This window comes from Fundidesulfovibrio sp. YSD1, assembly GCF_055397115.1.
The window spans coordinates 3,339,673-3,394,108 of record NZ_AP043666.1 but is presented as its reverse complement, the minus strand read 5'-3'; the positions used below and the strand labels follow the sequence as shown (position 1 = coordinate 3,394,108).

At 68.1% G+C, this 54,436-nt stretch carries 55 protein-coding genes and 1 tRNA gene (2 of these 56 running past the window's edge); 23 read left to right on the top strand and 33 right to left on the bottom strand.

The window, feature by feature from the left end; all coding sequences use genetic code 11:
* The 5 genes from thiH to gatB form a co-directional block, all read right to left on the bottom strand.
* Nucleotides 1–947: the 5' portion of a 2-iminoacetate synthase ThiH gene (thiH, locus tag ACZ5V4_RS15800; RefSeq protein WP_464315833.1), read on the bottom strand. 157 nt of this gene lie to the left of the window's left edge; only the first 947 of its 1,104 coding nucleotides appear in the window; it begins with the start codon at nt 945–947; its stop codon lies off the left edge, out of view.
* A gap of 36 nt (nt 948–983) precedes the next feature.
* The gene (locus tag ACZ5V4_RS15795; RefSeq protein WP_464315832.1) at nt 984–1,754 is read right to left on the bottom strand and encodes a thiazole synthase; all 771 of its coding nucleotides are present in this window, start codon (nt 1,752–1,754) and stop codon (nt 984–986) included.
* 6 nt (nt 1,755–1,760) lie between these two features.
* On the bottom strand, nt 1,761–1,961 hold the full coding sequence (gene thiS, locus ACZ5V4_RS15790; RefSeq protein WP_464315831.1) for a sulfur carrier protein ThiS: 201 nt from the start codon (nt 1,959–1,961) through the stop codon (nt 1,761–1,763).
* 160 nt (nt 1,962–2,121) lie between these two features.
* Nucleotides 2,122–3,165, bottom strand: a complete 1,044-nt coding sequence (gene mtnA, locus ACZ5V4_RS15785; protein WP_464315830.1) for an S-methyl-5-thioribose-1-phosphate isomerase — start codon at nt 3,163–3,165, stop codon at nt 2,122–2,124.
* A gap of 11 nt (nt 3,166–3,176) precedes the next feature.
* A complete protein-coding gene (gatB, locus tag ACZ5V4_RS15780) occupies nt 3,177–4,607 on the bottom strand; it encodes an Asp-tRNA(Asn)/Glu-tRNA(Gln) amidotransferase subunit GatB (RefSeq protein ID WP_464315829.1) in 1,431 nt (476 codons plus the stop codon).
* A 137-nt stretch (nt 4,608–4,744) separates the two neighbouring features.
* On the opposite strand from gatB, the gene ACZ5V4_RS15775 reads away from it, so the two are divergent.
* Both ACZ5V4_RS15775 and ACZ5V4_RS15770 read left to right on the top strand, forming a co-directional pair.
* The gene (locus ACZ5V4_RS15775; RefSeq protein WP_464315828.1) at nt 4,745–5,068 is read left to right on the top strand and encodes a hypothetical protein; all 324 of its coding nucleotides are present in this window, start codon (nt 4,745–4,747) and stop codon (nt 5,066–5,068) included.
* Between the two features lie 200 nt (nt 5,069–5,268).
* The gene (locus ACZ5V4_RS15770; protein ID WP_464315827.1) at nt 5,269–5,946 is read left to right on the top strand and encodes an N-acetyltransferase family protein; all 678 of its coding nucleotides are present in this window, start codon (nt 5,269–5,271) and stop codon (nt 5,944–5,946) included.
* A gap of 30 nt (nt 5,947–5,976) precedes the next feature.
* On the opposite strand, the gene ACZ5V4_RS15765 is transcribed toward ACZ5V4_RS15770, so the two are convergent.
* The 5 genes from ACZ5V4_RS15765 to ACZ5V4_RS15745 form a co-directional block, all read right to left on the bottom strand.
* Nucleotides 5,977–6,465, bottom strand: a complete 489-nt coding sequence (locus ACZ5V4_RS15765; RefSeq protein ID WP_464315826.1) for a winged helix-turn-helix domain-containing protein — start codon at nt 6,463–6,465, stop codon at nt 5,977–5,979.
* A gap of 45 nt (nt 6,466–6,510) precedes the next feature.
* Entirely contained in the window at nt 6,511–7,635 is a 1,125-nt protein-coding gene (locus ACZ5V4_RS15760) for an acyltransferase family protein (protein WP_464315825.1), read from the bottom strand.
* A gap of 507 nt (nt 7,636–8,142) precedes the next feature.
* A complete protein-coding gene (locus ACZ5V4_RS15755; protein ID WP_464315824.1) occupies nt 8,143–9,171 on the bottom strand; it encodes an acyltransferase family protein in 1,029 nt (342 codons plus the stop codon).
* A 4-nt stretch (nt 9,172–9,175) separates the two neighbouring features.
* On the bottom strand, nt 9,176–10,936 hold the full coding sequence (locus ACZ5V4_RS15750) for an ARMT1-like domain-containing protein (RefSeq protein ID WP_464315823.1): 1,761 nt from the start codon (nt 10,934–10,936) through the stop codon (nt 9,176–9,178).
* Nucleotides 10,933–11,784 (bottom strand): NAD(+)/NADH kinase, encoded by an 852-nt coding sequence (locus ACZ5V4_RS15745; RefSeq protein ID WP_464315822.1) that lies wholly within the window; start codon nt 11,782–11,784, stop codon nt 10,933–10,935. Before ACZ5V4_RS15745 ends, ACZ5V4_RS15750 begins: the two co-directional genes overlap by 4 nt.
* A 160-nt stretch (nt 11,785–11,944) precedes the next feature.
* Here ACZ5V4_RS15745 and ACZ5V4_RS15740 point away from each other — a divergent pair, with 160 nt between their 5' ends.
* The 3 genes from ACZ5V4_RS15740 to purU all read left to right on the top strand — a co-directional run bounded on the left by ACZ5V4_RS15740 (nt 11,945) and on the right by purU (nt 13,832).
* Nucleotides 11,945–12,364, top strand: coding sequence for a DVU0524 family FlgM-associated protein (locus ACZ5V4_RS15740; RefSeq protein ID WP_464315821.1), 420 nt, complete (start codon nt 11,945–11,947; stop codon nt 12,362–12,364).
* A 117-nt stretch (nt 12,365–12,481) separates the two neighbouring features.
* The gene (flgM, locus tag ACZ5V4_RS15735; protein WP_464315820.1) at nt 12,482–12,793 is read left to right on the top strand and encodes a flagellar biosynthesis anti-sigma factor FlgM; all 312 of its coding nucleotides are present in this window, start codon (nt 12,482–12,484) and stop codon (nt 12,791–12,793) included.
* 148 nt (nt 12,794–12,941) lie between these two features.
* Nucleotides 12,942–13,832, top strand: coding sequence for a formyltetrahydrofolate deformylase (purU, locus tag ACZ5V4_RS15730; protein ID WP_464315819.1), 891 nt, complete (start codon nt 12,942–12,944; stop codon nt 13,830–13,832).
* Nucleotides 13,833–13,935: 103 nt separating this feature from the next.
* Here the strand turns inward: purU and ACZ5V4_RS15725 are convergent, their stop codons facing one another.
* The 12 genes from ACZ5V4_RS15725 to flgF all read right to left on the bottom strand — a co-directional run bounded on the left by ACZ5V4_RS15725 (nt 13,936) and on the right by flgF (nt 27,293).
* On the bottom strand, nt 13,936–16,200 hold the full coding sequence (locus tag ACZ5V4_RS15725) for a methyl-accepting chemotaxis protein (protein ID WP_464315818.1): 2,265 nt from the start codon (nt 16,198–16,200) through the stop codon (nt 13,936–13,938).
* 347 nt (nt 16,201–16,547) lie between these two features.
* Nucleotides 16,548–17,000, bottom strand: a complete 453-nt coding sequence (gene fliW, locus ACZ5V4_RS15720; protein ID WP_464315817.1) for a flagellar assembly protein FliW — start codon at nt 16,998–17,000, stop codon at nt 16,548–16,550.
* On the bottom strand, nt 16,976–17,215 hold the full coding sequence (csrA, locus tag ACZ5V4_RS15715; RefSeq protein WP_464315816.1) for a carbon storage regulator CsrA: 240 nt from the start codon (nt 17,213–17,215) through the stop codon (nt 16,976–16,978). The genes fliW and csrA overlap by 25 nt, the downstream gene beginning before the upstream one ends.
* Before the next feature lie 73 nt (nt 17,216–17,288).
* Nucleotides 17,289–18,839 carry a flagellar hook-associated protein FlgL gene (flgL, locus tag ACZ5V4_RS15710; RefSeq protein ID WP_464315815.1) on the bottom strand — a complete coding sequence of 517 codons (1,551 nt, stop codon included), beginning with the start codon at nt 18,837–18,839 and terminating at the stop codon, nt 17,289–17,291.
* Nucleotides 18,840–18,851: 12 nt separating this feature from the next.
* Complete coding sequence (gene flgK, locus ACZ5V4_RS15705; RefSeq protein ID WP_464315814.1) at nt 18,852–20,975, bottom strand: flagellar hook-associated protein FlgK; 2,124 nt, start codon at nt 20,973–20,975, stop codon at nt 18,852–18,854.
* Complete coding sequence (flgN, locus tag ACZ5V4_RS15700; RefSeq protein ID WP_464315813.1) at nt 20,976–21,449, bottom strand: flagellar export chaperone FlgN; 474 nt, start codon at nt 21,447–21,449, stop codon at nt 20,976–20,978.
* A 12-nt stretch (nt 21,450–21,461) separates the two neighbouring features.
* Nucleotides 21,462–22,670 carry a peptidoglycan DD-metalloendopeptidase family protein gene (locus tag ACZ5V4_RS15695; RefSeq protein ID WP_464315812.1) on the bottom strand — a complete coding sequence of 403 codons (1,209 nt, stop codon included), beginning with the start codon at nt 22,668–22,670 and terminating at the stop codon, nt 21,462–21,464.
* Nucleotides 22,671–23,783 (bottom strand): flagellar basal body P-ring protein FlgI, encoded by a 1,113-nt coding sequence (locus tag ACZ5V4_RS15690; protein WP_464315811.1) that lies wholly within the window; start codon nt 23,781–23,783, stop codon nt 22,671–22,673.
* Between the two features lie 108 nt (nt 23,784–23,891).
* On the bottom strand, nt 23,892–24,653 hold the full coding sequence (locus ACZ5V4_RS15685; RefSeq protein ID WP_464315810.1) for a flagellar basal body L-ring protein FlgH: 762 nt from the start codon (nt 24,651–24,653) through the stop codon (nt 23,892–23,894).
* Nucleotides 24,654–24,678: 25 nt separating this feature from the next.
* Nucleotides 24,679–25,683: a flagellar basal body P-ring formation chaperone FlgA gene (gene flgA / locus ACZ5V4_RS15680; RefSeq protein WP_464315809.1), complete on the bottom strand. Its 1,005-nt coding sequence runs from the start codon at nt 25,681–25,683 to the stop codon at nt 24,679–24,681.
* 14 nt (nt 25,684–25,697) lie between these two features.
* The gene (gene flgG, locus ACZ5V4_RS15675) at nt 25,698–26,483 is read right to left on the bottom strand and encodes a flagellar basal-body rod protein FlgG (RefSeq protein WP_464315808.1); all 786 of its coding nucleotides are present in this window, start codon (nt 26,481–26,483) and stop codon (nt 25,698–25,700) included.
* A gap of 24 nt (nt 26,484–26,507) precedes the next feature.
* On the bottom strand, nt 26,508–27,293 hold the full coding sequence (flgF, locus tag ACZ5V4_RS15670) for a flagellar basal-body rod protein FlgF (protein ID WP_464315807.1): 786 nt from the start codon (nt 27,291–27,293) through the stop codon (nt 26,508–26,510).
* Nucleotides 27,294–27,480: 187 nt separating this feature from the next.
* Here flgF and ACZ5V4_RS15665 point away from each other — a divergent pair, with 187 nt between their 5' ends.
* The 14 genes from ACZ5V4_RS15665 (at nt 27,481) to ACZ5V4_RS15600 (ending at nt 39,801) form a co-directional block, all read left to right on the top strand.
* Complete coding sequence (locus tag ACZ5V4_RS15665) at nt 27,481–27,633, top strand: DUF4160 domain-containing protein (protein ID WP_464315806.1); 153 nt, start codon at nt 27,481–27,483, stop codon at nt 27,631–27,633.
* Entirely contained in the window at nt 27,630–28,082 is a 453-nt protein-coding gene (locus tag ACZ5V4_RS15660) for a hypothetical protein (protein ID WP_464315805.1), read from the top strand. Before ACZ5V4_RS15665 ends, ACZ5V4_RS15660 begins: the two co-directional genes overlap by 4 nt.
* Nucleotides 28,083–28,169: 87 nt before the next feature.
* Nucleotides 28,170–28,245 (top strand) — tRNA-Gly (locus ACZ5V4_RS15655).
* Nucleotides 28,246–28,383: 138 nt separating this feature from the next.
* Nucleotides 28,384–28,887 (top strand): ribosome maturation factor RimP, encoded by a 504-nt coding sequence (locus ACZ5V4_RS15650; RefSeq protein WP_464315804.1) that lies wholly within the window; start codon nt 28,384–28,386, stop codon nt 28,885–28,887.
* Nucleotides 28,888–28,909: 22 nt separating this feature from the next.
* On the top strand, nt 28,910–30,238 hold the full coding sequence (nusA, locus tag ACZ5V4_RS15645; protein WP_464315803.1) for a transcription termination factor NusA: 1,329 nt from the start codon (nt 28,910–28,912) through the stop codon (nt 30,236–30,238).
* Nucleotides 30,195–30,467: a DUF448 domain-containing protein gene (locus ACZ5V4_RS15640; RefSeq protein ID WP_464315802.1), complete on the top strand. Its 273-nt coding sequence runs from the start codon at nt 30,195–30,197 to the stop codon at nt 30,465–30,467. The genes nusA and ACZ5V4_RS15640 overlap by 44 nt, the downstream gene beginning before the upstream one ends.
* A complete protein-coding gene (gene infB, locus ACZ5V4_RS15635) occupies nt 30,454–33,354 on the top strand; it encodes a translation initiation factor IF-2 (RefSeq protein ID WP_464315801.1) in 2,901 nt (966 codons plus the stop codon). Before ACZ5V4_RS15640 ends, infB begins: the two co-directional genes overlap by 14 nt.
* A gap of 75 nt (nt 33,355–33,429) precedes the next feature.
* On the top strand, nt 33,430–33,717 hold the full coding sequence (locus tag ACZ5V4_RS15630; RefSeq protein WP_464315800.1) for a DUF503 domain-containing protein: 288 nt from the start codon (nt 33,430–33,432) through the stop codon (nt 33,715–33,717).
* A 15-nt stretch (nt 33,718–33,732) separates the two neighbouring features.
* Nucleotides 33,733–34,074: a 30S ribosome-binding factor RbfA gene (rbfA, locus tag ACZ5V4_RS15625; RefSeq protein ID WP_464315799.1), complete on the top strand. Its 342-nt coding sequence runs from the start codon at nt 33,733–33,735 to the stop codon at nt 34,072–34,074.
* Nucleotides 34,067–35,032: a DHH family phosphoesterase gene (locus tag ACZ5V4_RS15620; protein WP_464315798.1), complete on the top strand. Its 966-nt coding sequence runs from the start codon at nt 34,067–34,069 to the stop codon at nt 35,030–35,032. The genes rbfA and ACZ5V4_RS15620 overlap by 8 nt, the downstream gene beginning before the upstream one ends.
* Nucleotides 35,033–35,039: 7 nt before the next feature.
* On the top strand, nt 35,040–35,963 hold the full coding sequence (gene truB / locus ACZ5V4_RS15615; RefSeq protein WP_464315797.1) for a tRNA pseudouridine(55) synthase TruB: 924 nt from the start codon (nt 35,040–35,042) through the stop codon (nt 35,961–35,963).
* A gap of 50 nt (nt 35,964–36,013) precedes the next feature.
* Nucleotides 36,014–36,283: a 30S ribosomal protein S15 gene (gene rpsO, locus ACZ5V4_RS15610; RefSeq protein WP_464315796.1), complete on the top strand. Its 270-nt coding sequence runs from the start codon at nt 36,014–36,016 to the stop codon at nt 36,281–36,283.
* 291 nt (nt 36,284–36,574) lie between these two features.
* The gene (gene pnp / locus ACZ5V4_RS15605) at nt 36,575–38,815 is read left to right on the top strand and encodes a polyribonucleotide nucleotidyltransferase (RefSeq protein ID WP_464315795.1); all 2,241 of its coding nucleotides are present in this window, start codon (nt 36,575–36,577) and stop codon (nt 38,813–38,815) included.
* A gap of 239 nt (nt 38,816–39,054) precedes the next feature.
* The gene (locus ACZ5V4_RS15600; protein WP_464315794.1) at nt 39,055–39,801 is read left to right on the top strand and encodes an SDR family NAD(P)-dependent oxidoreductase; all 747 of its coding nucleotides are present in this window, start codon (nt 39,055–39,057) and stop codon (nt 39,799–39,801) included.
* Between the two features lie 84 nt (nt 39,802–39,885).
* Here the strand turns inward: ACZ5V4_RS15600 and ACZ5V4_RS15595 are convergent, their stop codons facing one another.
* The 8 genes from ACZ5V4_RS15595 to ACZ5V4_RS15560 all read right to left on the bottom strand — a co-directional run bounded on the left by ACZ5V4_RS15595 (nt 39,886) and on the right by ACZ5V4_RS15560 (nt 48,781).
* A complete protein-coding gene (locus ACZ5V4_RS15595) occupies nt 39,886–40,812 on the bottom strand; it encodes a hypothetical protein (RefSeq protein WP_464315793.1) in 927 nt (308 codons plus the stop codon).
* 22 nt (nt 40,813–40,834) lie between these two features.
* Entirely contained in the window at nt 40,835–41,464 is a 630-nt protein-coding gene (locus ACZ5V4_RS15590; protein ID WP_464315792.1) for a hypothetical protein, read from the bottom strand.
* A 64-nt stretch (nt 41,465–41,528) separates the two neighbouring features.
* Complete coding sequence (locus ACZ5V4_RS15585) at nt 41,529–42,203, bottom strand: TVP38/TMEM64 family protein (RefSeq protein WP_464315791.1); 675 nt, start codon at nt 42,201–42,203, stop codon at nt 41,529–41,531.
* A 124-nt stretch (nt 42,204–42,327) separates the two neighbouring features.
* Complete coding sequence (gene amrB / locus ACZ5V4_RS15580; protein WP_464315790.1) at nt 42,328–43,134, bottom strand: AmmeMemoRadiSam system protein B; 807 nt, start codon at nt 43,132–43,134, stop codon at nt 42,328–42,330.
* Between the two features lie 85 nt (nt 43,135–43,219).
* On the bottom strand, nt 43,220–46,585 hold the full coding sequence (locus tag ACZ5V4_RS15575) for a tetratricopeptide repeat protein (protein ID WP_464315789.1): 3,366 nt from the start codon (nt 46,583–46,585) through the stop codon (nt 43,220–43,222).
* A 52-nt stretch (nt 46,586–46,637) separates the two neighbouring features.
* Entirely contained in the window at nt 46,638–47,648 is a 1,011-nt protein-coding gene (locus ACZ5V4_RS15570) for a sigma-54 interaction domain-containing protein (RefSeq protein WP_464315788.1), read from the bottom strand.
* Between the two features lie 131 nt (nt 47,649–47,779).
* A complete protein-coding gene (locus ACZ5V4_RS15565; protein WP_464315787.1) occupies nt 47,780–48,163 on the bottom strand; it encodes a flagellar basal body rod C-terminal domain-containing protein in 384 nt (127 codons plus the stop codon).
* A gap of 66 nt (nt 48,164–48,229) precedes the next feature.
* Nucleotides 48,230–48,781 (bottom strand): nucleoside deaminase, encoded by a 552-nt coding sequence (locus ACZ5V4_RS15560; protein ID WP_464315786.1) that lies wholly within the window; start codon nt 48,779–48,781, stop codon nt 48,230–48,232.
* Nucleotides 48,782–48,832: 51 nt separating this feature from the next.
* Between ACZ5V4_RS15560 and ACZ5V4_RS15555 the strand changes: the two genes are divergently transcribed.
* Nucleotides 48,833–49,387, top strand: coding sequence for a hypothetical protein (locus tag ACZ5V4_RS15555; protein WP_464315785.1), 555 nt, complete (start codon nt 48,833–48,835; stop codon nt 49,385–49,387).
* Here ACZ5V4_RS15555 and folE2 read toward each other — a convergent pair.
* Genes folE2 through ACZ5V4_RS15540 form a run of 3 tightly spaced genes read right to left on the bottom strand, consistent with a single transcriptional unit; the run spans nt 49,384 to nt 51,321 of the window.
* On the bottom strand, nt 49,384–50,157 hold the full coding sequence (gene folE2 / locus ACZ5V4_RS15550) for a GTP cyclohydrolase FolE2 (protein ID WP_464315784.1): 774 nt from the start codon (nt 50,155–50,157) through the stop codon (nt 49,384–49,386). The two genes, ACZ5V4_RS15555 and folE2, sit on opposite strands and share 4 nt — an antisense overlap.
* Before the next feature lie 24 nt (nt 50,158–50,181).
* The gene (gene nikR, locus ACZ5V4_RS15545) at nt 50,182–50,601 is read right to left on the bottom strand and encodes a nickel-responsive transcriptional regulator NikR (protein WP_464315783.1); all 420 of its coding nucleotides are present in this window, start codon (nt 50,599–50,601) and stop codon (nt 50,182–50,184) included.
* Nucleotides 50,602–50,616: 15 nt separating this feature from the next.
* Nucleotides 50,617–51,321, bottom strand: a complete 705-nt coding sequence (locus ACZ5V4_RS15540) for a class I SAM-dependent methyltransferase (RefSeq protein WP_464315782.1) — start codon at nt 51,319–51,321, stop codon at nt 50,617–50,619.
* A 151-nt stretch (nt 51,322–51,472) separates the two neighbouring features.
* Here ACZ5V4_RS15540 and gcvH point away from each other — a divergent pair, with 151 nt between their 5' ends.
* The 3 genes in view from gcvH to gcvPB are tightly spaced (at most 14 nt apart) and all read left to right on the top strand, a layout consistent with a single transcriptional unit that may run on beyond the window.
* On the top strand, nt 51,473–51,850 hold the full coding sequence (gene gcvH / locus ACZ5V4_RS15535) for a glycine cleavage system protein GcvH (protein ID WP_464315781.1): 378 nt from the start codon (nt 51,473–51,475) through the stop codon (nt 51,848–51,850).
* Between the two features lie 14 nt (nt 51,851–51,864).
* Entirely contained in the window at nt 51,865–53,196 is a 1,332-nt protein-coding gene (gene gcvPA / locus ACZ5V4_RS15530; protein WP_464315780.1) for an aminomethyl-transferring glycine dehydrogenase subunit GcvPA, read from the top strand.
* Nucleotides 53,193–54,436, top strand: the 5' portion of a protein-coding gene (gene gcvPB / locus ACZ5V4_RS15525) for an aminomethyl-transferring glycine dehydrogenase subunit GcvPB (protein WP_464315779.1). It continues 202 nt past the right edge of the window; only the first 1,244 of its 1,446 coding nucleotides appear in the window; the start codon lies at nt 53,193–53,195; its stop codon lies beyond the right edge, outside the window. Before gcvPA ends, gcvPB begins: the two co-directional genes overlap by 4 nt.

Genomic DNA, 54,436 nt, shown 5'->3' with positions numbered 1-54,436 from the left:
ACCTTGGTGACGCCCAGGCCGATCAGGTTGTCGCGAAGCCTCGGGTTCTCGCGCGTGGAGACCGTGACCCCGGCGCGCGGCATGAAGAGCCGGAAGGCCAGGATGTACTGCACGAGCTCCGCGTCCGTGACCGCCTGTTTGGGCGTAAAGCCGCCCAGGTGCGGACGCATGCGCGGGGGCGAGATGGCCACCTCCACGTCCGGGTAGACGCGCTGGATGTAGTCGGTGTGCAGGCCGGTGAAGAAGGCTTCGCGCCGCCAGTCGTCCAGGCCCAGAAGCGCGCCCAGGGTGACCTGGCGAAGCCCGGCCGCCGCGCCCCTGTCCGGGGCCTCCAGGCGGTTTCTGTAATTGCGCTTGGGCCCCTTGGGGTGAAGCGACAGGTAGACCGCCTCGTCGTAGACTTCCTGGAAGATGGTCAGGCCGTCCACGCCCACGGCGGCGAGGCTCGCGTATTCGTCCTGCGTCAGGGGGTAGACCTCGATGGAGATGCTCGTGAAGTGGCGCTTGAGCACCTGGGCGCAGTCCGCGATGTAGGACACGGGGCTCTCGCGCCGGTCCTCGCCCGTGAGGATGAGGATGTGCTTGAGCCCGGTTTTGGCGATCTCGACCGCCTCGGCCTCCACCTCTTCCAGGGTCAGCTTGCGCCGCTCCAGGGTGTTTTTCGTGTTGAAGCCGCAGTAGACGCACTGGTTGGTGCAGTGGTTGGAGAGGTAGAGCGGCGTGAAGAGCTGCACGGCGCGCCCGAAGTGGCGGATGGTCAGCTCGCTCGCGCGCCGGGCCATGGCCTCCAGGTGGTCCGCCGCGCGCGGCGAGAGGAGCGAGAGGTAGTCCCGCGGGGTCAGGCGGTCCTTCGTGATGGCGCGGGCGACGTCCGCGCCGGTCACGCCGGAGAAGAACGCGTCGATGTCCAGGCCGTCGTAACGGCGCATTTCGTCATAAAATGTCATGATGATGCTCCCAAGGCGGCAAAGGCCGGGCCGGGCTCACTCGTGCAGAAAGCCCGTGAGCGGCGAGGACGCGCGGGCCGACCCGCTCACCGCGCCGGTTCCGGCCAGGAAGGCCTCGCGCCCGGCGCGCACGGCCAGGCCGAAGGCCCGGGCCATGGCCACGGGGTCGCCCGCCGAGGCCACGGCCGTGTTCACGAGCACGGCGGCCGCGCCCATCTCCATGCACTCGCAGGCTTCGGAAGGCTTGCCGATGCCTGCGTCCACGATGACGGGCAGGTCGATCTCCTCGATCATGATGCGCACCAGCTCCTTGGTGCGAAAGCCCCGGTTGGTGCCGATGGGCGCGCCCAGGGGCATGATGGCCGCGGCCCCGGCCGCGGCCATGCGCTTGGCGGCCATGAGGTCCGGGCTCATGTAGGGCAGCACGGTGAAACCCTCGGCAGCCAGGATGCGCGTGGCCTCGATGGTCTCCTGGTTGTCGGGGAGGAGATGGCGGTTGTCGCTTATCACCTCGATCTTGATCCAGTCGCCGCATCCGGCCGCGCGGGCCAAGCGAGCGATGCGCACGGCCTCCTGGGCGTTTCGCGCGCCCGAAGTGTTGGGCATGAGCAGGCAGGACTTGGGGATGTGCTCGAGGATGTTCTCCCTGCCCGCGCCCGGGTCCACGCGGCGCACGGCCACGGTGATCACGCGCGCGCCGCTCGCTTCGACTATGGCCGGGATGAGGGCGTTGGAGGAGTATTTCCCGGAACCGAGGAACAGGCGGCTCCCGAGCGAGACGCCGCCGATGGTCAGCTGGTCGGACATGGTATTTCAGCCTCCTCCCACGAAGGACACCACTTCCAGGCTGTCGCCCTCTGCGAGGAGGGTCTCGGCCCACGTGTCCTTGGGGACGATGGATTCGTTTCGCTCAACGACCACGGCAGAGAGGTCGTAGCCCAGGGCGGACAGGCAGGCCTCCAGGGTCGAGCCTTGGGGGATGTCGGCCTGCCTGCCGTTGACGGTCACTTTCATTGTATGGGGTCTCCCTGAGGGGGAAGTGTAACACCGCTGGCGGCGGCGTAAAGGCTTTGGATCGTGGCGGGGCTGGGGCGTCGCGGCAAACAGAAAGGGATTCCGGGGCCGGGCCCTTTGGCCGCCGGAGGCTGAGCCCCGGCGGCCAAGGCTCCCCGTGCTATTTTCCGCCGATGATCCTGGCGATGTTCTCCACGTAGGGCGCGCGGATCACGCCGCGCTCGGTGACGATGCCCGCGATCAGGTCCGAGGGGGTCACGTCGAAGGCGTAGTTGAACACGCCCACCCCGTCCGGGGTGATCTGGTGTGCGCCCACGTGGGTCACCTCGGTGGGGGTGCGGTCCTCGATGGGGATGCCCGCGCCCGTGGCCGTGGAAAGGTCGAACGTGCTGGCCGGGGCCGCCACGTAGAACGGCACGCCGAAACGCTTGGCCAGGATGGCCACGCCGAAGGTGCCGATCTTGTTGGCCGCGTCGCCGTTGGCCGCGATGCGGTCCGCGCCGACCACCACCTTCTGGACCATGCCGCGCTGCATGAGCAGCGCGCAGGCGTTGTCGCAAGCCACCTTCACGGGGATCGAGTCCTTGTGCAGCTCGTAGGCGGTGAGCCTCGCTCCCTGGAGGAACGGCCTGGTCTCGTTGGCGATGACCTGAATCTTCTTGCCCTGCTCCCACGCGCCCCGGATCACGCCCAGCGCCGTGCCGTAGCCTGCGGTGGCCAGGGCTCCGGCGTTGCAGTGGGTCATCACGGTGTCGCCGTCGTCGATCAGGTCCGCGCCGAAGCGGCCCATGGCCTTGTTGATCTCGATGTCCTCGGCGTGGACGCGCTTGGCCATGGCGAGCCACTTGTCCAGGAGCGCGTCGATGGAGATCCCGGGCTCGGCCCGCCAGGCGTCGCGCATGAGGTTCACGGCCCAGCGCAGGTTCACGGCCGTGGGGCGGGCCTCCTCCAGCGCCTTGAGGAGCTCCGCGAGCTTTTCGGCCCAGGCTTCCCCGGCGGCCTTGGCTTCGCGCGCGGCCAGCCAGCAGCCGTAGGCGGCGGTGACGCCGATGGCGGGAGCGCCGCGCACCACCATGGTCTGGAGCGCGTAGATGGTGGAGGCGGTGTCGGTGCAGTCGAAATATTCCTCGCGCCCGGGCAGGATGCGCTGGTCCAGGAGGACCAGGGCGTTTTTCGCGGGCGAGAACTGGATATGGTCGGTCATTCTGTTGCGTCCTAGCTGAGTTTTTTGGCCAGAAGCTCGTTGACCAGGCCCGGGTTGGCCTGGCCCTTGGTGGCCTTCATGATCTGGCCCACGAAGAAGCCCATGAGCTTGGTCTTGCCGCCCCTGAAGGCCTCCACCTCGGAGGGGTTGGCGGCGAGCACCGCGTCGATGGCCGCTTCCAGGGCGGACGAATCGGAAATCTGCACCAGGCCCTTGGCCTTGACCAGCTCCTCCGGGTCGCCTCCGCTGGCGAAGAGCTCGGGGAAGATCTGCTTGCCGATCTTGCCGGAGATGAGCCCCTCGTCGATGATGCGCACCAGCTTGGCCAGCTCCGCCGGCTTGAGCTTCACTTGCCTGGCCGTGAGCCTGGCCTCGCCCATCTCGCGCAGGAGCTCGCTCATGATCCAGTTGGCGCACTTCTTGGGGTCGGCCCCGGCGGACGCGGCGGCCTCGAAGTACTCGGCCACGTCGCGCTCGGCCGTGAGCACGTCGGCGTCGTAGGCCGAAAGCCCGAAGGCGGCCATGAAGCGTTCGCGCTTGACGCGGGGCAGCTCCGGCAACTCGCCGCGCCACTTCTCCAAGTTCTCGGGGTCGATCTTCAGGGGCACCAGGTCCGGGTCGGGGAAATAGCGGTAGTCGTGGGCCTCCTCCTTGCCGCGCATGGAGGCCGTGACGTTCTTGTCCGGGTTGTAGAGCCGGGTCTCCTGGACGATGGCCTCGCCGTCCTCCAGGCAGTCCTTCTGGCGCTCTATCTCGTACTCGATGGCCATGCGCACGTGGCGGAAGGAGTTGACGTTCTTGATCTCCGTGCGCGTGCCGAACTTCTCCTGGCCCACCGGGCGGATGGACACGTTGGCGTCGCAGCGGAAGGAGCCCTCCTCCATGTTGCCGTCGCAGATGCCGAGGTAGACCAGGATCGAGCGCAGCTCCTTGAGATACGCCACGGCCTCCTCGGCGGAGCGCATGTCCGGCTCGGAGACGATCTCGATCAGGGGCACGCAGGCGCGGTTCAGGTCCACGTAGCTCAGGTTGTCCGTGGCCGAGTGGATGTTCTTGCCCGCGTCCTCCTCCATGTGGATCCGCGTGACGCCGATGGTCTTGACCTTCCCGTCCACCAGGATGTCCACCTTGCCGCGCTCGCAGATGGGCAGTTCGTACTGGGAGATCTGGTAGCCCTTGGGCAGGTCCGGGTAGAAATAGTTCTTGCGCGCGAACACGGAGACGGGGTTGACCTCGCAGTCCACGGCCATGCCCATCTTGGCGGCGTACTCCACGGCCGTGGCGTTGAGCACGGGCAACACGCCCGGCATGCCGGAACAGACCGGGCAGACGTTCTCGTTGGGCTCGGCTCCGAACGCGGTGGAGCAGCCGCAGAATATCTTGCTCTTGGTCAAAAGCTGTGCGTGGACTTCAAGGCCGATGACCGCCTCGTACTGCGCCATGTCGGGAGGCTCCTGGAGGAATTGGCGGGGTTGCCGGGGCTTGGTCTTACAGGCACCCGGGGCATGGGTCAATGCCCGCCCCGCATTGACTTGGCTGCCCGGTTGTGGTGGATGATCAAGGCAAACAGGAGGCTACCATGAAAGCGGCGCTTTTGGCATCCCTGAGCCTGCTCCTGCTGGCCGGATGCGTGGAATCCACCGGACGGGGCGGCTATTACGACGACGAATACGACTCCGGCCGGGGCTACTACTCTCCCCGTTACCAGCAGCGCCACGGCGGCACGTACAACAACTCCGACCAGGACGCCTACGAGCGCCGCCGCAGGCGCATAGAGGTCAACTGCAACATGCAGTGGCAGAACTGCTCCGCCGTCTGCAACCAGATCGCGGACGCCGCCCAGCGCTACGTGTGCGTGGCCAACTGCAACAACGCCCTCAACCAGTGCAAGAACCAGCGCTGAGCGCGCCCCCGGGCCGCCCGTAACGGCCCAGGCTCCGCCGGCGCTTCCTCGCGGGCAAGGGAGTCCAACCCTCCCGGCCCGCGAGGGTGCCTGCCCAATGCCGGAAGGAGGCGGACAAACCCGCCCGGACGCACGGCCCCCCCTCCCCCGCGCCGCAGCCGCGCATTGCCCGTAGCCGTCCGGCATGGTAGGATTTATCCATGCCAGTGAACAACACCGAACCGCTCTCCGTGTACCGCGCCGGACCGGGCTACGCCCGCTGCCTGGCGGAGATGATCGTCATGGCCTCCCGGGGACACAACCGGCGGGGCTACCTGGACCGGCTGCTGGACATGCCCGAGGAGCGCATCATCGACGTGCTGGCCGCCCTGGCCATGCACCCCGGCCAGCTCTGGGGCCGCATCGACAACGCCTTCGTGGCCCTGGTGGACGGGGTCTGCTCGGGCATGGCCACGGCCCGGGAGGCCGCGTCCATGGGCGAGTTCCCCTTCTCGCGCGAGGCCTTCGAAGAGGTCGGCGCGCGCCTTAAGCTCGCGCCCGAAGCCGCAGCCCAGGTTCTCGAGCGCCAGGACGAGCTGGCCGGGCGCTTCGAGGCCTCGCGCACGCGCTTCGCCCCGGGCACGTGGCTGGTGGAGTACGTGGCCGTGCGCCGGGAGAACCGGGCCGGGGGAGTGGCCAGGGGGCTCATGGAGCGCATCGCGGCCGAAGCGGCCGCGGCCGGGGGCAAGGGGCTGGAACTTTTCTGCGAAATGGGCAACGTCCGCGCGGAGCGGCTCTACGCGTCGCTCGGCTTCAGGCCCGTGTGGGAATACCGGTATCCCGGCGAACTGGCCGGGCAGGGACAGGGCATCAGGCGGCTCCGGCGAGAACTGGCCTGAGCGGGCGCCGGAGGCGGCCCGAAGGGGCGCTCAGTCCGGCTCGACGGCCCGGGGCGCCTGGCCGTTCTTCTTCCTGGAGCGGGCCTTGGCCGCGTCCATGAAGCTCAGGCAGCGCCAGGGGAAAATCTCCCTGGCCTTTTCCACGGCCGAGGACTCCACGGCCTCGTACCACTGGCCGAACTTCTCCATCAAAAGCCGCCCGGCCGGGGTGAGCACCTGCCCGCCCTTGCGGCTTCCGGCCTGCTCGATCAGCTGCACGCCCAGCACCTTCTCGGTCTTGCGCATCTTGCCCCAGGCCGCCCTGTAGGACATGCCCAGGTGCTCGGCGGCCTTTTTCAGCGAGCCGAAGCGGTCCACGGCCTCGAGGAGCATGCCGCGGCCGGTGCCGAAGAACATGCCGTCCTCTGTCTCGAGCCAGAGGCGCAGCCGGACCACCGGGGGATTGACCCCGTAGGAGTCCTCCCCGCCATCGTCCGGCTGGCTGCCGGAAAGTTCTGAATCGTTTCTCTCGTGAGACATGGGCGGGAAGCACATTAACAAATCCCGCGCCGCTTTGACAGCCCCTCAGACCCTCCCCGTGAGCCTGCGCATGGCAAGCCCCTGGATTTTCTGGATGGCCGCGCATCCGGCCATGAGCATGGGGCTCAGCCCGAGCACCCAGGCCAGGGTGGTCCAGGCGCGGGCCTCAAGCACGCTCAGTTCGAAGAGCGCAAGGTAGAAGAGCGGTTCGAAGAGGTAGACCGGTAGCGAATGCCTGCCCAGGAAGGCCAGCGCGCGCCCGAGCGGAAGCGTCTGGCCCTTGGGCAGAGCCAGGAACGCCCGGAAGAAGAGCTGCCCCCCGGCCACGCACAGCACGGTCAGCACGCCCGAGGCCCACGCCGCGCCGTGCCCCTCGAGCCCCGGGAAGAGCGCGGTCCAGCGTTCGGGAAAAGGGTCCTCCGGCAGCCACGGGGTGACGGCGGCCAGCGCCCTGCTCCCCTGCATGCCCGTGACCACGAGCATGCACAAAAAGCCCAGCGTGCACCACGCCGCCCCGGCGCGGGCTAGGAAGGCGTCGGCGGGCCTTGGGCGCGCGGCGGCCAGCATCCCGAGGTGAAAGAGCGCCAGGTGCGTGCCGTAGAGGTTTCGGTACACGAACTGGCCGAGCATGCCCGAGCGGTCCACGTCGCCCGTGGTGGCCAGCACGGCCGCGTTGAGCACGGCCCAGCCCGCCAGGGGGGCGAGCCGCACGGCCGGGTTCGGGGAGAACGCGGCCGCGAAGCACAGCGGAGCCGCCACGTAGCATTGCAGGGCCTGGCCTATGGTCCAGTACGGGCTGTCCACGCCGAGAAACTGCCACCAGGCGACCTCCCTGCCGAAGAGCAGCGCAATGAGCGCCACTGCCAGCACGTACTGCGGGTACAGCCGCGCGAGCCTGTCGCGCCAGAAGCCGCCCAGCCAGGACACAGGCCCGGCGCTCGCCCCCAGGCGGCGCGAGAGCGAATGGAACATGCCGTAGCCGCTGGCCAGGAAGAAAAGCGAGACGGCCACGTTGCTGTAGCCAAGCAGGCTTCTGTCCTCCACCCAGCACACGGCCCGGAAGTGCGAGGACAGGTAGACGGCCATGGCCAGCCCCTTGAGCACGTGCAGGGGGTTGGGGGCGGATGGTTGCGGCAGGGCCTTTGCGGCCGGGGGATTTTCGATGGGCATGAACGCGGCTCTCCTGCGTTGCTGGGTGAGGGCCGTCTCTGGGCCGGCGGGGGCGCGTCCGTGGCCTGAACACGGACGCGCCCGCTGGTCACCGGTTCGATAGGAGATGGAGACGGATTAAATGAAAATGAGAATCGTAATCAATTAAAATAACATTTCGGCCTTCAAGATGAGAACAGGGAGGAATAAGCCGGACGGGCCAGGGGAAAGCGGGAACAACAAAGGCAAAAGGCATGGCGCTGCTCGATGTGGGTGGCGTTCCGGAAAGCAGGCGCGCGGGGAGTTGCCCGCGCATCACGGACAGACTGTCGTCCGTGCGCCGCGCAAGGTTACGCCTGGGCGCGCTCCGCCCGGAATTTTTCGCTTCCCGCAAGGCGGGCATCGATGAAGCGCAGGAAAAAGCCTCTCCCCTTTTCCGTCGTTCGCGACGGGAGGAGGCTTTTTCCAGCGGGGCCGCAAGAGAGGCGGACGTGCCCTGCCCCGCCCGGCGCATCATGCGGGCGGAGGTCAGCGGCGGGGGAAGACCCTGCCCACCGCCCAGGCCTCCACCTTGCCAGCCAGGGAGCAGGCCCAGAAGAATGGAGGCAGCGCCCCCAGGTAGGCGAAAAGCGTCGGCCACTGCCTCGGGGCGATCAGGCGGGCCTTGATGAGCAGGGCATACAGCGCGGGTTCGAAGAGGTACACGGCCAGCGAGTTCCGGCCCAGGAAGGCGAGCGCGCTGGAATCCGCCCCCCTCGCCGGGGATGCGGCGAACGCGGCAACCAGGGCGGCCGAGACGCCCATGAACGCGCACTCCCTGACCATGGGGGCCCAGGGTCCCGCCCATGAGGAAAAGAGTTCCGAGACCGCGGCCCAAGCAGCGCCCAGGCAGGTCCCGCCCAGCAGGGCGAACGCCAGCGCGCCGCCCCCGGCCGAGGGCCAGCGGCGCGCCTCCCGCGCGGGCGCGGCGAGCATGCCCAGATAGAAAAGGGCCACATGGGCGAAGTACAGGCCCCGGTACATGAGGTTGTCCCCGGCCAGGCTCCCGGGCTGGGGGATGGGCAGCGTGGCCCCCCAGGCGTTCGCAGCGGCGAACAGGGCCAGGGGGGCCAGACGCGCGGCGTGGCCGGGGCTGGCGGCGAATGCGCGCAGAAGCGGCGCGGCCAGCCAGCATTGCAGGACATAGCCCACGAACCAGAACCGCGTGTCCAGGCCCAGCCAGTGCCAGGGTTCCGGCCGCAGGCCGTAGAGCAGCCATTGCAGGGCCAGGGCCAGCCAGAACATGGGGAAGACGCGCACGGCCCTGTCGCGCCAGAACCCCACGGCCATGGCAGCCTTCCCGCCCGGCCGAGCAGCACGCCCGTCCAGGGAACACCGGGCGCCGAGCCCCGAGGCCAGGAAGAAAAGGCCCACGGCCGCGTTGCCGTAGCCCTCAGCCACTGGGTCCCCCGCCCAACAGACGACGCGGAAGTGGTAGGCCATGAACAGGAGGATGCCTGTTCCCTTGACCACGTCCAGGGGGTTCACGCCGCCCCCGAAACGCGCTTGCGCGGCCATGGCCTCAGCGCGCCGCGATGGCTGCGTCGAAGAACTTGCCCACCCCGTACTCGCGCCGCCTGAAGAACTTCTCCGGGTCGGGGCCGATTATCTGCATTTCCGGGTGGATGCGCTGTACGTCCAGGGCGATGTTCATCTCCTTGGTGCAGCCCGTGGAGAACGTGGCGTCCTTGCCCGCCCAGACCGGGGGCACGGTGCGGCCCATGAGTTCGAAGGCCATCTCGATGTCCTGGCTGGTCTGGAAGCGCCAGACGTTGATGTAGCCCGAGCGCTGCACCTTCTCCCACATGAACATCAGGTCGTCGGCGTCCATGCCCTCCTCGAAGTGCTCGGCCGGGTTGACGATGTAGGTCCCGGCCAGGCGGGCGCGCAGGTGCTTGACGATGGTGTTGAGCACGGTGATGGCCGTGTCGGTCTCGTGGGGGATGGAGCCCACGATGGCGGAGTAGAACATCACGGTCTTGCCAGAGGCCTTTTCCGCGCGCATGCGCGAGATGATGGCCTCGGCCTTGGCCGTGATCTCGGGCTCGGTGAAGGTGCGCAGCCCCGACGGCTTGGGCTTGTAGCCCACCTGGAGCCCGGCCTTGCGGTCGCGGTGCACGCAGACGATGTCGCGGGTGAAGCGCGTGCCGGTCATCATCAGGCGGCGGTGGTTGAACTCGCCCTTGGCGATGATCAGGTCGCATTCCTTCCAGGCCCGGGCGAAGGTCACGCTGGTCTTGTAGAGGTTCAGGCGCTCGCGGCTGCCGTCGGAGATCACCAGGAAGGGCGTCTCCTTGATGGCCTGGAGCAGCGCGTTCTTGCCCGCGCGGTTGTCGCCGAAGATGCGCGCCCCGAACATGGCCAGGTATTGGGCCAGGGCCGGGTCCTCCTCGGCGTCCCAGACGGTGGGGCACTCGAAGAAGAAGCCCTCCTTCAGGGCCATGATCACCCTGTGGCCCATGCGCAGAAGCGCCCTGGCCACCAGGATGTCGAAGAGGAGCCCGCCAGCGCTGTCGGGCAGGTAGAGAATCTTCATGGACTTGGGCCGCCCCGGGTCCAGAAGCCGCCTGAGCGCGTCGAACCCGGCCTGTCCGGTGACCTCGGCCTCGATCTCCTCCGGCCCGGGGGCCGCCTGCTCCTGCTCCCAGAGGCGGCTCCAGACCGACAGGCACAGCAGGCGCGAGATCTCCAGCATGTCCAGCTCGAAGCGCATGTCGCGGATGGTGGAGCAGTTGGTCACGGTGCCGGGGCAGGTGTTCAGGGCCGCGTCCATGGCGTGGGTCTCCATGAACTGGCGGGCGCGGCGGTTCATCACGCGCTTCTGCTCGCGGAAGGGGTCGTCCTGCCCGGCCTGGGCCATGAATATGGTGGTCAGGCGCTTGAGCAGGCGAGAAGGGATCATCACGGGCGCGTTCACGGCCTGGCGGTACTTGTGGTCGCACAGCGAGAGGATCATCATCTTCTCGTACTGGCCCGGGCAGTGGTTCTCGATGAGCTCCAGCACCTGGCGCCAGACCACGCCGTAGGCCTCCATGAGCGCGGGCTCGTTGTGCTTCTCCAGCAGGTAGCCGAGCATCTGGTCCGAGCAGGGAACGTAGATCTCGTCCGGGCCCAGCGCTGCCATGAAGCGGATCTGCTCCGGCGTGGCGTTGCGCGAGGGGTCGATGGAGTACTCGATGTGGTTCTCGCTCATGAAGTGGACGATCCAGGCGTCCAGGAGCGGGTCCTTGCCGTAGCGCAGTTCCGAGGGCGAACCGATGGAGGGGAGGTTGACGGGGCTCATCGTTCCCTGATGAATCCTTTGTCCAGAAGCTTGTTGAAATAGGAATGCCTGCCAGCGGCCACCAGCCCCAGCGGCTGGGGGGCGCGGCGCACGCGGACCCAGTCCCCGGGCTTGAGCGGGAAGGTGGACTGGCCGTCGCAGGTGAGCACCACCTCGGCGGTCGCCTCCTCCACCACCATGTCCAGGGGCCGGTCCGTGGGCAGGACCATGGGCCTGAAATCGCACAAAAACGGGCAGATGGGCGTTATCGTCAGCACCTGGAGGTCCGGGTGCACCAGCGGTCCCCCGGCGCTCATGGAGTAGGCCGTGGCCCCGGTGGGGGTGGCCACCACCATGCCGTCGGCCCGAAACCCGCCCAGGCGCTCGCCGCCGTAGGCCACGCCCACCTTGATCAGCCTGGCCATGGAGCCGCGCACCACCACGTCGTTCACCGCCGCACTGTGGAACACGCGCCTGCCGCCCCGGGCCACCTCGCAGGAGAGCATGATCAGCCTGGCCACGGAGAAGCCCTTGACCACCACGAGCTCCAGGGCCTCGCGCCAGTCCTCGCCGGTGAGCTGGGTGAGGAAGCCCAGGCGGCCCAGGTTGATGCCCAGCAGCGGCACCGAGAGGGGGGCGAGCTTGCGCGCCACGCTGATCATGGTGCCGTCGCCGCCGAGCACCACGGCCAACTGCGGCTTCTCGCCGCGCTCCACCAGGCAGAAGGCGTCGGCGCAGCCCTCCTGGTCCGTGCGGTTCTCCACCACGCGCCCGGAAGCGCCGACCGACTCGAGCCACGACAAAAGCTGCCCCGCCATTTCATGGGCGGGCGCGTCCAAGGCCTTGACCACCACGAGAACTTCGCGCACTGCTGGCTGCATTGCGGCTGTCTAGATGAATCCGTGCCGGGCTTCAAGCCGTATCGGCCGCCGCCGCGCTTTTCGGCCCGCCGCTTTTTTTCCCGCGCGGCCCTAAAGTCGGCCCGGGTTTCGGCCGATAGGGTTCGTGACGAGCGAGGAGAATCGATCAATGGCCGCCAACCCAGCCTTACTGCGCAACATGCTCCGGACCTACGGGAGGCAGATCACCACCTCCCGCAGGCTCGCGCGCTACCGGCGCACGCTCCAGGCCGCGGGGACGCAGGACCAGGTCGAGATCTCCCGCGAGGCCAAGCGCCGGGAACTGGTGCACAAGGTCACCGCCGAGATAGTGGAGAGCCTCATCGTCACGGGCTCGGAAAACCCGGTGGTGGCGGACATCAAGAAGGACCTGGAAGCCGCCTTCAGGACGAAGTTCCACTTCGCCTACCCGCCCGAGGACCAGGATTTGCAAATCTTCAAGGTCCTGGGCGCGAACGAGGCGGTGGAGGTCACCGGTCCGGAACGGGTGCGGGTGCTGGAGACGCTCTGGCGCATCGCGCTCGAGAAGGTTGACGAGACGATGCTGTAGCGGACGACGGGTCCGCTTTGCATGGACGCCGGCAGGACGGCCGCCTGGGGAGACGGCCTCATCCGAGCAAGGAGCCTGACCTGGCGTTCCGGCGGGTTCGCCCGCCAGGAGGGGAGCATGGACATCAAAAAGATACTGGGAGGTTCCAACCCGTACGTTCAGTCCAAGGTGGAGAAAGGCGAGGACTCCGAGGCCGTGGCGAAGGCCAAGGCCAAGGCGAAGAGCCAATCCTCCTCCGGGGACAGGGTATCCGTATCCTCCGACGCCAAGCTGGTGGCCGAGGCCGCCAAGGCGGCGATGGAGTCGCCCGAAGTCCGGGTGGACAGGGTGGAGGCGCTGCGTGCGCAGGTGCAGTCGGGCAACTACAATCCCGACCCACGGCGCATCGCCCAGAAACTGGTGGAAAGCGACCTCGACTTCCTGCGTTAAACCCAAACCAGCCGCGTCGCGGCCACGAATAACAGTCCCCCCTCGCCGGGCGGCGGAAAAAACCGCCCGACCGGCGAGGTGTTCGTGTTTGCGCCCACCGGGAAACCGGGGTGTGGATTTCCGCGCGGTTATGCCCTAGACTGCGTGGATGCCTGATTCCCAACGCCTCGACCCGGCCCGCTCCACCGCGCGCCTGCTGATCACCTGTCACGACCGGCCCGGCATCGTGGCCGCCGTCACGCAGTTCATCTTCTCCCACGGGGCCAACATCACCCAGTTGGACCAGCACTCCACCGACCCCGAGGGCGGCACGCTCTTCATGCGCCTGGAGTTCCAGACCCCGCACCTGGACCTGGGCCGCGAGGCCCTGGAGGCCGCCTTCCAGAAGGTGGTGGCCGGCCCCTTCGGCATGGACTGGGCGCTGCGCTACGCCTGGCCGCCCAGACGGCTCGCCGTGATGGTCTCGCGCCATGAGCACTGCCTGATGGAGCTTCTGTGGCGCTGGTCGCGCGGGGAGCTGCCTTGCGAGATCGCCATGGTCATAAGCAACCACCCGGACCTGCGCGAGCCCGTGGAGCGCTTCGGCGTGCCCTACCACCATGTCCCGGTCCCGCCCATGGACGAGGCGGGCAAGGCGAAAGCCGAGGAAGAGGCCCTGGGGCTCATGCTGGGCAAGGCCGACGGCGTGGTTCTCGCGCGCTACATGCAGATCCTCTCGCCGGATTTCCTGGCGCGGATGCCCGGGCGCGTGATCAACATCCACCACTCGTTTCTGCCCGCGTTCGTGGGGGCCGACCCGTACCGCCAGGCCTTCGAGCGCGGCGTGAAGATCATCGGGGCCACGGCCCACTACGTGACCCCCGAACTGGATGGCGGGCCGATCATCTCCCAGGACGTGGCCCACGTGTCGCACCGCCACGGCGTGGAGGAGCTCAAGGAGCTCGGCCGCGACCTGGAACGCCAGGTGCTGGCCAGGGCCGTGCGGGCGCACCTGGAGGACAGGATCATCGTCAACGGAAACAAGACGGTGGTGTTCTAGGCCGGTCCCTGCGGCAGGCTCTTTTCCTTCGCTTCACAAACTAAAACTCCGGTGCGGCGTGACGCCGCACCGGAGCTTATCTTCGTTCTGCCGATCTTTCCGGCTACCGGCCGCGCGAGTGCGGCAGCTTCACCGGATCGAGCCCGGAGAGCTTCTCCATGAGCCGCGTCACCCTGCCCGCCTCGCCCAGCCTGGCGGGCGGCCCGGCCTCCCCGCCCTGGGCCGTCGGCGCGGCGAGGCCCGCAAGCTCCCTGGCCGCGTACTTCCGCCCTCCGCCGCCTTCCCCGTGCAGATCGTCGATGAGCGCGCGCAGCACCTGAGCCTGTTCCGCCAGCTCGTTCACGGCCCGGGTCGCGAGCCCCATGGCCTGCGACGTCTCCTCCGAGATCACGTTCACCTGCTCGATGGACCTCCCGATCTGCTCGCTGGCCGCGGACTGCTCCTCCGAGGCCGTGGCGATGGAGCGCACCTGGTCCGTGACCAGGTCCACGAGCTCCATGATCTCGCCGAGCGACCTGCCCGACCCCTCCGAAAGCCCGGCCGCGTGCCCGATCAGGCCTACGGAGCGTTCCACGTTGTCCACGCTGGCCTTGGCGCTCTGCTGGATGGCGCCGATGGCCTCGCCCACCTCGCGGGTGGCCTGCATGGTCTTCTCGGCGAGCTTGCGCACCTCGTCGGCCACCACGGCGAAGCCGCGCCCGGCCTCGCCCGCCCGGGCGGCCTCGATGGCCGCGTTCAGGGCCAGGAGGTTGGTCTGGTCCGCTATGTCCGAGATCACCGTGAGCACGCGGCCGATGTCGCGGGCCTGGGAGCCCAGGCGGTCCATGTCCTCCTTGAGCCTGGCGGACTGGCCCTGCACCTCGCGCATGCCCTCCAGGGCCTCGTTGACCACGCCCGCGCCCTCGCGCGCCTTGGACTTGGCCGTGTCGGCGGTCTGGGCGGCGTGGGCCGCGTTGCGGGCGACCTCGAGCACCGTGGCGCTCATCTCCTCCATGGCCGTGGCCGTCTCTGAGACGCGCTGGGCCTGGGACTCGGCCCCCCTGCTGGACTGCTCGATCTGCACGGAGAGCTCCTGGGAGGCGGAGCCGACCACGCTGACCACGCCCTCGAGCTTGGACGCGGCCTGGAGCATGCCCTCTCTCCTGGCCTGCTCGGCCTGGAGCCGGGCCTCCTCGGCCTCGCGGCTGGCCTGCCCGGCGGCCTGGGCCTTCTGCTCGGAGTCCTCGGTCTTGCGGCGGATCTCCTCCATGTTCCCGCCCAGCACCTCGGCCATGGCGTTCAGCGAATCGAGGATCACGCCCATCTCGTCCGGCCTGGAGTGCGCGACGCGGTGGGCGTAGTCGCCCTGCTTGATGCGCTCCAGGAAGGCGCTGACCGCCTCCAGGGGCCTTATGATCACGCGCATGGAGAATATCCGCCCCGCCAGGGCCAAAAGCCCCAGGCTGAGCGCCGCGAGCAGAGTGAGGTTCAGAAGAGTGGCCCGCACCGGGGCCTCCACCTCGGCGCGGTCGATCACGCCCAGGAGCTTCCACCCGGACTTGGGCGAGGCCACCACCGCGCCCAGGTAGTCCTTGCCGCCCGAGGCGAACTCGAACCAGCCCTCGCCCAGGGCGGAAAGCTCCCGCACCGGGCCGGTGGCCTCGGCGGCCTTCTTGAAGTTGTTCTTCTCGTCGGACGGGTCCGCCAGGACCACGCCGTCGCCCTGCACCAGCACCAGATAGCCGCTCTTGCCCAGCTTGATGGACTTGGTCAGGTCCGTGAGCTTCTTCAGGGAGATGTCGATGCCCAGAACGCCCAGCGCCTCGGAGCCGCGCGTCACGGTGCGCGTCACGCTGGTGACGGCCTCGCCCGTGGTGGACATGTAGGCCTTGGACATGGAGGGCCTGTCCGTGATGGGCAGGGCCTCGACGTACCAGGGCCGCTTGCGCGGGTCGTACCCGGCGGGCATCTCGGAGTCCTCCAGGGCGCTCACGAAGGCCCCGTTGCGGTTGCCCGCGAAGACCTCGACGTAGGCCGGGTGCGAGCCCTGCACGGCCTGGAAGAGCCTGACGAACTCCCTGCCCGCCTCGTCGCCCTCGTCGGGCCTGGCCTTGCGCGGCGAGGTGGTCTTGGCGTGGCTGGTGGTGATCTCGTCAAGCCTTGCCGCCAGGGGCGTCCTGGCCATCATGTCTGCGTTCATGCGGCTCTCGTCGAGAAACAGGCTGATGGCGGCGTCCACCTGGGAGAGCTCGCCCAGGGCCGAGCGCCGGGCCGACTCCATGGCCTGGCTCATGAAGTTCACGGCCACCACGCCGAAGATGGCCACCATGATCACGGTGATGACGGCCAAAAATCCCGCGAGCAGCTTCGTCTTGATCGACAGTCGCATGAAAGCCCTCCCAAGGGGTGTGACGGGGCGGACACCCGGCCCTCCCCGGCGCGCACGCGCGCAAGGCGGGACATGATCCATCATCTGCCATACTCGCCCGCGCCATACAACAGGATTCGGGCGGTTTCGCGACGGGGCGCGGCGGCAAGGAGTTCCCGGTTCACGGGCATGATGAACTTGAGGGTGAAGGGCCGGTTGGCCAGGGCCAGGACCGCCCCGGCAAGGTTCGGCCAGCCCCGGGGGGGACGCGCGGCGGACGCGGGCGAAAAAAAGGCCGGGCCCGCGAGGGCCCGGCCATGACAGGCTGGTCGATCCCGGACGCGCGCCCGGGCTTGGGATACGAAGGATCAGTCCTTGGGGGCGTCTCCGGGCTTGTAGTGCACGGGGTACTTGGCGTCCACCTGGGGCACCTGGAGCCCCACGCGCGCCTGGAGGTTGATGACCACCGGCCCGGTGAGGTTGAGGGTTGTCTCCTCGGGCTTGCCCGGCGGGATGGTCACGGTGACGAGCACCAGCACCTGGCGGATGTTCTCGATGCGCAAAAGCTTGCGCTCGGCTTCGCCCACCACCACGTCGTAGTCGCGGATGAAGCCGTAGGGGTCGGCCACGAGCAGGCCCAGGCGGGGGTCGTTCATGCTTTGCAGGATGAGGAACGGCGAATCGTCCCGGATCTGCACCAGGGTGAACTCGCGCTCGTGCTCGAAGCCGATCACGCCACGGGGAAAATGCAGCACCCGTTCCGGCGGAATGGTCAACTGCCCGAGGCGGCTGTTGATTACTCGGTCTTGGATTTTTGCCATAACGCCGCCGCAGCGAAAACGTCTTCCTGGTCAGCTTCCAGAGCCATGCGGTTCTGCTCCAACACCCTCAGATACACTTCTTCCCTGTATACCGGCATCTCCTGGGGTACTTCCAGGCCGATCTTGATCTGCTTTCCCTGCACCCCAAGAACGGTGATCTTGATTTTGTCGCCCAGGTGGATGGACTCCCCGGGGCGGCGCGTAAGTATGAGCATTCCCGCCTCTTATTCCTGCCGATGCCGGGACACCCTAGTGCGGGCCCGGATGGTTGTCAACGCATGCCTTCCTTTAGAGGTAATTCATGAGGCTCAAGTTCATGATCATGGAAGTGGATTTGAGCACCGACTGGTACGCCAGCTGCTGCTGGGCCATCCTGGTCATCAGCTCGGTGAGGTCCACGTCCTCCACGCTGGAGAGCTGGTCGGTCTGGTTGTACTTGAGGTTGTCGAGCACGCCTTCGGCCACCAGGAGCCTGTTCTCGCGCGCGCCCACGTCGGCGGCGTAGTTCAGGATGGTCTGGCTCGAGGAGCGCAGGTCCGCCAGGCACTGCTGCACGCCGGACTGGTTGTTGGTCTCGAGGAACCCCACCAGCTTGCCCACGGTCTCGAAGAGGTTCGTGGCCCCGGAGCTCCCGGCGATGACCACGGGCCTGGCCGAGTTGCTGGCCGGGTCCTGGTAGACGCCGCCGAAGACGTTCTTGCCGATGCCGTTGACCACGATGCGCTCGGTGGGGGAGATGTCGAACCCGATGAGCGCCTTGCGCGGCCGGACGATGAACATGTTCCCGGCCTGGAGCTGGTTGCCGCCGTTGGCCGAGAGCGTCAGCACGCCGCCGGGCAGGTTCAGGCTGGCCATGTTCGCGTTGGCGTCTGGCGTGGAGGAGTTGGAGAGCTTCCAGGTCACGCCGCCGTCCAGGCTGTAGGAGTAGCCCACGTTGGAGGCCAGCGACCCGGTGGTATCGACGCGCACGATGACGTTGCCCGGGAACACGCCCCTGGCCGAGCCCGTGACGGTCGCGCCCATGCCCTGCAAGGGGTCCACGGCGATGCTGTCCTCGTCGTCGCCCACGTAGCGCGCCGTGGGCCTGATCCACATCCAGGTGCCGGTGGTGTCGTTGGTGTTGGTGGCGCTTGTGGCCCGCACGGTGGTGTTGCGGTCGAGCTCCAGGGACACGCCGCCGAGGGAGAGCTGGAACCTGTCCGGCGAGCCCGGGTCGGCCACGGTGCCCTGGTTCCAGGTGGTGCCGCCGTCGGTGGAGTAGCGGTAGCGCGTGGAGGCCGAGAGCGGCCCGCTGTCCAGGTACTGCACCAGGGTGGTGGACTCGGTGAAGCCGTTGATGCGGAAGCCCGCGTTGGAGACCACGTTCTCCTGGTTGGTGGTCAGCCAGAGGCTCTCGGCGAAGGGCTGGACGTCGGTCTTCTGACCCGAAAACAGCGCCTTGCCGTCGAATTTCGTGTTGCCCATGGCCACCAGCTGCTTGAACAGCTGGCGCGCCTCGGCCGCGATCTGGGCGCGGTTGTCCGCCGTGAGCGTGCCCGTGGCGCCCTGCTCGGCCAGCTCCTTCAGGCGCGTGACCACGGTGTTCACCTGCACCAGCGAGGAGTCCGCGAGGTTCAGCCAGCCCTTGGCCATGGAGATGTTGGTCTCGTACTGGTCGATGGCCGAGAGGTTGTCGCGGTAGCTCATGATCCGGCTCATGCCCACCGGGTCGTCCGAGGGACGGTTGACCTTCTTCTGGCTGGAAGCCTGAAGGTTGGACTCCATCATCTGGGCCAGCGAGGTGTTCATGTAACGCACGCTGGAGGAGTAGATCATCTGCTGGGAGACGCGCAAAGCCATGGCGTCCTCCTTTTACTGCTTGAGCCCCAGAAGTGTCTGCCACATCTGGTCCGCCGTGGAGATCATCTTCGCCGCGGCCTGGTAGGAGTGCTGGAACTTGACGAGGTTGGACATCTCCTCGTCCAGGTTCACGCCCGCGACTTCCTGCTGGCGGGCGTTCAATTCCTTGGCCAGGGAGTTCTCGAAGTCGTAGTTGAACTTGGCGTTCTCGGTGTCCACGCCCACCACGCCCACCAGGCTGTTGTAGTACTCCTGGATGGACTGGCTGGTGGGGGCGTCGAAGGTGGTGCGGATGGTCACCTGCTTGGTGCGCAGCCCCGCGATGGAGAGCGCCGTGATGTTGTCGCCCTTGTTGGCCTCGCCCGCGCCGTTGATGTGGCCTGCGTTGATGTAGTCCGAGTCGGAGCCGCACTTGGGGTTCACGATCATGGTCCGGGCGTTGTCCCCGGCGAAGAACGTGTTCACGCCGAGCGCCGCCCAGAGCCCGGTGGCGTCCGAGCCGAAGCCGAAGTTGTAGCCGGGCTTGGCGTCCACCTGGAGTTGGTTGTTCACCACGGTGGCCGTCAGGAAGTTGCCGAAGGTGCCGTTGATGGCCGAGGCCACGTCGTTCAGCGTATGCTTGGACGGGTCGAACAGCTGCAGCCCGGCGGCCGAGGAGTCGAAATCGACGAAGCTGTTGGAGACCAGCTGCCCCGTGGACGAGTTGTACACGTAGAGCATGGACGCGCCCGCCGACAGCTTGGAGGAGAAGGTCAGGCCCGAGGAGTCAGAGCCCAGGGCCACGTCCGCCGAACGCACGGAGTAGGTGCCCGTGACGTCGGAGAACATCTTGAGCCCCGCGCCCTGGCTGTGGATGCGGTTGGTCTCCCAGATGATGGACTTGGCGAAGGAGTCCAGGCGCTCCTTGTAGCGCCCCACGTTGTAGTCGCGCAGCTGGAAGTAGCCCGCCAGGCTGCCCCCGGTGACGCGCGTGGTGTTGTCCTGGCCGTTGAAGAACGTCTGGGGGGTGATGTTCACCGGCGTGGCCGCCGACTGGTACCAGAAGAGCCCGGACTTGGGCACGATGGTGAAGGTGTCGCCCGCCTGGAGCGTGCCGGTGGGGGTCACCCCGCTGTTGGAGGCCTTGCCGAAATAGATCTGCAGGTTGCCCGCCGTGACGGAGAGCTCGTCCGGCCTGGCGTAGAAGGTCTTGACGGCCCCGGAGTCGCTGCGCAGCCAGGTCACGCCGCCGTCCAGCGACACCTGGAACTGGGCCGCGCCCGCGCCCGAGGACACGTTGCCGCCCTGGACCACGCGCACGGTGTACTCGAAGTTATCCGAGCCAGAGAAGTAGACGTTGCCGTCGAAGCTCGACCCCGGGTTCAGGTTCTTGATGACCTTGTTGGACTCGAGCTTCACCTCGTAGTAGTTCACGCCGTCCACCAGAGTGTGCCCGGCCCTGGTCATGATGGAAATGTTGCCGCCGCCGTTGTCGATGGTGGTGATGTCGATGATCTCGGCCAGGCGGCGGATCTTGCGGGCGCGCTCGTCGTAGAGCCCGTTGGCGTTGTTCACGCCCGGGACGTCGTGCACGGCCAGCTGCTTGTTGATGTCGGTGATGTCCTTGAGCAGCCCGTTGAGCTCGTCCACGTCCTGGGCGATGTAGGCGCTGGCCTGGTTCTCGATGGTGGTCATGTCCGCCGAGGCCTGGCGCAGGATGGAGATGAGCGACTGCGTGTCCGAGAGCACGTTCTGGCGCTGCGGGTAGCTCGACGGGTCCAGGCTCAGGTTCTGCCAGTCCTGGAAGAACTTGGTCATGGCCTGGGACACGCCGTCGGAGTTGGCCTCGTTGTACACGGCCTCAACGGTGCGCATCATGTTGTAGAGCGCGGAGTAGCGCTCGGCCGAGGAGGACTTGGTGTTGTAGGCGCCCTCGATGAACTCGTCGAACATCCGCTGGATTTCCGACACCTTGACGCCCGTTCCCAGCTGGCCCGGGTTGTAGTCGAGGTAGAGGTCGTCCTTGAAGACCACGCGCTGGCGCGAATAGCCCTCGGTGTTGACGTTGGCTATGTTCTGGCCCGTGACCTCGATGGCCACCTGGGAGGCGTTGAGCGCCTTCTGGCCGATATTGAGAAGCGATGAGATGCCGGGCATTTACAGGGCCCCCCTCAACACGGCCGGGGCGGGCTTGGCCTTGGCGAACACGCCGCGCGGACCGTAGGATTCCTTGGTGGGCGTGAGCTGCTTCTTGAAGAAGTCCACGTAGCCGCTGGACTGGTCGAACAGGGCCAGGGCCAGGGTGTAGCTCTTCTCGGCCTGCTTGGCGCAGACCTGCTCGAGCTTGTCGATCTTGCTCAGCAGCTCGCGCGCCTCCTCCCAGCGCTCGCCGAACGCGCCGGCCAGGTCGGAGAGCCTCGCGGCCCTGGGGTCCATCTCGTTCATCATGCGCCGCGCGCCCTTGCGCTCGACCATGATCTGGCGCATCAGCTCCTGGATGGAGAACTCCACGGCGCCCACGGACTGGGGCCGGAACTCCTTGAGATGGGAAAACTCTTCCTCCTGAAGATAATTGAGCACCTTCAGGGCCTGATACTGGCGGGTAAGATTTTCCAGGATGCGCTGGGTCATGGCTTTCTCCCTTTAGAGCTCCGGCACCGGCATTCCGGCCTGCGGAGCCGCCGCGAGCATTGTGCGGCCTAGCTTGGCCGGGTCCACCGACTCGCCGTCCACCCGCACCTCGAAGTGCAGGTGGGGCCCGGTGGCCCTGCCCGTACGACCCACTTCTGCAATTACCTGACCAGCCTTCACCGCCTGGCCCTCGGCCACGGAGTTCTGGCGGTTGTGCCCGTAGTAGGTGCGCACCCCGCCCTGGTGCTCCACCACCACCAGGTTGCCGTAGCCGCCCTGGCGGCCGGAGAAGGCCACCACGCCGTCGCGCACGGCCTTGACCGGCGTGCCCTCGGGCGCGGCGATGTCCGTGCCCGCGTGCCAGGCGCGCCGCCCGGTGAAGGGGTCCTTGCGCCAGCCGAATTCCGAGGTGACCTCTCCGGATACGGGTTCGGCCGAAGCGCCCTCGGCCACGTAGGCGGCCCCGGGCAGCCCGGCGCGCTGCGAGGGCAGCCCGTCCAGGCGCGTCCCCGGCGGAGGCGACATGGCCCCGGCCAGCGCCAGCGCCGTCGGCGCGGCCTTGGGGTTCACGGCGTCGGCCGCGAGCACCGTCTCCGGCCCCACGCCGAGCGCGCCCGCACCGGGCAGCGGCTTGAGCCCCCTGTCCCTGAGCCCCTTGGGCTGGACCTGGCGTCCGGGCAGGGCCAGGCCCTCCTGGGCGGACATGCGCAAGCCCCCTCCCTCGGTCTTGGGCTGGGCGGCCGCGCCCGCCTTGGTCCTGGCGGCCAGCTGGTCGCGCATGAAGGCCGCCAGGCCCATGCCGCCCTGCTTGGCCAGGGTCTTGGAGAGCTCCTCGTCGAACATGGAGACGTACTGCTCCTCGTACTTGCTGGTGAGCAGGCCGTCCTTGGGCACGGTCTTGCGCATCTCCTTGAGGAGCTGGGCGATGAACACGGACTCGAAGCCCTCGCAGGCCTCCTGGAGCTTCTTCTCCTCGCTGGGGCCGGGGCTCAGGCGCTTGTTCATGGACTGCGCGGAGAGCGTCTTGAGCGCGTCCTGGTCCATGCCCGCGGCCTGGGCCTTCTCGGGCGTGAGCGAATCGAGGATCTTGCCGAAGGCCTTGGGCGCGGGAACCGCGCCCTGCCCCGGGGAAGCCTGCGCCGCCAGGGCCTGGGTCCGGGACGCGCTCGAAGCGTCCCGGGCCAGCCCCGCGCGGGCGGCCGTGTCCGGGGCGGAGACCATCTAGATGACCTCCAGGTCGGCGTGCAGAGCGCCCGCGGACTTGAGCGTCTTGAGGATGCTTATGAGGTCGCGGGGGGTGGCCCGCAGGACGTTCAGGCCTTCCACCAGTTCCTGAAGGGTCGCTCCCTCCACCATGCGCAGCTGGCGGTTCTCCTCGTTGGCCCCGATGTTGGTCTGGGGCACGGCCACGGTCTCGGCGCCCACCGGCGCGAAGGGCAGCGGCTGGGAGACCTCGGCGGATTCCTGGATCACGATCTGGAGGTTGCCGTGGGTCACGGCGGAGCGCGTGAGCTTGGCGTTCAGGCCGACCACCACGGTGCCGGTCTTCTCGTCCACCACCACGCGGGCCTTGTTGTCCGGGGTGATCTCCAGGTTCTCGATGGTGGCCATGAGCGGCACCATGTTGCCCCTGTGCTGCTCGGGGATGTCCAGCTTGACCGTGGAGGCGTCCGTGGCCCGGGCGAAGCCGCCGCCCATGGCCTTGTTGATCACCTTCACGATGGACATGGAGGTGGTGAAGTCCGGGTAGCCCAGGTTGATGGTCAGGTCGCGCTGGCCGTTGAAGTCGAAGGGCACGGCGCGCTCCACGTTGGCCCCGCCCGGGATGGTGGCAACGGTGGTCACGTTCTTGGTGGCCGTGGCCGCCGCGCCCGAGGCCTGGAAGCCGCCCACGGCCACGGGCCCCTGGGCCAGGCCGTAGATCTCGCCGTCCACGCCCTTCATGGGCGTCATGAGGAGCACCCCGCCCAAGAGGCTGGTGGCGTCGCCCAGCGAGGACACGGTCACGTCCAGCTTGGTGCCGGGACGCGCCGTGGCGGGCATCTGCGCCGTGACCATGACCGCGGCCACGTTGGCCGGGCGCAGGGTCTTCTTGTCCACGCGCACGCCCATCTTGTCGAGCATGTTCCAGATGGACTGGATGGTGAAGTCCGAGCCGCGCTTGTCGCCCGTGCCGCCCAGGCCCACCACGAGGCCGTAGCCCACCAGCTGGTTGGTGCGCACTCCCGAGAAGGAGGCCACGTCCTTGATCCTGGCCGCCCGCCCCTCCCCCGGGACGAGGGCGGCCAGGACCAGGGCCGCCGACAGAATCGCTGTGACCATTCGCCTAGACATTGTCTTCGCTCCTGAAATTCGCGTCCCCTCCCCCGAGCGGACGCCCGCGCCTTGCCAAGCCCTTCCCATGCGGACCGGGAAAGCCGCGTTGAATGCCTTTCACAAGCCCTAGAAGGGCCAGATGTTGTCGAGAACCCGGGACAGCCAGCCGGGCTTCTGGCGGTCGGCCAGCACGCCCGTGCCGAACATGTCGATCTGGGCCTCGGCCAGGGCCGTGGAGGACACGGTGTTGTCCGGGCCCACGTCCATGGGCCGCAGGAGGCCGCGCACCACCATGATCTGCGTGTCGTCGTTGACGCGCACCTGGCGCGCGCCCTCCACCTGCATCACGCCGCCGGGCAGGATGTTCACCACGCGGCAGCCGATGGTGTAGGTCACGGTGGACTCGCGGCTGGTTTCGCCGTCGGAGTCGAACTGGTTGTCGCGGCTGGTCTTCACCAGGGGCTGGCCCGTGCCCACGCGGCCCTTCATGCCCGTGAACCCGCCCGGGTCGATGCCGATGGCCTGGAGCTGGCGCGAGCCCGGGTAGGGGTCGATGGTGTGGTTGTTGAAGTAGTTGTCCACCTGCATGTCCATGGTGTTGGAGCCGTTGGACTTGGTCTTGGACTTGTTCTTGGCGTTGGACTTCTCCACCACGTTGACCATCACGATGTCGCCGATGCGCCTGGCCCGGTTGTCCTCGTAAAGGTATTGAGGCTGCGCCGCCTGCGAGTAGAGCGAGCCCGGGTTGTTGGACGGGGTCGGCGCCTGGATCATGGGCGGGGTGAGCGTGGTCATGGGGCTCGGCTGCTTCTGCGCCGGAGGGGCGCAGGCGGTGCTCACGGCCGCCAGGGCCATTGCCGCCCACAGGGTGATGTTGCGTGTTTTCATGTCGCGCCTCCTGGCTTGCCCGGGCTTACCTGGCCAGGACGGTCTTCGCGTCCTGGACCACCGCGGCAAGCTCCCTTCCGCTTTGCATGTTGCGTACCGTTATCGTGGCGCCCTTGGCTCCGTCAGTGACGGCGGTCACGGGCATGACCAGCTGGATGCTCTTGCCCCGCCACAGGCAGGTGACCTGCTCGCCCTTCTGGATCACGGGCATGGGCTCGAGAAGCTCGTAGGTGAGCGGCGTGCCCTGGTTCACCGAGGACTTCACGCGCATGGGCACGGGGTCCTTGGGGTCCCAGGCCGCGCCGCGCGAAAGCGCCAGGTTGCGCCGCTCCCAGGCCACGTCCCCGGGGTCGATGGCCCCGGCGCGCCTGTTCAGGGGCTTGGCCGCCACGGGAATGACCTTCCAGACGTTGACGAAGGCGTTGGCCGCGATCTGCCTGAGCGCGCGCCCGTCCGGGCTCGAGACCGTCAGGCGCAGGTTCACCCGGCCCGGGGCCATCTCGCCCACTCCCTCGACGCTCAGGCGCTCAAGGTCCGGGTCGATGAAGAGCTGGTTGGGCAGGGTGATCTCCTTGACCTCGATCTCGCCGTCCAGGCCGGTCATGTTCGTCGTCAAATAGTCGACGATCATGCGGTCCACCTCGCTCACGGCCACGGGCTTGCCCCCGCCCTTCTTGAGCACCACCTGCTCGGGCACGGCGAAGTTGGCCTCGGAGTGGGGGAACAGGCGGTCCAGGTCGTCGAGTATCTTCTTGCGCGAAAGCGTGATCTGCCCCTCGCGGCCCGGGAAGGGCCAAAGCGGCGTGGAGGACAGGATGCGCCAGGTCTCGGGGTCCATCTGGCCCACGGGCTCGCCGATCTCGCCGAGCATCACGCGCTCGCCCGAGATCGCGGCCGCCGGGGCGATCTTGACGCGCCAGTCCTGGGGCGGGGCCCCGAAGGACGGCCCCGCGGCGAAAAAGGCCATCGCCGCGCAGACGGCGGCCAGGAAGTAGCCGAAGCGGCGCACGGGAAGTTCCTGACGGGACATGGGGGACTCCTGGGCTAACGCTTGATGTTCACCGCCGTCTGGAGCATGGCGTCGGCGGTGGTTATGGATTTGGAGTTGGCCTCGTAGGCCCTCTGGCCCACGATCAGCCCGACCATTTCGTCCACCATCTGGACGTTGGACATCTCCAGGAAGCCCTGCACCAGCGTGCCCGCGTTCTGGTCGCCGGGGGTGAGCTCCTGGGCCGCGCCCGAGGCCTCGGACACGGTGTAGACGTTTCTGCCCATGGCCGTGAGCCCGGCCGGGTTGATGAACGTGTAGAGCGGGATGTTGGAGGTGGCCAGGGTGTTGCCCTGGTTGTCCACCGCCGTGAGCACGCCGCGCTCGGTGATGACCACGTTCACGGCCTGCTGCGGGATGGTGATGGCCGGCTGGAGCGTGTAGCCGTTGGCGTTGACCATGGTGCCGTCCTGGTTCAGCTTGAAGGCCCCGGAGCGGGTGTACACGTCGTTGCCCGCCGGGTCCTGGAGCCTCAGGAAGCCCTGGCCGGAGATGGCCACGTCCAGCTGGTTGCCGGTGTTCTGGAAGTCTCCCTGCTGGAAGAACTTGTGCACCGTCGTGGGCCTGACGCCCATGCCCACCTGGAGCCCCGTGGGCAGCCGCGAGCCGCCCTCGTTCTGGCTTCCGGCGATGGCCAGGGTCTGGTACATCAGGTCCTCGAACTCGGCCCGGCTCTTCTTGAAGCCCAGCGTGTTCACGTTGGCCAGGTTGTTGGACATGGTGTCTATCTGGAGCTGCATGGCCACCATGCCCGTCGTGGCCGTGTAAAGCGCGCGCATCATGTGCCGTATCCTCCTGGAGCCGGGTTACCGGGTGTCGCCGACCTTGCTGACGGCGTCCCGGTCCATTTCCTGGGTGCTTGTGATGATCTTGGAATAGGCCTCGAAGGACCGCTGGGCCTCGATCATGCCCACCATCTCCGTGACCACTTCGACGTTGGGCTTCTCGAGGTATCCCTGGTTGACGGTGGTTTTCCCCGCCTCCACCGGCCTGGTCACCGGCTGGGTGCCGTTGGGGCCGGTGAAGAGCGACTGGCCGTACTTCTTGAGGAGCTTGGGGTCGGCCACGTCCACCACGTCCACGGCCCCCACGGGCTGGCCGTCCACGAGCACCTGGCCGTCGCCGATGATGGAGACCACCTGGCCCTCCGGGATGGTCACCGTGCCGGACTGGCCGAGCACGGGATAGCCCTGGTTGGTGACCAGCATGCCCTGGTTGTTGCGGTAGAACTGGCCGTTTCGCGTCAAGAACTGCCCCTCGGGCGTCTGGACGCGGAAGAAACCCGGGCCGGTGAGGGCCAAGTCGAAGGGGTTGCCGGTGGCGTGCACGCTGCCCTGGGTCATGTCCACGGTCTGCTCGGCCAGGCGCGGCTTGGCCACGACCATGGGCCTCGGCAGAAGCTGCTTCTGCTGCAGGTCGTTGCGGGCGTCCGGGGAGTAGTCGGTGGCCATCCGCTGGAACACGTCCTGGAAGGAGACCTTGTCGGCCTTGTACCCGGCGGTGTTCGCGTTCGCCAAATTATTGGCTATGAGGTTGAGGCGCGTTTCGTTGCTCAAGGCCCCGAACAGCGCGCTTATCGAACTTTGTTGCATGGCGGCGCACCTCCTCGGCCCGGAGAAAAGCAGGAAGCGTGCCAGCGGGAATGCGCCCGGATGGCGGGGATGGACTTGACGTGGTGAATTTATTTCACTAGATGTTTTGTCGTGTGGGAACCCTGAAGCGATTCGGCAAGATCCGCCTCGCGGTGTACGGCTGGGAGCATGGCAAGGTCCATTTCCTGTGAACGGCCCTGGCTTCGATTGCTCGGTCGACCTCGAAACGCTCGAAGTCCTGGCCGGGCACGCCCCGGCCAAGGCGCTGGCCCTGGCCCGGCAGTGGGCTTCCCAGAACCGGGAAGCTGTTGCCAAAACCTGGGAAGAGCTCAATAAATGACCCCCGACAAGTACCCTAAGATCAAAAGCGTCGAAGCCCTGCCGGGGCTCAGGCTGCGTTTGGATTTCGGGCGCGACGGGCTGCGCGAGGCGGACGTGGGCGCCTTCGCCGAGGGCAGGTGGGCGGCGCTTGCCGACCCGGACGTGTTCGGCGCGGCGCGCCTGGGCGAATACGGCGGCTCCGTCGAATGGCCCCCGCTCGGCCTGGAGGTCGGCGGGGACACCCTCTGGCGGCTTTGCCAGGAGCAACTCGGCTTGGCCTGGCCCTCGGAGGAGTTCGCGGCCTGGATGAAGCGCATGGGCCTCTCCCTGGCCTCGGCGGCCAAGGAACTGGGCGTGACGAGGCGCACGGTCATCAACTACAAGACCGGCTCGCGCATGATTCCGCGCATGGTCATGCTCGCCTGTCGCGCCTTGGAGATGGAGCGCGGCAAAATCCGCGCGGCCTGAAGCGCTCTTTTTTCCTCTCTTCCCCCTCGCCGACGGTCGAAAACTCTTGACAGCGACCCCGATCCGCATAATATGCCCATTTTGCGAGCGGGCGTAGCTCAGTTGGTAGAGTACGAGCTTCCCAAGCTTGGTGTCGCGAGTTCGAGTCTCGTCGCCCGCTCCAAAAAAATCCTCATGACGCCGGGGTTCGCCCTCCGGCGATTACAGGGGTGGGCCAATCGGTTCGGTCCACTTTTTTTTTGCTATGAACTCAGATTTCACAAAAGTGCTCGCCCGAATTCAGGAATTGGCCGCTCCCTACGTGGAAAGCCTCGGCCTCTCCCTGTGGGGCATCGAAATGGCCGGGGGCTCCGGACGCCCCACCCTGCGTGTCTTCATCGACGGAGAAAACGGGGTGGACGTGGAGGACTGCGCCCGCGTCAGCCGCCAGCTGGGGGCCGCCCTGGACGTGGAGGACCTGATCCACGGCGCCTACGAGCTGGAGGTCTCCTCCCCCGGGCTCGAGCGGCGCTTCTTCGAATTTTCCCAGCTCGCGCCCTACGCCGGCCGCGAGCTGGACGTGACCACAGCCCTGCCCATGGACGGCCGCAAGCGCTTCAAGGGAACGCTCGCCGCCCTGTCCGGGGAGAACCTGACCCTCGAATGCGAGGGCAAGGCCTTCGACATTCCCTGGAGCGACGTGTCCCGGGCCCGCCTGGTGCACACCTTCGAGACTCCCGAGGAGAGCAAGGCCAAGGCCAGGGGCAAGGGCAGGGGCGCAGGCCATTCAAAGGCAGACAAAGCCGCCGGGCCCGAAAAGGCCTAGGTCGGCAACCGGAGGACCCCCTATGGGCATGGAGCTTCGCAAGGCCATCGATCAAATCAGCAAGGACCGCGGCATCGACCGCGACCTGCTCATCGACACCCTCGAGGAGGCCGTGCGCTCCTCGGTCGCCCGCAAGTTCGGCGACCACATGGACATCGAAGTCAGCTACAACGACGAGGCCGGCGAGATCGAGGTCTTCCAGTTCAAGATCGTGGTGGACGAGGTGGAGGACCCCCTCTCCGAGATCACCCTCGAAGAGGCCCGCGAGGTGGACCCCAACGTCCAGATCGACGACGAGCTGGGCTTCAAGCTCAAGGTGGAGGACCTGGGACGCATCGCGGCCCAGTCCGCCAAGCAGGTGATCATCCAGCGCATGCGCGACGCGGAGCAGGAAATCATCTACGAGGAATACAAGGACCGCAAGGGCGAGATCGTCTCCGGCATCGTGCAGCGCCGCGACCGCGGCGGCTGGATCATCAACCTCGGCCGCACCGAGGCCATGCTGCCCAAGGAAGAGCAGATCCCCCGCGAGCGCTACAAGCGCGGCGACCGCGTCCAGGCCTACATCATCGAGGTCCTGCCCAGCGGACGCGGCCCCCAGATCATCGTCTCCCGCACGCACCCCGACTACATGGCCGCCCTGTTCAAACGCGAGGTGCCCGAGGTTTCCGACGCCACGGTGCGCATCCTGGGCGTGGCCCGCGACCCGGGCTCGCGCGCCAAGGTCGCCGTGTCCTCCAAGGACCGCGACGTGGATCCCGTGGGCGCTTGCGTGGGCGTGCGCGGCTCGCGCATCCAGAACATCGTGCAGGAGCTCCACGGCGAGCGCATCGACATCGTGGTCTGGCACCCCGAGATCGCCACCTACGCCGCCAACGCCCTGTCCCCGGCGCGCATCACGCGCATCATGGTGGACGAGGACGAGAAGACCCTCGAGGTCGTGGTGCCCGACGACCAGCTCACCCTGGCCATCGGCCGCAAGGGCCAGAACGTGAAGCTGGCCGCCAAGCTCCTGGGCTGGAAGATCGATATCTTCACCGACTCGCGCTACGCCGAGCTGAACGTGGCCCGCAAGGGCATGGAGCAGCTGGCTTCAGTGGCCGAGATGAACATGGACAACTTCCTCTCCGCCGGGTTCGACACCGTGAGCAAGCTGGCCGAAGCCACCGACGAGGAGCTCGACAGCATCGAGGGCATGACCCCGACCAAGCGCGACCACCTGCGCTCGGCCATCAGGCTGCTCCTGCCCGCGCCCAGGCCCGAGGAAGAGGAGCAGGAAGAGGCCGCCGAGGCCCCTGCCGGCGAGGATGAATCCGGGAACGCCGCGGAAGATGGCAGCACCGGAGAATAAGGACATACGGGAAGAGCCGCTGCGCAGCTGCGTGGTCTGCCGCAGGCGGCTCCCCAAGTTTGAGCTGGCCCGCCACGTGTGGCGGGGCGAATGGACGCCCGACGAGGCGTATATCCTGCCCGGAAGGGGCTACTATTGTTGCGCGGGGGAAGACTGCAAGGCCAGGTTCCCCAAACGCGCCGCCGCCGTGAGGAAAGGCAAGGGGGAAGGCAAACGTGACGAAACTTAGGGTCAGAGATCTCGCCAAAGAGCTGAGAGTCAGCAACAAGGACATCTACCAGGCCCTGCGGGAGCTGGACATCCGCGTGTCCAGCGACATGGCCACCCTGGAGGACGACCAGGTCTCCCAGGTGCGCGCCAAGATCAGGCACGGGCTCGCGAAGTCCGAGGTTGTCCAGAGCCAGTCGCAGCCCGGGGTCGTCGTCCGCCGCCGCCGCGCCAGCGCCCCCCACGCCGACGCAGAGCCCCAGCACGAGGAGCCCCCGGTGGAATCCGCTCCGGCCTCAGCCCCCGAGGCGCGCGAGGAGGAAGCCCAGGCCCCGGCCAAGGCCGCCCAGCCCAAGCCCAAGCGGCGCATCATCGAGACCCCGCCCGCCAGGATCATTTCGCATCCCGAACCCGAGCCGGAACCCGAACCCGAGGCCCGGGAACTCCCCGTGGTCCACGAGCACGAGTTCACGGCCACGGCCGGGGAAGAGACCGCCGAAGCCCCCGCGCGCGAGCCCGAGGCCACGGCCGGGGAAACCCAGGCCGCCCAGCCCGAGCAGGAAGCCCCGGCCGGTGAGACCCAGGCCGCTTCCGCCGGCGAGGCCCAGCCCGGGGCCGAAGCCCAGGCCCCCCAGGCTGAGGGCGGCGAGCCCGAGAAGCGGGTCAAGAAGCCCAAGCGCGAGGTGCCCATCGGCCCGCAGGTGCGCATCATTTCCATGCCCGACCCCCGCCAGGCCGCGCCCGCGCGTCCCGCGGCCCCAACCGGGCAGCGTCCCGCCGGCCCGGGCGGCCCCCGCCCCGGCGGACCCGGCGGCCCCCGTCCCGGAGGCCCGGGCGGACCGCGCCCCGGAGGGCCCGGCGGCCCCCGCCCCGGCGGACCCGGCGGACCGCGCCCCGGCGCGCCCGGCTTCGACGCCAAGGCCCCTGCCCCCACGGAAACCGACGACCGCAAGCGCCGCAAGGACAAGCGCGTGGTCGAGTTCGGCGGCGCGTCCGCTTCCGATGACGGCGACAGGCGTGGCGGCAAGAAGCGCGTGGGCGAGATCCAGGACCGCACCGGACGCGGCGGCAAGCATCCCAAGAAGAAGAAGGGCGTGGACCAGGTGGCCCAGATCATGGCCGCCCAGGCCCAGGCCCAGCCGCAGAAGGCCATCAAGCGCAAGATCAGGATGGAGGACGCCATCCGCGTCTCCGAGATGGCGCGCCAGATGAACCTCAAGGCGCAGGACCTGATGAAGGTGCTTCTGTCCATGGGCATGATGGCCACCATCAACCAGTCCCTGGACTACGAGACCGCCGTGCTGGTGGCCGCGGAATTCGCCTACGAGGTGGAGAAGGTCGGCTTCGACGAGGACCAGTTCCTGGTCACCGAGGCCGCCGACACCCCCGAGTCGCTCAAGCCGCGCCCGCCCGTGGTGACCATCATGGGCCACGTCGACCACGGCAAGACCTCGCTCCTGGACGCCATCCGCTCCACCAACGTGGTGCTCGGCGAGGCCGGCGGCATCACGCAGCACATCGGCGCCTACCACGTCACCACCCCGCGCGGGGACGTGGTCTTCCTGGACACCCCCGGCCACGAGGCCTTCACGGCCATGCGCGCACGCGGGGCCAAGGTCACGGACATCGTGGTCCTGGTGGTGGCCGCCGACGACGGCGTCATGGACCAGACCCGCGAGGCCATCAACCACTCCAAGGCCGCCGGCGTGCCCATCGTGGTGGCCGTGAACAAGATGGACAAGGCCGGGGCCGACCCGGACCGCGTCAAGCGCGAGCTGGCCGAGCAGGGCCTCGTGCCCGAGGAATGGGGCGGCGAGACCATCTACGGCTACGTGTCCGCCAAGCAGCGCATGGGCCTGGACGGGCTCTTGGAGATGATCCTCCTGCAGGCCGAGGTGCTCGACCTCAAGGCCAACCCGGACAAGCGCGCCAAGGGCCACATCATCGAGGCCAAGCTGGACAAGGGGCGCGGCCCCGTGGCCACGGTGCTCATCGAGGAGGGCACGCTCTCCCAGGGCGACGCTTTCGTGTGCGGCCTGTTCTCGGGGCGCGTGCGGGCCATGTTCGACGACCAGGGCCGCAAGATCAAGGACGCCGGACCTGCCATGCCCGTGGAGGTGCAGGGCTTCGAGGGCGTGCCCGAGGCGGGCGAGACCTTCAGCTGCGTCGAGGACGAGAAGGTCGCGCGCCGCATCGCCGAGACCCGCCTGGCCAAGCAGCGCGAGCGCGAGTTGGGCAAGGCCACCAAGCTCACCCTGGAGACCTTCCTGGCCTCGCGCGGCGAAGCCGAGGCCCAGGAGCTCAAGCTGGTGCTCAAGGCCGACGTGCAGGGCTCGCTCGAGGCCATCACCGAGGCCATGCTCAAGCTCTCGGGCGAGAAGGTCAAGGTGCGCATCATCCACTCCGGCACCGGCGCCATCACCGAATCCGACGTGATCCTGGCCAGCGCCTCCGAGGCCATCGTCATCGGCTTCAACGTGCGCCCCTCGGTGAAGGTCAAGGAAGTGGCCGAGCGCGAGAGCGTGGACCTCAGGTTCTACGACATCATCTACAAGCTGGTGGACGAGATCAGGGCGGCCATGTCCGGCATGCTCGCCCCCGTGCTCAAGGAGCAGTACCTGGGCCAGGCCGAGGTGCGCCAGACCTTCAGCGTGCCCAAGATCGGCATGGTGGCCGGCTGCGGCGTGCTGGACGGCAAGATCACCCGCAACTCCCAGATCAGGCTCCTGCGCGACGGCGTGGTGGTCTACACGGGCAAGCTCGCCAGCCTCAAGCGCTTCAAGGACGACGTCAAGGAAGTGACCAAGGGCTACGAGTGCGGCATGGGCCTGGAGAACTTCAACGACGTGAAGGTCGGCGACGTTATCGAGGCCTTCGAGACCGTTGAAGAGAAGGACACCCTGGACTAACGCTTCACGGGCCGGGCCGGGCTCCCTCGCGGACCCCGGCCCGGCCTTTTTCCCATCCGCTCCCCTGGCGGTCCTATGGTAATAGGCGTCCTCACCCTGGAATTCCGCCTTCACGGCAACGACTCGCTCAAGGGCAAGCGCTCCGTGGCGCAACGGCTGAAGATGAAGCTGCGCAACAAGTTCAACGTGGCCGTGAGCGAGATCGCCCACCACGACGTGCTGGATTCCCTGGCCCTCGGGGTGGTCACGGTGAGCCCGGACGGCAGGCACGCGCGCGGCCTTCTGCAGAAGGCGCTGAATATGGTGGTTGCCGCCGACGAGGCGGAGCTTATATATGACGACATCGAACTGATCGGGCAGTGACCCCGCAGGACATCCATGACTACCAAAGAAGGCCCTTCCCGCCGCTCCATCCGCATGGCCGACCAGATCATGCGCGAACTGGCCCTGATGCTCTCCGAGGAGATCCAGGACCCGCGCCTGGAACTCGTGACCATAAGCGGCGTGCGCCTGAACCCCGACCTTTCCGTGGCCACCGTGCTCTACACCCTGCACGGCGACGATGCCCGCCTGAAGGCAGCCGCCGACGGGCTGAACCAGGCCAAGGGCTTCCTGCGCTCGCTCCTCGGGCGCAGGCTCAAGAGCAAGTTCGTGCCCGAGCTGCGCTTCAAGCTCGACGAGTTTCTGGAAACCATGGTCTATGGCCAGCACCATGAATGAGGTCGCCCGCGCCCTGAAGGATGGGCGGAGCTTCCTGGTGGCCTCCCACGTGAGCCCGGACGGCGACGCCATCGGGGCCATGTCCGCCATGGGCCACCTGCTCGGTGCGCTGGGCAAGAAGGCCGTGCTCTACAACGCCTCCGGCCTGCCCGACCACCTTTCCTGGCTCGCCCTGCCCTCCCCGGTGCTCACCGAACTGCCCGAGGGCGGCTTCGACACCATCGTGGCCCTGGACTGCGGCGACCCGCGCCGGGGCGGCAAGGCCCTGCAGGAGGCCATGGAGAAGCACCCCACCGTGGTGGTGGACCACCACCTGGACAACCCCCGGTGGGGCGCGGCCAACTGGGTGGACACGGGCTACAGCTCCACCTGCGAGATGGTGGCCGCCCTGGCGGGCGAACTCGACGTGGAGCTCACGGGTCCGCTCGGCGAGTCGGTCTACGTGGGCGTGGTCACGGACACGGGCAGCTTTTCCTTCGAGAATTCGAGCCCCCGGGCCATGGAGCTGGCCGCGCGGATCATCCGCCTGGGCCTCTCCCCGGCGCGCGTCAACGAGCTGATCCAGAACCAGTGGTCGCTACCGCGCTTTCGGCTCTGGGGCGAGGTGCTGGGCTCGCTGGCCATGCATTTCGATGGACAGCTGGGCGTGATCCGCATTACCAGGGAGCAGTTGGACCGGCTCGGGGCCACTGCCGCCGACACCGACGGGCTGACCAACTTCGTCCTGCGCATCAAGGGCTGCAAGGCGGCCATGTCGCTGCGCGAGGACGCCCAAGGGGATTTGAAGCTCTCCCTGCGCTCGGTCTCGGACGTGAACATCCAGACCGTGGCCGCCGCGCTCGGCGGCGGCGGGCACAAGTGCGCGGCCGGGGCCAACCTGCACGGGTCCTTCGACGAGGTCGAGCCCGGGATCGTTGAGTCCCTGGGCAAGGTCCTGAAAGGGCCTCGCGGGGCGTAGGCTGCACGTGCGAGACAAGGCGAACCGCCACCCGCAGCCGCAGCAGCACGGCGTCCTGGTGCTTGGCAAACCCAAGGGCCCGACGTCCGCCGACTGCCTGAACGACATCAAGTTCCAGTTGGGCCAGCGCAAGATCGGCCACGCGGGCACCCTGGACCCCATGGCCACGGGCGTGCTCGTGGTGGTGCTCGGCGAGGCCACCAAACTGGCGGGATACTTGACCGAGGGCCAAAAGACATATACGGGCCGCCTGCGGATAGGACAAAACACCGACACCTTCGACGCCGAAGGCCGGGTGACGTCCGAAGCCGCCTGGGAGCACCTCTCCCCTGAAACGGTGGAAGAAGCCGTGCGTTCCTGGACGGAAATGACCACCCAGGAGATACCGCCCTACTCCGCCGTGAAGGTGAACGGGCAGCCCCTGTACAAGAAGGCCCGCCGGGGCGAGGACGTTCCGGTGGTGGTCAAGCCGATAAAAGTTTTCGAGGCGGAAGCGACGCTCACCGAGCTTCCGCACGTGAATTTCCGGGTGAGGGTGAGCTGCGGCGCCTACGTGCGCTCCCTGGTCCACAGCCTGGGGAAGCGACTTGGGTGCGGAGCCCACCTTACCGAACTCACCCGGGAGATGAGCCATCCATTCGGGCTCGAACAGGCCGTCGCGCTGAGCGACATCCTGGCCGAACCGGAGAGGCTGGCCGAACGGGTGATCCCCCTGGCGGACGCCCTGCCCCACTGGCCCAGGCTTACCCTCACGGAAGCCCAGGCCAAGATGGCGCGGGACGGCAAACGCATTCCGCTGGGCGATCTCCCCGGTCCGGACACGCGGGTTCTGCTCGCGGACACGGACGGCAGGCCCCTGGCCCTGGCCGAACCCCAGGACCTGGATGGCGCGAGGCGCTGGGTCGTGCTGCGCGGTCTCAACCCCGCGTGAACGGCCCCCGGGCGATCGTGCCCCCGCAAGATAAAACGGAGGATACCGCTGTGGTCATGACCGCTGACGACAAGTTCAAGATCATCGACGAGTACAAGACCCACGAGGGAGACACCGGCTCCCCCGAGGTCCAGGTGGCGCTGCTCACCAACCGCATCAACTACCTTACCGATCACTTCAAGGTCCACTCGAAGGATTTCCATTCGCGCACGGGCCTGCTCAAGCTGGTCGGCCAGCGCCGCAAGCTGCTCAACTACCTGAAGAACAAGGACATCAACCGCTACCGCACGCTCATCGCCAAGCTGGGCATCCGCAAGTAGTTCCGACCCGGCCGGTCAGGACGAGTCCTGGCCGGCCGGTTTCGCATCAAAGGCGCTTCTTCCCCTGGCGGCGCGCGCCAAGTCGTGTTATCTGCCGCCAAGCCCTCCTGGGCGCGGAGAAAAATAAGCCTTCCGTGACCGCCGGACCCCGCTCCCGCGCCGTCCGGCCAGGACCCGGCCGACCCGAACGTTATCCGCGCGCCAGCGCCCGGGAATTCGATTTCCCGGCCCCTGCCGCGCTTGTCACGTTTCGGGAAGGCCTCACGAAAACCACAACAAAGAGGTCAACTCATGGGTCTTCTCGACAAAGCCATCAGGCTTGAACGCACCATCGGACAAAATCCCATCATCATGGAAACCGGCCGCATGGCCAACCAGGCCGACGGCTCGGTGTGGATGCAGTGCGGCGGCACCGTGGTGCTCGTCACCGTCTGCTCCCAGACGCTCGAATTCGACAAGGGCTTCTTCCCCCTGACCGTCGAATACCAGGAAAAGCTCTACGCCGCGGGCCGCATCCCCGGCTCCTACTTCCGCCGCGAGGTGGGCCGCCCCTCCGAGCGCGAGGTCACCGTGGCCCGCCTGATCGACCGCCCGCACCGCCCGCTGTTCCCCAAGGGCTACCGCGACGAGGTGCAGATCATCGCCACCGTGCTCTCCGCCGACGGCTACAACGACCCCGACGTGCTCGCGGTCAACGGCGCCTCCGCCGCCCTGCACATTTCCAGCGTGCCCTTCCTGGGCCCCATCGCCGCCGGGCGCGTGGGCTACATGGACGGCCAGTTCGTGCTCAACCCGCCCTACCAGGTCACCGCCGACCAGACCGACCTGAACATCTTCTTCGCCGCCAGCCGCGACGCCGTGGTCATGGTGGAGGGCGGAGGCAACTTCGTCTCCGAGGAGCTCATCGCCGAGGCCCTGGAGTGGGGCCACAAGCAGGTGATGCCGCTCATCGACCTCCAGGAGGAGCTGCGCGAGAAGGCCGGCAAGGCCAAGCAGGTCTTCACCGCCCCGGTTGAGAACGCCGAGCTCAAGGCCCTGGTGGAGAAGACCGTGGAGGCCGAGCTGTCCCAGGCCCTTTCCATCCGCGAGAAGATGGAGCGCCGCGCCGCCCGCAAGGCCCTGAAGTCCAAGGTGGTGGAAGCCGTGAAGGCCGCCCATCCCGAGGAAGGCTCCCTGGTGGGCAAGGCCGCCGAGATGCTCGAGGGCATGGAGAAGAAGTTCATGCGCTCCCGCATCAAGGAAACCGGCGTGCGCATCGACGGCCGCGACACCAGGACCGTGCGCCCCATCGAGATCGAGGTCTCCATGCTGCAGCGCACCCACGGCTCCTGCCTGTTCGCCCGCGGCGAGACCAAGGCCCTGTGCGTGGCCACCCTGGGCTCCACCGGCGACGAACAGCGCATCGAGACGCTGGCGGGCGAGTCCTCCAAGCGCTTCATGCTGCACTACAACTTCCCGCCCTACTGCGTGGGCGAGGTGAAGCCCCTGCGCGGCCCCTCGCGCCGCGAGATCGGCCACGGCGCGCTGGCCGAGCGCTCCATCGCCCCGGTGCTCCCGGCGGCGGGCGAGTTCCCCTTCACCCTGCGCATCATCTCCGAGGTGATGGAGTCCAACGGCTCCTCCTCCATGGCCACCGTGTGCGGCGGCTCCCTGGCGCTGATGGACGCGGGCGTGCCCATCAAGGCCCCCGTGGCCGGCGTGGCCATGGGCCTGATCAAGGAAGATGACGACTACATCGTGCTCACCGACATCCTCGGCGACGAGGACGCCATGGGCGACATGGACTTCAAGGTCGCCGGCACCGCCGAGGGCGTCACCGGCATCCAGATGGACATCAAGATCACCGGCATCCCCCAGGAAGTGATGCGCAAGGCCCTGGAGCAGGCCCGCGAGGCCAGGATGCACATCCTGGGCAAGATGAACGACACCCTCTCCGCCCCGCGCACCGAGCTCTCGCCCTACGCGCCGCAGCTCACCGTGGTGGAGATCAACCCCGAGAAGATCCGCGAGGTGATCGGACCCGGAGGCAAGACCATCAAGGCCATCACCGGCTCCACCGGCGCCTCCATCGACATCGACGACTCCGGCAAGATCTCCATCTTCGCCCCCACCCAGGAGGCCATGGAGCGCGCCAAGGAGATGGTGCTCTTCTACGACCAGAAGGCCGACGTGGGCCGCAACTACGCGGGCAAGGTCAAGAAGATCATCGACTGCGGCGCCATCGTGGAGATCCTGCCCGGGCTCGAAGGCCTGGTGCACGTCTCCCAGCTGGACATCGCCCGCGTCGAGAACGTCACCGACGTCGTGGCCATGGGCCAGGACCTGGAAGTGAAGGTCATCGCCGTTGAGCCCAACGGCCGCGTGCGCCTGTCGCGCAAGGCCGTGCTGCTCGAGGAGCAGGGCGAGACCATTGATCTCAACGACTTCGCGGCCCCCTCCTCCCGCCCGCGCGGCGACCGCCCCGGCGGCGACAGGCGCGGCGGCGACCGTGGCGGACGCGGCGGCGACCGCGGCGGACGCCGCAGGGACTAGCCTGCGAAAGCGCGACGCTTGAAATCGAGAGGGGGCTTCGGCCCCCTCTCTTTTTGACGGAGACGCGAAGTATTCGAAGCGGGGCCCTTCCCGCGTCCCGCCATGCGGCGCGCCCCCAGGCCGCTCGTCCTGGAAAGCGCCGTCACGCGCTTGTAATATTGCGTCAATACTGTAGCCTGCGCCGGATCGCCACGGCATGGCTCGAGCCGCCTTCATCCCGATCCGCAAGGAGTGCCTGGATGCTTCTCAAGGACAAGACCCTCATCATCTCCGGGGCGTCGATGGGCGTAGGCCGCGCCCTGGCCGAGGCCCTGGCCGTGCTGGGCGCGAAGCTCGTGCTCAACGCGCGCGGCCTGGAACCCCTGGAGCAGGCCTGGCACGCCTGCGACATGGTGGGCGCTCAGGCCGTGGCCGTGCCCGGGGACGTCTCGCACACGTCCGTGGCGCGCTCGCTTCTCAAGGCCGCGCGCAACCTGGGCGACTTCGTCGGGTTCGTGCACTGCGCCTCGGTCCTGCGCCCCGGCCCCCTGGTCTGGGAGCACCACGAGGCGGACTTCGACGAGATATTCGATTCCAACGTCAAGGGCGCGTGGCAGCTGGCCCGCCACTGCGTGCCGGAGCTCGCGCCCCAAGGGCGCGGCCTGGCCGTGCTGGTGGGCTCGGGAGCCGCCGGGATCGTGCAGCGCGGCATCGGGCTCTACTGCGCGGCCAAGGCCGCCGAGGAGCACCTGTGCAGGCAGCTGGCCAACGAGGCCCCCTGGCTCACCAGCTTCGTCTACCGGCCGGGGCTCGTGGACACGCGCATGCAGGAGCAGGCGCGCAACGCCGTGGGCGGCGGGGGCGAATCCCTGCGCGCGCTCTACAGGCCCTGGATGGAGCGCGGCAAGCTGATCATGCCCGAGGTCTCGGCCATGGGCCTTTTGCGCCTGCTCATGGGCGACTGGGCCGGGCTCTCCGGCAGGACCATCGACGTGCGCGACCAGTAGCCCCGGACCGGTTTCAGGCCAACGAAGACGCCCCTTGCGGAAGAACTCCGCAAGGGGCGTTTGTTTCGCTCTGGCTACCGCCTGTCAAATGTCGATGGTCTCGGGGGCCTGCTCCTCCCGGCCGGCTGGGCTGCCTCCCTGGACCGGGGCGGCCTGAGCCGGGGGCGTCGAGAGCCTGGGGGGCTCCGGGGCCATGGCGGCCCGCGCCGGGCGTCCGGGCCCGCCGGGCGCGGCGTAGTCCCCGCCCGAGGCGATGGGCAGGGTGACCGCCTGCGCGGCCTCGTCAGTGCGCACCAGCAGGCGCACCGACTTTATTCCCTGCCCTGCGGGCAGGAGCAGGTAGCCGCTTCGCGTGGTGCCCGGGGTTATGGGGTCCTCGTTCCAGGCGTTGGCCGCGAGGTCCGCGCGGATGGTCTCCAGTTCGGCCTTGGAGAATCCCGATTCGCTCAGGGCGGCACCAGCGAGCGCCCCGGCCGCTCCGCCCCCTGCGGCCCCCACCCAGGCGTAGCCCAAGTCCTGCCTGCCGGTGAGCAGGACGGCCGCCACACCCGCCCCGGCCCCGAGGGCCGCGCCCACGCCCGCCCCCACGGCCGCGCCCTTGGCCGTGTTCGCGGCCTTGCGCGAAAGTGTCCTGGTGGCGGCCAGGGGCATGGCCTCCTCGGGTGTGTAGGCCAGGAACTCGGCGGCCTCGCCCAGGCCGCGCACGTCCTCCAGGATCACCTGGGGCTGGCCCGGCCCGGTTTTTTTGAACACCAGCAGCACGGGCAAAAGCGTGGTGGTGGAATAGTCCACCCCGGCGGGGCCTTCGGTGGTGCGCACCAGGGCCGCCTCCCAGCCCTGGCCTGCGGCCGCCTGGGGGAACCCGGCCGGGTCCAGGGCGCGCTTGGCGTGGCCAACGCCCGGCGGCGCGGCGGAACAGGCGGCGAGCAGGGCGCACAAGGCCAGGACCGCCAGCGCGGGCAGGGCCTCGCGGACAACGACAGGACACGCGTAACGCTTGTTGCGGCCCATGACTACTCCTTGTTCGATTGTTCTATTGACAGAACCTAATCAAATCAAGGATCGCGCGCAACTCCGATCTCGCCTGCTCGAACTGATCCGGGTGGGCAGCCACCATGAAATTGTAATAATGCTTCTGACCGTCATAGCACTGCCAGATCATCCGCTGGTGGGAGCCGCCCCCTCCGCTGGCCGTCTCCGTCACCTCCCAGCCGATGACGCCGCACTTCTTCTTGGGGTCGCCCTGGTCGCGGCGCTTGGCCTCGGAGTACTTGCCGGTCTTGACTTCCTGCTGGGCCTGCTTGAGCGAGGCCGCCACCGAGGCCGGGCTCGGGAAGTCCGGGGCCATGGCGGTGTAGTGGTACTGGAAGCTCCAGGTGGTCCCGGGCTTCATGAACACGGGGCTGTTGCCCGTGGGCTGCCCGCTCTCGAGCCTCCAGCCCGCCGGGAGAGTATAGGAGAAGCCCCTCTCGGCGTTGGTGAAATTCTGGGCCGTGGCGAAGCCCTTGCCCCCGGTCTTCTCGTCGGCCACGTTGCTCGCGCCGGACTTGCCGCCCTTGGTGGCGTCGATTCCCTTCTGGATGAAGCCGAACTGGGCCTGGGCCACGGTGGAAACGACGAACAGCACGGCCAGGGCGGCCAATCCTCTCAGCAGCAGGCGCATGGTTGCCTCCGGGTGGGTGGTTGCGGGACCTTGGCGACCGCATACCACACCCGGGGGCTTGTGGCTAGGGCCGGGGCCGCTTTCGCCGCTTGAGAAGCGGGGGGAGCACCGCCGCCACGGCGAGCAGGCCCAGGGCCAGGGCCATTTCCGGGCTGGCGAAATCCGAGGGCGAGGAGATGGATTCGAACTGCTTCCCGGCCAGGGCGTAGATCACGGAACTGGGCAGGACGCCGAGAAGCGTGCCCAGCAGGAACTTGCGTTTGCGGATGCAGGAGAGCCCGGCCAGCACGTTCACGAGGAAGAACGGCGTCGCCATGAGGAGCCTGGCCGAGAGCACATACCAGAAGCCGTTGCGGGCGATTTCCAGGTTGGCCCTGGCCAGGGCGTGGCTGAAGCGCGCGTAGAGCGCGCGGTGAAAGAGGTGCCGGGCGGCCATGAACCCGGCCAGGCCGCCGGTCATGGAGATGGCCACGTTGAGCGCCACGCCCCAGCCCAGGCCGAAAAGAAAGCCCGAGAGCACCTTGATGAGCGCGGCCACGGGCACGGGGCAGTTGATGGCCACGGTCCCGGCGGCCAGGATCGCCAGCCAGTACTGGAGCGGGTTCCCCGCCACCACGTCCCTGTAGCGGCCCGCCCAGTGCTTGGCCAACAGGAGGATTTCGTCCGCCCTGAAGGCCCAGAGGGCGAACAGGGCCGCCAGGGCCGCGAAAACGAGGCCCCAGGCCAGCTTTGATTTCATGCGTCGTCCGGTGGATGGTGTCCGGGCGCCCGGCGCAGGCGGTCCCGGCCGCTTCAGCTACCCCAGGATCATTAGCCCATCAACCGTTACGTTTTCGCGCCGCCTCGGCCGCGCTCCCGGCCGGTCAACTCACGATCACCCCGGCGTAGCCCACCACGCGCTCGTAATCGCCGGACACGTCCCCCGAGGTGGCGTAGGCCGCCAGCTCGGCCTTTTTCGCGCCCAGCTCGATGGCGATCATCAGCCCCAGCGCCATGGGCAGCACGCCGCACATGCTGATGCCCATCTCCCGGACCACGGCGTAGAGCCCCGGGGGATCGAGCTGGAGCACGGCCCCCAGGGCCATGGAGTCGAGCTCCTTGGCCTGCTGGTGCGAGACGTAGTGGCTCATGTCCGAACTGACCACCAGCGACACGGGCGACTCCAGGGACCGGGCCGCCAGGGCCACGGACCTGGCCACGGAGGCCAGCACGGAAAGCCTGTGCTCGGCCACGGCGATGGGCAGGATGGAGAATTCCCCCTTGGCTTGCAGGAAGGGCACCACGACCTCCAGGGAGTGCTCCTGCTCGTGCGCGGCCTGGTCCGCCTCGATCTTGGGCTCCGCCGCCAGCAGGCGCTCCGCCAGGCCTTCGGCCACGGGGATGTCGCCCAGCGGCGTGCGCCACGCGCCCCGGCTCCAGGCCGCCAGGGGCCTGCCCATGCCCGTGTGGTTGGGGCCGAGCAGTATCACGGTGGGGGCGAGGTTGGCCTGGCCCAGGGTGATTCCGGCCACTTCGCCGGAATAGACGTACCCCGCGTGCGGGACCATGGCCAGGATGGTCGGTTCGGCGCGCGCGGCGGGCGCGCTGGCCAGGAAGGACTTCACTTCCCTTTCCAGGGCGTCGGCGCTGCCGGGGTAGAACTGCCCGGCGACGACAGGTTGGCGGATCATGCGGCGGCCCTCCGTGGTTGGGGGAATGGAGCGTTCCAGGAACGTAACCCCATTTCTCGCCGCGAGGCAAGTCCGGGCGTAATAATCAGGGAGGCCCGGCCAGGCGTCCGGCGCGCTCCTCGATGCCGCGCCCGGCCAATTCCGAGGCCGCGAGCTTGCCGTGGATCGTCGTGCCCATGGTGTCGCGCATCTCGGTCAGGATCCTGCGCCATTCGGCCTCGTTGCCCAGGAGCCTGTTCAGCTTGGCCATGCGCAGGCGGTTGGCCCCCCACTCCGCGCTGTCCTTGGGGGCCTCGGCCTCGTACTCGGCGCACTGGGCCAGGGCCTCGCGGTAGCGCCCGGCGGCCTGGTTGGATTCGATCATCAGGAGCAGGGCGTCGCGGGCCTTGCCGTCGTCCTTGGCCGCCTCCTTGAAGAGGATGCGCGAATCGAGCGCCCAGTTCAGGGCGCGCTCGTAGTCCTTGCGGTCGTAGGCGGTGCGCGCCTGGTAGTAGACGGCGTAGGCGCGCTTGGCCGGGTCGAGCTCCTGGTCGGAGGCCAGCCTGGCCCAGAGCAGCCGCGCCTTGGCCTGCTGCCCGGAGTGCTCCAGGGCCATGGCCTGGGCGAACTCCAGGGCGCGGCGCGGGCCCTCGGCCAGCCTCCAGGAGGAGACCTTGTTCAGCGTGTCCAGCACGGCCTGCCAGTCCTGGTTCTCGCGGTAGATGGTCAGCATGAGCGCCAGGGCCTTCTGGGCCTCGGGCGTGGGGCCCTTGTCCAGGTAGGGCGCGGCCATGGCCAGGGCCTCCTTGGGCGCGGACTGGTAGTACAGGGCCAGGGCCACGCCCAGGCGCTCCATGTCCGGCAGCAGGTCCGCCCGGCTGGCCAGGAAGGGGTAGGCGCGCCAGAGCTCCAGGATGCGCTTGTAGTTCATCTCGGAGAGGAGCCCGCCGATCATCTTGCCGAAGGCCTGCACCCCGACCTCAACGGCCTGCTTCTCCAGCTCGTCGCCGGGGTAGTTCTTGACGAAGCGGCTCACCAGGTCGAGGGTTTCGGGATACTGCTCCTTGTAGAGCCTCCACATGGCCAGCTTGAGAAGCGCCAGGGGCGCGAGCGGGCTCTTGGGGAACTCGTTGGAGATGATCTCGTAGATCCTGTCCGGGCGGATGTCGTTGGGGTCGGCGAAGGCCTTGAACATCTCCTGCATGGTCGGGGCGTCGTGGATGCCCTGCTCGGCCAGGCGCATCATGGACATGAGCGCGCCCTGCTGGCCGGGGTACAGGCGGATGGCCATGTCGTAGAACTCGCGGGCCGCCTCGCGCTTGCCGAGCTTCAGGTTCACGTCGCCCAGGCGCGAGAGCACGAGGTCGTTGGCCGGGTCCTTGGGCACGAGGTTGTAGAACCAGAGGTAGTCCTCCCTGGCCTTCTCGAAATCGCCCAGCTTGTAGGCCACGTCGGCCCCCACCCTGCGCATCACCGGGTTCTCGATGTAGTAGCGCGGCCAGCGCTTGTCGATGTAGTCGATGATCTTGGCCGCCTCCTGGTACTGGCGGAGCTCCAACTGCGCGCGCGAGAGCCCCAGGGCGGCGTCGCGGGCGAAGCGGCTCTCGGGGTACTTGGAGAGCACCGCGCGGTAGGACTGCGCGGCCTTCTCGTGGTTGGCGTCGGCGTCGCCGCGCTTGGCCTGCTCCATGAAGTGGTCGCCCCAGTAGACGTCGATCAAGGGCACCTCCTCGTCCAGGGGGTACTTCCTGGCCAGGAGGTTGAAATAGGCCCTGGCCTCGGGGATGTTGCCCTGTTTGAGGTTCAGGTAGCCCAGCTTGATGAGCGCGCGGGGCAGGCGCATGGAGGTGGTGTTGAAGTTGAGCGCCTCCTGGAGGGCGTCGCCCGTCTCGACGAACTTCCCGGCCAGGTCGGCCTTGTTCAGGTTGAACATCGACTCGGCCCGCAGGTACAGCGCGCCCTCGCGCAGCTCCTTGGAGAGGTTCGGCTTCTGAAGAAGGGTGTCGGCGATGCTCAGGGCCTTGGCGTAGTCCTCCTTGGCGAAGGCCTGCTCGCCGGAGATGAGGAACGTGGAGTCCTCGATGGCGTCGCCCTGCTTCTCGCCCGAGGCCTGCTCCTTGCCCGGCTCGTCGGGCTGTGCGGGCGCGGCCGGAGCCTCGCCCGGGGCCGCCGGGGGCTGGCCGGGGGTGACCGCGCGCAGGGCGGCCTCGTCGGTCTTGCCGGGCGGCTGGGCCGGTTGCTGGACCGGTTGCGGGGCCTCGCCCTGGGCGGCCTGGGGTGCGGGAGCCTGAACGGGCGCGGCCTCGGCGGGCTTCTGCCCGGCCGGGGAGGCGTCGATGGAGCTCTTGACCACGCCGGTTTCCGGCCTGGCGGGCTCGGCCGCCGGTGCGGATTGCTGCTGGGCGGGCTGCTCCGGGGTGGGCTGCTGCTGGGCCGGGCCGAAGGAGATCGCGCCCCGGACCGTGCCCGGGGCGTCGGCCGGGGGCGTCGCCGGGGACGGCTGCGGTGTTTCGGCGGGCGGAGCCTGCGGGGAGGATTGCGGCGGTACCGCCGGGGCTTGGGCCGGGGCCGGAATCTGCGGAACCGGAGCCGCTGGCTGCGCGGGCTGGCCGGAAACGGGCGCGCCCGGCTGAACGGCCTGGGGCTGGACCGGGGGCTGCACAGGGGCCTGAACCGGAGCCTGCGGGGCCGGTTGCTGCGGCATCTGGCCGGAAACCGCGCCAGAAACCGGGCCGGACGCGGCAGGCTGGGGCCGGGCGGCGGGGCTTGCCTCGCGGAAGGCCCCGGGGGACGGGGGCTGGCCTGGCCCGGCCGGGGCGGGGGGGGCGTCCGCCACCGGGGGAACCGGGGCCTGGGCCTGCGGCGCGGCCTGGGGGGCGGCGGGCTGCGCCTGTCCGGCGGGAGCCGGGGCGGCTGGAGCGGGACCTGCAATGCTCGCCTTGACCTCGGATGCGGGCTGGAAGGACGGGGCGGGCGCTTCCTGGGCGGGGGCGGCCTGAGCGACCGGTGCGGCCGGTGCGGCCTGGGCCGCTGCGGCGGGCGCTTCCGGCGCGGCTGGGGCCTCCGGCTGGCCCGGCTGCGCGGGCGGCTTCCAGCGCGAGCCCATGGGGTCTTTGAAGAACTGCACCTGGAGCTGCGCGCCCTTGGGCGAGGCCACGAACCCGAAGTCGTCGCCGCGCGTCTCGACCACCAGCACGTTGTCCGCCGTGGAGAGCCCGGCCACCAGCGCCCCGGAGCCCTTGGCCCCCTGGGCCGCGCGCGGCCTCATTCCCTCGGGGAAGAGCACCTCCACGCGCCTGGCCCCGGTGCGCAGGACCGGAGGGGAAGCCTTCCCGGGCAGGGTGATGGTCAAAACATCGGCGGAGGGCCCGGGGGCCAGGGAATAGGTCTGCGCCCCGGCCAGGGCCGGGAACGCGAGCAGGATGCACAGGCAAAGGAGCCGGACAAGCCCGGCGGGAGGGCGCGCCTTCACGGCGGCTAAAGAAGCAAGAATCGTGCTAGGCCACACGGCTCGGGCCCCGGCATCAGAGCATGTTCTTTTTCTTGAGCTTCTCGATGAGCGTGGTCCGTTTGATGCCCAGGATCTCGGCGGCCTGGTTCTTCACCCCGCCGGCCATCTCCAGGGCCTCGGTGAGCAGGCGCTCCTCGATCTCGTCCAGGAACTCCTTGAGGCCCTGGGAGCGGTCGCGCAGATCCTTGACCACGGGCCAGGCGAACCCGGCCGGGCGCGCCGGTTGGGGCTCGGGCAGCGGCGGGGCCTGGCCCACCGCGTCCCAGATCTTCCTGGGCAGGTCCTCGGGCAGTATCTCGTCGTGCTCGCAGAGGATGGAGAGCCGCTCCATGAGGTTCTCGAGCTCGCGCACGTTGCCGGGCCAGCAGTAGCGCAGGAACATCTCGCGGGTCCTGGGGCCGATTGAGAGCGGCGCGCGCTCCTTCTGACCGCAGAAGCGCTCCAGGAACGAACCCGCCAAAAGCGTCACGTCGTCGCCGCGCTCGCGCAGGGGCGGCAGGTGCAGGGGGATGACGTTCAGGCGGTAGAAGAGGTCCTCGCGGAAGCGCCCGGCGGCCACCTCGGCCTCCAGGTCGCGGTTGGTGGCGGCCACCACGCGCACGTCCACCTTGAGGGTGCGCGTGCCGCCCACGCGCTCGAACTCCTTCTCCTGGAGCACGCGCAGGATCTTCACCTGGAGCGAGAGGTCCATCTCGCCGATCTCGTCCAGGAAGATGGTGCCGCCGTCGGCCAGCTCGAAGCGGCCCGCGCGGTTGCGGATGGCGTGGGTGAACGCGCCCTTCTCGTGGCCGAACAGCTCCGACTCCAAAAGCTCGCGCGGGATGGCCCCGCAGTTCACGGGCACAAAGGGCTTGTCGCGCCTGCGGCTGTTGAAGTGCAGCGCCCGCACCAAGAGCTCCTTGCCCGTGCCGGATTCCCCGGTGACCAGCACCGTGGAGTCGGTGGGGGCCACCTTGGAAAGGACGGAAAAGACGCTCGCCAGCGCGGGGCTCTTGCCGATGATGCCCGAGGTGTTCAAATCCATGCTCCCTCCGCAACGCATGAGCGCATGGAGGACACGGTGTCAATGAAATGACGCGAAGTCAAGGGGGAGAGCGAAAATGAAACACTCGCCTCGCAGGCGGGTGCGGGGCGCGGGACCCGTTGCCGGGGCGTTCAGGCGAAGAGGTTCATCACCGAGCCGCTGGTCTGCTCGATGGTCCGGATGGCCTGGGCATTGGCCTGGAAGGCCCGCTCGTACGTCATGAGCCCGGCCATCTCGTGGGCGATCTCCACGTTGCCGCCCATGTAGGGGTACTGCCAGGCGCGTTCCTGGGTCTTCTGGTCGTTGGCTATCTCGTAGGGAATCTGCTGCGAGGTCTGGCCGAAGACGTAGGTGTGCTCTGTGACCGCGTTGATGTAGGCCGGGCCGGAATCGATGACCGTCCGGACCGGCTGGTAGCCGTCCGTGGAGACGTTGGCCAGGTTGCGCGCCGTGTCGTTCACGGCGTGGGCCAGCACCCCCAGGGCCTGCATGTTCATGTCGATGCGGTCGATCATGGCTCGCCTCTTTCTTCCATGAACTGTGTGCGCGCGGGCCGGGTTTGTCAACCCGCGCGCGAAGACTCACGGGTTGTAGATCACCCCGCCCCGCCGGACGTAGAGATCGAGCACTTCGCGGCTTCTCCCGGCGAGCACTCCGCCCGCGACCTCGATGCCCGCGTCACGCAGGTACTGCCAGGTCTCGGGGAACACCGGCCCCTCGTCGAAGCCGATGGCCCGGGCGCTCTCGCAGGAGGCCCCGAAGACCACCCTTTTCACGCCGGACCAGAGGATGCCGCCCAGGCACATGGCGCAGGGTTCGCTGGAGGTGAAGAGTTCGTGCCCGCCGTTTACATCCAGGGTGTAGCTGCCGAGGCGGGTCTGGGCCGCGGCGATGGCCGTCATCTCGCCGTGGAAGGCGCTCAGGTTGGCGGCCAGGACCATGTTCACGCCGCCCGCCACCACGCGCCCCGTGGGCCTGTGCAGGACGAGCGCGCCGAAGGGGCCGCCGCCCTCCTCCACGTTGCGCCGGGCCAGGGCCACGGCGATCTCCATCTTGGCCTCGTCGCCCTCGCACACGGCCCCGGGCTTGGCGATCTCGTCGATCCAGCCCGGGAGCCGGAGGCAAATGTCCATCGTTGTCTCCTGCGGGTTGCCTGGGAGCGGGCTTCCCGTCTATGAAGGGCCATGCCCGCGCATGCCCTCCCGTTTATTCTCCTCGCCTGCCTGGCCCTCTGGTCCTGCTCCCCCGAGCCGCCCCCGTACAGGACCTACGAGAACGCCCAGGCGGGGATACGCTTCAACCCCTCGCACGGCTGGAACGTGGAAGAGAAGACCGAGCCCGGCTGCCTGTTCGCCGTGGAGGCCTCCCGGGGCCCGGACCTGCGCTTCGTGATCTGCATCAGCGCGCCCAGGCAGGACATTCTTTTCACGCGCAACGCCTTCGTCTCCTGCGAGAACGTGAAGGAGTACATCGAAAACGAGCTCAAGGGGCTGAAACCCCTGTGCTCGCGCGGCGGCACCACCACGCTCATGGGGTACGACACGCTCTACGCGCGCCTGCTCAAGTCCGGGGACAAGGTCCGCGTGCAGTTCGTGAACCACCTGTTCATCCCGGCCGGAGGCAGGCTCATCCAGGTGATGTCCATGGCCGTGGGCGACGACGACAAGACCGCCAAGGAGCTCTTCGAGGCCAACCGCCACTCCTTCTTCGCCATGATGGCCAGCGTGCGCACGCGCTAGGACTTCTCCCGCTCGATGCCCGCGAACGCGCAGTGGTTGTGGATGGACTCGAAGCTCTCGGCCTCCACGGAGTACCACGTCACGCGCGGGTGGTCCTCCAGGGACTTGGCCATGCCGCGCACCACGTCCTCCACGAAGCAGGGGTTGGCGAAGGCCGCCTCGGTGACGAACTTCTCGTCCTCGCGTTTGAGCAGCGCATACACCGGCGAGGACCCGGCCCGCTCGGCCATCTCGATCAGCTCCTCCAGCCAGAGGAAGCCCTTGAACCGGCAGCGCGCGCGCACCATGGTGCGCTGGCTGTGCGCGCCCTGGTCGCTGATGGCCAGCGAGCACGGGCACACGGTCATCACCGGCACCTCGACGCCCAGGGTGATGCGGAACTTCTCGCCCGTCAGGTCGCCCTGCACGGTGCAGGCGTAGTCCATGTTGGAGGCCGCCCCGCTGGCCGGGGAGGTGCGGCGCACGAAATAGGGGAAGCGCACGGCCACGTGGGCGTTTCGCGCGTCCAATCGTTCGCGCACGCCCGCCACCAGGTCGCGGAAGCCGTGGTAGTCGAGCTCGCCGTTCCAGCTCTCCAGGGCCTCCACGAAGCGCGACATGTGCGTGCCCTTGAACTGGGCGGGCAGGTCCACGGCCAGGTCCACCTCGGCCACGGTGTGCTGGCGGCCGCGCTCGCGGTCGCGCACGGTGAGCGGCAGGCGGATGGATTTGATGCCCACGCGGTCGATGGCGATGGACACGTCGGAAGGGGATGCTTGGATGTCTTTCATTTCGCTCGCTTGAGGGAGGCAGCGTCAGACGAGGCCCTGGCCGGTGGTGGTCAGCGTGAGCTTGCCGTGCTTGACGCCCTTGGTGGAGATGAGCCTGTCGGAGAGGCGCTTGATGGCGTCGCCCGCACCCTTCAGGATAAGCACTTCCAGACAGTTGTGGTGGTCCAGGTGCACGTGCACGGTGGTCAGGATCACGTCGTGCTCGTCGTGCTGTATTTCCACCAGGCGCTGGGACAGGTCGGAAAAATGATGGTCGTAGACCAGGGTGAGCACGGCCGCGATCTCGGCCTCGCCCAGTTCCTGCTCCTTCTCCACCAGGACGCCCCGGATCAGGTCGCGGATGGCCTCGGAGCGGTTGGGGTAGCTCTTGTCCAGGCAGAGGTCGTCGAACTTCTCCAGCAGGTCCGAGTTGAGCGACACGCCGAAACGGATGGTCTTGCCCATGAAGCCTCCTAGACTTTAGGCGGGGAGGGTCATCTCCCAGAGGTTCACCGTCACGTGCCAGCCTTCCACGGGCACGGGCTCCGTGAAGAGCTTGCGCACCTCGAAGCCGTCCCCGGCCAGGCGCTCCCACACGGGGCGCGACACGCTGCGGCGGGGCTCGGCCAGCCAGATCCTGCCGCCCGGGGCCAGATACTCCTTAAACAATCTCGTCAGCGGGTGGTAGAAGCGCGTCTCGTAGACGATGTCCCCGCCCCACATGAAGTCGAAGGAGCGCGGCTTGAAGGCCGGGGCGCACCAGTCCATCTGGACCCACATGGGCTGCTCCACGGCGTTCAGCCCGGCGTTCTCCCGGGAGAAATACACGGCGGGCCACTGATGGTCCATGCCCACCACCCTGGCCCCGAGCCAGCTGCCCACGATGCCCGTGAGCCCGAGCCCGCAGCCCACGTCCAGGCAGCGCTTTCCGGCCAGGGCCTCGCGGTTGCGCTCCAGCCAGCGGCAAAGGAGCAGGCTGGCGGGCCAGAGCTCGGCCCAGTAGGGCATGCGCTCGTCCTCGCCGAGTTCCTCGCGGCTCATGTTCTCCCAGATGGTTTCCAGGTCGTGGGTGCGGTTCAGAAGCCAGGTACGGCCGTTCTCGTTCACGGCCAGCTGCTGGCGGGGCCCCTCGGTGTAGTCCGGGAGCTTCGATCTGGCGGGCCTGGCGGCCGCGTCGTTGTTCATGAAACGTATCCTCCGAAGACGCCCCCCATAACCGCAAGCAGGCGGGCAGCGCAATACCGCCCACGCAAGGAAAGCCTTGCCCCGGCAGCTTCCCGAGGATAAAGTCGGCGGGTTTTCGCTCACCCGCATGTTCACCAAGAAGGAGACATACATGTTCCCCACCGACCTCAAGTACACCCCCTCCCACGAATGGGCCCGCGTCGAGGGCGACACCGCCACCGTGGGCATCACCTCCTTCGCCCAGGAGCAGCTCGGCGACATCACCTTCGTGGACCTGCCCGCCGTGGGGGCCCAGGTGACCCAGGGCTCGGAGTTCGGCTCCATCGAGTCCGTGAAGGCCGCCAGCGAGCTGTACTCCCCGGTCACCGGCGAGGTGGTTGAGGTCAACGTCGCGCTGGAGTCCGCCCCGGAGCTCGTGAACCAGGAGCCCTTCGCGGGCGGCTGGATGATCAAGGTGAAGCTCTCCGAGGAGCCCAAGGGCCTGCTGGACGCCTCGGCCTACGAACAGACCGCCGTGTCCTGCCACTAGGCGAGGAGAACCCCATGCCCTACGTTCCCCACACCACGGCGGACACGCGGGCCATGCTGGAGGCCATCGGCGTCTCTTCCGTGGAGGAGCTTTTCGCCGAAATCCCCCAGACCCTGCGCCCCAAAAGTTTCGACCTGCCCCCGGGCATGTCGGAGATGGCCACCCGCGCGCGCATCGAGGACCTCTCCTCGCGCAACTCCACCAACCTCGTGAGCTTCCTCGGCGCCGGCTTCTACGACCACTACGTGCCCTCGGCCGTGGACGCCCTGACCAGCCGGGGCGAATTCTACACTGCCTACACGCCCTACCAGCCCGAGGCCAGCCAGGGCACGCTCCAGGCCATCTTCGAATACCAGACGGCCGTTTCGCGCCTGCTCGGCATGGAGTGCTCCAACGCCTCGGTCTACGACGGCGGCACCGCCATCTACGAGGCCGTGATGATGGCCGTGCGCCACACCAGGCGCGTGAGGGTGGTGGTCTCCGAGACGGTGAGCCCCATCTACCGCATCCTGCTCGGCACCTACACCAAGAACCTGAAGCTCGACCTCGTCACCGTGCCCCACGCCGGGGGCGCCACCGACTTCGAGGCCATGCGCCAGGCCCTGGACGACAAGACCGCCTGCGTGGTGGTGCAGAACCCCAACTTCTTCGGCTGCGTGGAGGACGCCTCGGCGCTCTTCGCCGCGGCCAAGGCCGTGGGCGCGGTGTCCATCGCCAGCGCCTACCCGGTGCTGGCCAGCGTGCTCAAGACCCCGGGCGAGATGGGCGCGGACGTGGCCGTGGCCGAGGGCCAGAGCCTGGGCCTGCCCCTCAGCTTCGGCGGGCCGTACCTGGGCATCATGACCTGCACCAAGGCCCTGGTGCGCCAGATGCCCGGACGCATCGTGGGCCGCACCACGGACACGAAGGGCCGCGAGGGCTACGTGCTCACGCTCCAGGCCCGCGAGCAGCACATCCGCCGCCAGAAGGCCACCTCGAACATCTGCTCCAACCAGGCCCTGTGCGCCCTGCGCTGCCTGGTGCACCTGTGCCTGCTGGGCGAGGAGGGCCTCAAGCGCACGGCGCGCGCCTCCATGGAGAACGCCCGCTACGCCGCGCACAAGCTCACGCGCATCAAGGGCGTGGAAATGCTCGGCGCGGCCCCCTTCGGCAACGAGTTCGCCGTCACCCTGCCGCGCTCGGCCCAGGACGTCTGCCTGGCCATGATCGGCAGGGGCTTCGTGCCGGGCTTCCCGCTCGGGCGCTACTACCCTGGGCTGGAGAACGCCCTGCTGGTGTGCTGCACCGAGAAGAACTCCCGCCGCGACATCGACATCCTGGCCGCCTGGCTGGAGGACGAGATATGAGCACCGTGTTCAAGAAATCCGCCCTGGGCCGCGAGGGCGTCTGGCCCGACGCGCCCGGGCACGACCTGTCCGAGCTGCTGCCCGCAGACCTGCTGCGCGGCCCCCAGGCCAACCTGCCCTCGCTCTCCGAGCTCGACGTGGTGCGCCACTTCAGCCTGCTTTCGCGCAAGAACTTCGGGGTGGACTCCAACTTCTACCCGCTGGGGTCGTGCACCATGAAGTACAACCCCAAGTTCTGCGAGGACGTGGCCGCGCTGCCCGGGTTCTCGCGCCTGCACCCCCTGCTGCCCCAGCTGCCGCGCGGCGACGAGATGACCCAGGGCGCGCTCGAGGTGATGTACGAGTCCGAGCGCTGGCTGTGCGAGATCACGGGCATGTCCGAGTTCACCCTGCACCCCATGGCCGGGGCGCACGGCGAGCTCACGGGCGTCTTGATCATGGCCGCCTACCACGCGGACAAGGGCAACAAGAAGACCAAGATCATCTGCCCGGACTCGGCCCACGGCACCAACCCGGCCTCCGCGGCCATCGCGGGCTACGAGGTGGTCTCCGTGGCCTCCAAGGACGGCATCGTGGACCCCGACGCCCTGGCCGAGGTCCTGGACGACGAGGTGGCGGGCATGATGATGACCTGCCCCAACACCCTGGGCCTGTTCGAGAAGAACCTGCCCAGGATCGTCGAGATGCTGCGCAAGGTGGACGCCCTGCTCTACTACGACGGCGCGAACCTGAACGCCATCATGGGCAAGATGCGCGTGGGCGACGCGGGCTTCGACGTGGTGCACGTGAACCTGCACAAGACCTTCGCCACCCCGCACGGCGGCGGCGGCCCCGGCTCCGGCCCCGTGGGCGTGAGCGCGAGGCTCGTGCCCTACCTGCCCATCTCGCGCGTGGTGAAGGACCCCTCCGGCCGCTTCCACCTGCGCTACGACTACCCCAAGTCCATCGGCTACGTGGCCCCGTTCTACGGCAACTTCGGCGTGGTGCTGAAGGCCTACGCCTACATGCTGCGCCTGGGCCGCGAAGGGCTCGTCAAGGTCAGCGAGAACGCGGTGCTGGCCGCCAACTACCTGCGCAAGAAGCTCGACGACGTGCTCCAGGTGCCCTACGACCGCATCTGCATGCACGAGTTCGTGGCCTCGGCCGAGAAGCAGTCCGAAAAGGGCGTGCGCGCCCTGGACATCGCCAAGGCGCTCCTGGACAAGGGCTACCACGCGCCCACGGTCTACTTCCCGCTCAT

What these genes read in the sequence shown, in the direction of transcription:
- ACZ5V4_RS15795 (WP_464315832.1), bottom strand. Translation starts at nt 1,754, where the DNA reads ATGTCCGACCAGCTGACCATCGGCGGCGTCTCGCTCGGGAGCCGCCTG.
- thiS (WP_464315831.1), bottom strand. Translation starts at nt 1,961, where the DNA reads ATGAAAGTGACCGTCAACGGCAGGCAGGCCGACATCCCCCAAGGCTCG.
- mtnA (WP_464315830.1), bottom strand. Translation starts at nt 3,165, where the DNA reads ATGACCGACCATATCCAGTTCTCGCCCGCGAAAAACGCCCTGGTCCTC.
- gatB (WP_464315829.1), bottom strand. Translation starts at nt 4,607, where the DNA reads ATGGCGCAGTACGAGGCGGTCATCGGCCTTGAAGTCCACGCACAGCTT.
- ACZ5V4_RS15775 (WP_464315828.1), top strand. Translation starts at nt 4,745, where the DNA reads ATGAAAGCGGCGCTTTTGGCATCCCTGAGCCTGCTCCTGCTGGCCGGA.
- ACZ5V4_RS15770 (WP_464315827.1), top strand. Translation starts at nt 5,269, where the DNA reads ATGCCAGTGAACAACACCGAACCGCTCTCCGTGTACCGCGCCGGACCG.
- ACZ5V4_RS15765 (WP_464315826.1), bottom strand. Translation starts at nt 6,465, where the DNA reads ATGTCTCACGAGAGAAACGATTCAGAACTTTCCGGCAGCCAGCCGGAC.
- ACZ5V4_RS15760 (WP_464315825.1), bottom strand. Translation starts at nt 7,635, where the DNA reads ATGCCCATCGAAAATCCCCCGGCCGCAAAGGCCCTGCCGCAACCATCC.
- ACZ5V4_RS15755 (WP_464315824.1), bottom strand. Translation starts at nt 9,171, where the DNA reads ATGGCCGCGCAAGCGCGTTTCGGGGGCGGCGTGAACCCCCTGGACGTG.
- ACZ5V4_RS15750 (WP_464315823.1), bottom strand. Translation starts at nt 10,936, where the DNA reads ATGAGCCCCGTCAACCTCCCCTCCATCGGTTCGCCCTCGGAACTGCGC.
- ACZ5V4_RS15740 (WP_464315821.1), top strand. Translation starts at nt 11,945, where the DNA reads ATGGCCGCCAACCCAGCCTTACTGCGCAACATGCTCCGGACCTACGGG.
- flgM (WP_464315820.1), top strand. Translation starts at nt 12,482, where the DNA reads ATGGACATCAAAAAGATACTGGGAGGTTCCAACCCGTACGTTCAGTCC.
- purU (WP_464315819.1), top strand. Translation starts at nt 12,942, where the DNA reads ATGCCTGATTCCCAACGCCTCGACCCGGCCCGCTCCACCGCGCGCCTG.
- ACZ5V4_RS15725 (WP_464315818.1), bottom strand. Translation starts at nt 16,200, where the DNA reads ATGCGACTGTCGATCAAGACGAAGCTGCTCGCGGGATTTTTGGCCGTC.
- fliW (WP_464315817.1), bottom strand. Translation starts at nt 17,000, where the DNA reads ATGGCAAAAATCCAAGACCGAGTAATCAACAGCCGCCTCGGGCAGTTG.
- csrA (WP_464315816.1), bottom strand. Translation starts at nt 17,215, where the DNA reads ATGCTCATACTTACGCGCCGCCCCGGGGAGTCCATCCACCTGGGCGAC.
- flgL (WP_464315815.1), bottom strand. Translation starts at nt 18,839, where the DNA reads ATGGCTTTGCGCGTCTCCCAGCAGATGATCTACTCCTCCAGCGTGCGT.
- flgK (WP_464315814.1), bottom strand. Translation starts at nt 20,975, where the DNA reads ATGCCCGGCATCTCATCGCTTCTCAATATCGGCCAGAAGGCGCTCAAC.
- flgN (WP_464315813.1), bottom strand. Translation starts at nt 21,449, where the DNA reads ATGACCCAGCGCATCCTGGAAAATCTTACCCGCCAGTATCAGGCCCTG.
- ACZ5V4_RS15695 (WP_464315812.1), bottom strand. Translation starts at nt 22,670, where the DNA reads ATGGTCTCCGCCCCGGACACGGCCGCCCGCGCGGGGCTGGCCCGGGAC.
- ACZ5V4_RS15690 (WP_464315811.1), bottom strand. Translation starts at nt 23,783, where the DNA reads ATGTCTAGGCGAATGGTCACAGCGATTCTGTCGGCGGCCCTGGTCCTG.
- ACZ5V4_RS15685 (WP_464315810.1), bottom strand. Translation starts at nt 24,653, where the DNA reads ATGAAAACACGCAACATCACCCTGTGGGCGGCAATGGCCCTGGCGGCC.
- flgA (WP_464315809.1), bottom strand. Translation starts at nt 25,683, where the DNA reads ATGTCCCGTCAGGAACTTCCCGTGCGCCGCTTCGGCTACTTCCTGGCC.
- flgG (WP_464315808.1), bottom strand. Translation starts at nt 26,483, where the DNA reads ATGATGCGCGCGCTTTACACGGCCACGACGGGCATGGTGGCCATGCAG.
- flgF (WP_464315807.1), bottom strand. Translation starts at nt 27,293, where the DNA reads ATGCAACAAAGTTCGATAAGCGCGCTGTTCGGGGCCTTGAGCAACGAA.
- ACZ5V4_RS15660 (WP_464315805.1), top strand. Translation starts at nt 27,630, where the DNA reads ATGACCCCCGACAAGTACCCTAAGATCAAAAGCGTCGAAGCCCTGCCG.
- nusA (WP_464315803.1), top strand. Translation starts at nt 28,910, where the DNA reads ATGGGCATGGAGCTTCGCAAGGCCATCGATCAAATCAGCAAGGACCGC.
- ACZ5V4_RS15640 (WP_464315802.1), top strand. Translation starts at nt 30,195, where the DNA reads ATGAATCCGGGAACGCCGCGGAAGATGGCAGCACCGGAGAATAAGGAC.
- ACZ5V4_RS15630 (WP_464315800.1), top strand. Translation starts at nt 33,430, where the DNA reads ATGGTAATAGGCGTCCTCACCCTGGAATTCCGCCTTCACGGCAACGAC.
- rbfA (WP_464315799.1), top strand. Translation starts at nt 33,733, where the DNA reads ATGACTACCAAAGAAGGCCCTTCCCGCCGCTCCATCCGCATGGCCGAC.
- ACZ5V4_RS15620 (WP_464315798.1), top strand. Translation starts at nt 34,067, where the DNA reads ATGAATGAGGTCGCCCGCGCCCTGAAGGATGGGCGGAGCTTCCTGGTG.
- pnp (WP_464315795.1), top strand. Translation starts at nt 36,575, where the DNA reads ATGGGTCTTCTCGACAAAGCCATCAGGCTTGAACGCACCATCGGACAA.
- ACZ5V4_RS15600 (WP_464315794.1), top strand. Translation starts at nt 39,055, where the DNA reads ATGCTTCTCAAGGACAAGACCCTCATCATCTCCGGGGCGTCGATGGGC.
- ACZ5V4_RS15595 (WP_464315793.1), bottom strand. Translation starts at nt 40,812, where the DNA reads ATGGGCCGCAACAAGCGTTACGCGTGTCCTGTCGTTGTCCGCGAGGCC.
- ACZ5V4_RS15590 (WP_464315792.1), bottom strand. Translation starts at nt 41,464, where the DNA reads ATGCGCCTGCTGCTGAGAGGATTGGCCGCCCTGGCCGTGCTGTTCGTC.
- ACZ5V4_RS15585 (WP_464315791.1), bottom strand. Translation starts at nt 42,203, where the DNA reads ATGAAATCAAAGCTGGCCTGGGGCCTCGTTTTCGCGGCCCTGGCGGCC.
- amrB (WP_464315790.1), bottom strand. Translation starts at nt 43,134, where the DNA reads ATGATCCGCCAACCTGTCGTCGCCGGGCAGTTCTACCCCGGCAGCGCC.
- ACZ5V4_RS15570 (WP_464315788.1), bottom strand. Translation starts at nt 47,648, where the DNA reads ATGGATTTGAACACCTCGGGCATCATCGGCAAGAGCCCCGCGCTGGCG.
- ACZ5V4_RS15565 (WP_464315787.1), bottom strand. Translation starts at nt 48,163, where the DNA reads ATGATCGACCGCATCGACATGAACATGCAGGCCCTGGGGGTGCTGGCC.
- ACZ5V4_RS15560 (WP_464315786.1), bottom strand. Translation starts at nt 48,781, where the DNA reads ATGGACATTTGCCTCCGGCTCCCGGGCTGGATCGACGAGATCGCCAAG.
- ACZ5V4_RS15555 (WP_464315785.1), top strand. Translation starts at nt 48,833, where the DNA reads ATGCCCGCGCATGCCCTCCCGTTTATTCTCCTCGCCTGCCTGGCCCTC.
- folE2 (WP_464315784.1), bottom strand. Translation starts at nt 50,157, where the DNA reads ATGAAAGACATCCAAGCATCCCCTTCCGACGTGTCCATCGCCATCGAC.
- nikR (WP_464315783.1), bottom strand. Translation starts at nt 50,601, where the DNA reads ATGGGCAAGACCATCCGTTTCGGCGTGTCGCTCAACTCGGACCTGCTG.
- ACZ5V4_RS15540 (WP_464315782.1), bottom strand. Translation starts at nt 51,321, where the DNA reads ATGAACAACGACGCGGCCGCCAGGCCCGCCAGATCGAAGCTCCCGGAC.
- gcvH (WP_464315781.1), top strand. Translation starts at nt 51,473, where the DNA reads ATGTTCCCCACCGACCTCAAGTACACCCCCTCCCACGAATGGGCCCGC.
- gcvPA (WP_464315780.1), top strand. Translation starts at nt 51,865, where the DNA reads ATGCCCTACGTTCCCCACACCACGGCGGACACGCGGGCCATGCTGGAG.